This window comes from Enterobacter genomosp. S, from assembly GCF_001631805.1.
Classification (GTDB): Bacteria; Pseudomonadota; Gammaproteobacteria; order Enterobacterales; family Enterobacteriaceae; genus Enterobacter; species Enterobacter quasihormaechei.
Map to the genome: position 1 here is coordinate 1 of NZ_LVVA01000006.1, position 56,567 is coordinate 56,567.

General features: G+C 56.7%; 56 protein-coding genes. 30 read left to right on the top strand and 26 right to left on the bottom strand.

Features of this window, described 5'->3' with window-relative positions; all coding sequences use genetic code 11:
- Positions 1-414 precede the first annotated feature (414 nt).
- On the top strand, positions 415-1,368 hold the full coding sequence (locus A3466_RS05975; protein ID WP_063449818.1) for a nickel/cobalt transporter: 954 nt from the start codon (positions 415-417) through the stop codon (positions 1,366-1,368).
- Between the two features lie 34 nt (positions 1,369-1,402).
- On the opposite strand, the gene proP is transcribed toward A3466_RS05975, so the two are convergent.
- Positions 1,403-2,905, bottom strand: coding sequence for a glycine betaine/L-proline transporter ProP (gene proP, locus A3466_RS05980; protein WP_063449819.1), 1,503 nt, complete (start codon positions 2,903-2,905; stop codon positions 1,403-1,405).
- A 645-nt stretch (positions 2,906-3,550) separates the two neighbouring features.
- Between proP and kdgT the strand changes: the two genes are divergently transcribed.
- Positions 3,551-4,543: a 2-keto-3-deoxygluconate transporter gene (gene kdgT / locus A3466_RS05985; protein ID WP_063449820.1), complete on the top strand. Its 993-nt coding sequence runs from the start codon at positions 3,551-3,553 to the stop codon at positions 4,541-4,543.
- 32 nt (positions 4,544-4,575) lie between these two features.
- Here kdgT and A3466_RS05990 read toward each other — a convergent pair whose 3' ends face one another.
- Together A3466_RS05990 and crfC are read right to left on the bottom strand one after the other, a co-directional pair.
- Positions 4,576-5,454: a diguanylate cyclase regulator RdcB family protein gene (locus A3466_RS05990; protein ID WP_063449821.1), complete on the bottom strand. Its 879-nt coding sequence runs from the start codon at positions 5,452-5,454 to the stop codon at positions 4,576-4,578.
- Positions 5,451-7,805, bottom strand: coding sequence for a clamp-binding protein CrfC (gene crfC / locus A3466_RS05995; protein WP_063449822.1), 2,355 nt, complete (start codon positions 7,803-7,805; stop codon positions 5,451-5,453). Before crfC ends, A3466_RS05990 begins: the two co-directional genes overlap by 4 nt.
- A 589-nt stretch (positions 7,806-8,394) precedes the next feature.
- Between crfC and A3466_RS06000 the strand changes: the two genes are divergently transcribed.
- The 16 genes from A3466_RS06000 (at position 8,395) to phnP (ending at position 20,126) form a co-directional block, all read left to right on the top strand.
- Entirely contained in the window at positions 8,395-8,730 is a 336-nt protein-coding gene (locus A3466_RS06000) for a zinc ribbon domain-containing protein YjdM (protein WP_063449823.1), read from the top strand.
- Between the two features lie 80 nt (positions 8,731-8,810).
- Positions 8,811-9,242 carry a VOC family metalloprotein YjdN gene (gene yjdN, locus A3466_RS06005; protein WP_063449824.1) on the top strand — a complete coding sequence of 144 codons (432 nt, stop codon included), beginning with the start codon at positions 8,811-8,813 and terminating at the stop codon, positions 9,240-9,242.
- A gap of 173 nt (positions 9,243-9,415) precedes the next feature.
- Positions 9,416-10,204 (top strand): phosphonate ABC transporter ATP-binding protein, encoded by a 789-nt coding sequence (gene phnC, locus A3466_RS06010; RefSeq protein WP_063449825.1) that lies wholly within the window; start codon positions 9,416-9,418, stop codon positions 10,202-10,204.
- Positions 10,205-10,227: 23 nt separating this feature from the next.
- Positions 10,228-11,244: a phosphonate ABC transporter substrate-binding protein gene (gene phnD, locus A3466_RS06015; RefSeq protein ID WP_063449826.1), complete on the top strand. Its 1,017-nt coding sequence runs from the start codon at positions 10,228-10,230 to the stop codon at positions 11,242-11,244.
- Positions 11,245-11,346: 102 nt separating this feature from the next.
- Complete coding sequence (gene phnE / locus A3466_RS06020) at positions 11,347-12,126, top strand: phosphonate ABC transporter, permease protein PhnE (protein WP_032646912.1); 780 nt, start codon at positions 11,347-11,349, stop codon at positions 12,124-12,126.
- A 20-nt stretch (positions 12,127-12,146) separates the two neighbouring features.
- Positions 12,147-12,872 carry a phosphonate metabolism transcriptional regulator PhnF gene (gene phnF, locus A3466_RS06025; RefSeq protein ID WP_041911508.1) on the top strand — a complete coding sequence of 242 codons (726 nt, stop codon included), beginning with the start codon at positions 12,147-12,149 and terminating at the stop codon, positions 12,870-12,872.
- Positions 12,873-13,325: a phosphonate C-P lyase system protein PhnG gene (gene phnG / locus A3466_RS06030; RefSeq protein WP_063449827.1), complete on the top strand. Its 453-nt coding sequence runs from the start codon at positions 12,873-12,875 to the stop codon at positions 13,323-13,325.
- Positions 13,322-13,906: a phosphonate C-P lyase system protein PhnH gene (phnH, locus tag A3466_RS06035; protein ID WP_045630769.1), complete on the top strand. Its 585-nt coding sequence runs from the start codon at positions 13,322-13,324 to the stop codon at positions 13,904-13,906. Before phnG ends, phnH begins: the two co-directional genes overlap by 4 nt.
- Entirely contained in the window at positions 13,906-14,970 is a 1,065-nt protein-coding gene (locus A3466_RS06040) for a carbon-phosphorus lyase complex subunit PhnI (RefSeq protein WP_063449828.1), read from the top strand. The genes phnH and A3466_RS06040 overlap by 1 nt, the downstream gene beginning before the upstream one ends.
- Positions 14,963-15,808 carry an alpha-D-ribose 1-methylphosphonate 5-phosphate C-P-lyase PhnJ gene (phnJ, locus tag A3466_RS06045; RefSeq protein ID WP_063449829.1) on the top strand — a complete coding sequence of 282 codons (846 nt, stop codon included), beginning with the start codon at positions 14,963-14,965 and terminating at the stop codon, positions 15,806-15,808. Before A3466_RS06040 ends, phnJ begins: the two co-directional genes overlap by 8 nt.
- Positions 15,805-16,560, top strand: coding sequence for a phosphonate C-P lyase system protein PhnK (phnK, locus tag A3466_RS06050; RefSeq protein WP_063449830.1), 756 nt, complete (start codon positions 15,805-15,807; stop codon positions 16,558-16,560). Before phnJ ends, phnK begins: the two co-directional genes overlap by 4 nt.
- Positions 16,561-16,569: 9 nt before the next feature.
- Positions 16,570-17,250 (top strand): phosphonate C-P lyase system protein PhnL, encoded by a 681-nt coding sequence (phnL, locus tag A3466_RS06055; RefSeq protein ID WP_063449831.1) that lies wholly within the window; start codon positions 16,570-16,572, stop codon positions 17,248-17,250.
- Entirely contained in the window at positions 17,247-18,383 is a 1,137-nt protein-coding gene (gene phnM / locus A3466_RS06060) for an alpha-D-ribose 1-methylphosphonate 5-triphosphate diphosphatase (protein WP_063449832.1), read from the top strand. The genes phnL and phnM overlap by 4 nt, the downstream gene beginning before the upstream one ends.
- Complete coding sequence (phnN, locus tag A3466_RS06065) at positions 18,380-18,931, top strand: ribose 1,5-bisphosphokinase (RefSeq protein ID WP_063449833.1); 552 nt, start codon at positions 18,380-18,382, stop codon at positions 18,929-18,931. The genes phnM and phnN overlap by 4 nt, the downstream gene beginning before the upstream one ends.
- Positions 18,924-19,358 carry an aminoalkylphosphonate N-acetyltransferase gene (gene phnO, locus A3466_RS06070; RefSeq protein WP_063449834.1) on the top strand — a complete coding sequence of 145 codons (435 nt, stop codon included), beginning with the start codon at positions 18,924-18,926 and terminating at the stop codon, positions 19,356-19,358. Before phnN ends, phnO begins: the two co-directional genes overlap by 8 nt.
- A gap of 9 nt (positions 19,359-19,367) precedes the next feature.
- Positions 19,368-20,126: a phosphonate metabolism protein PhnP gene (phnP, locus tag A3466_RS06075; RefSeq protein WP_063449835.1), complete on the top strand. Its 759-nt coding sequence runs from the start codon at positions 19,368-19,370 to the stop codon at positions 20,124-20,126.
- 82 nt (positions 20,127-20,208) lie between these two features.
- On the opposite strand, the gene yjdP is transcribed toward phnP, so the two are convergent.
- Positions 20,209-20,532 (bottom strand): DDRRRQL repeat protein YjdP, encoded by a 324-nt coding sequence (gene yjdP, locus A3466_RS06080; protein WP_058652447.1) that lies wholly within the window; start codon positions 20,530-20,532, stop codon positions 20,209-20,211.
- Positions 20,533-20,837: 305 nt separating this feature from the next.
- Here yjdP and fdhF point away from each other — a divergent pair, with 305 nt between their 5' ends.
- The 3 genes from fdhF (at position 20,838) to A3466_RS06100 (ending at position 24,255) form a co-directional block, all read left to right on the top strand.
- A complete protein-coding gene (gene fdhF / locus A3466_RS06090) occupies positions 20,838-22,985 on the top strand; it encodes a formate dehydrogenase subunit alpha (RefSeq protein WP_082830916.1) in 2,148 nt (715 codons plus the stop codon).
- Positions 22,986-23,306: 321 nt separating this feature from the next.
- On the top strand, positions 23,307-23,459 hold the full coding sequence (locus A3466_RS06095; protein WP_063449838.1) for a Hok/Gef family protein: 153 nt from the start codon (positions 23,307-23,309) through the stop codon (positions 23,457-23,459).
- A 121-nt stretch (positions 23,460-23,580) separates the two neighbouring features.
- Positions 23,581-24,255: a tetratricopeptide repeat protein gene (locus A3466_RS06100; protein WP_063449839.1), complete on the top strand. Its 675-nt coding sequence runs from the start codon at positions 23,581-23,583 to the stop codon at positions 24,253-24,255.
- A gap of 74 nt (positions 24,256-24,329) precedes the next feature.
- Here A3466_RS06100 and gltP read toward each other — a convergent pair whose 3' ends face one another.
- Positions 24,330-25,643 carry a glutamate/aspartate:proton symporter GltP gene (gltP, locus tag A3466_RS06105; RefSeq protein WP_063449840.1) on the bottom strand — a complete coding sequence of 438 codons (1,314 nt, stop codon included), beginning with the start codon at positions 25,641-25,643 and terminating at the stop codon, positions 24,330-24,332.
- A gap of 423 nt (positions 25,644-26,066) precedes the next feature.
- Here gltP and acs point away from each other — a divergent pair, with 423 nt between their 5' ends.
- The 3 genes from acs (at position 26,067) to actP (ending at position 30,115) form a co-directional block, all read left to right on the top strand.
- A complete protein-coding gene (gene acs, locus A3466_RS06110) occupies positions 26,067-28,025 on the top strand; it encodes an acetate--CoA ligase (RefSeq protein WP_063449841.1) in 1,959 nt (652 codons plus the stop codon).
- 129 nt (positions 28,026-28,154) lie between these two features.
- Entirely contained in the window at positions 28,155-28,469 is a 315-nt protein-coding gene (locus tag A3466_RS06115) for a DUF485 domain-containing protein (protein WP_063449842.1), read from the top strand.
- A complete protein-coding gene (gene actP / locus A3466_RS06120; RefSeq protein ID WP_063449843.1) occupies positions 28,466-30,115 on the top strand; it encodes a cation/acetate symporter ActP in 1,650 nt (549 codons plus the stop codon). The genes A3466_RS06115 and actP overlap by 4 nt, the downstream gene beginning before the upstream one ends.
- 32 nt (positions 30,116-30,147) lie before the next feature.
- Here actP and A3466_RS06125 read toward each other — a convergent pair whose 3' ends face one another.
- Positions 30,148-30,837, bottom strand: a complete 690-nt coding sequence (locus A3466_RS06125; protein WP_063449844.1) for an LrgB family protein — start codon at positions 30,835-30,837, stop codon at positions 30,148-30,150.
- Positions 30,830-31,240, bottom strand: coding sequence for a CidA/LrgA family protein (locus A3466_RS06130; RefSeq protein WP_063449845.1), 411 nt, complete (start codon positions 31,238-31,240; stop codon positions 30,830-30,832). Before A3466_RS06130 ends, A3466_RS06125 begins: the two co-directional genes overlap by 8 nt.
- Positions 31,241-31,342: 102 nt before the next feature.
- Here A3466_RS06130 and A3466_RS06135 point away from each other — a divergent pair, with 102 nt between their 5' ends.
- The gene (locus tag A3466_RS06135; RefSeq protein ID WP_063449846.1) at positions 31,343-32,230 is read left to right on the top strand and encodes a LysR family transcriptional regulator; all 888 of its coding nucleotides are present in this window, start codon (positions 31,343-31,345) and stop codon (positions 32,228-32,230) included.
- An 81-nt stretch (positions 32,231-32,311) separates the two neighbouring features.
- Here the strand turns inward: A3466_RS06135 and A3466_RS06140 are convergent, their stop codons facing one another.
- From A3466_RS06140 to soxR, 4 genes are all read right to left on the bottom strand, one after another.
- Positions 32,312-33,958 carry a Na+/H+ antiporter gene (locus A3466_RS06140; protein WP_063449847.1) on the bottom strand — a complete coding sequence of 549 codons (1,647 nt, stop codon included), beginning with the start codon at positions 33,956-33,958 and terminating at the stop codon, positions 32,312-32,314.
- Between the two features lie 153 nt (positions 33,959-34,111).
- Positions 34,112-35,461 carry a guanine/hypoxanthine transporter GhxP gene (ghxP, locus tag A3466_RS06145; protein WP_063449848.1) on the bottom strand — a complete coding sequence of 450 codons (1,350 nt, stop codon included), beginning with the start codon at positions 35,459-35,461 and terminating at the stop codon, positions 34,112-34,114.
- Positions 35,462-35,758: 297 nt separating this feature from the next.
- Positions 35,759-36,430, bottom strand: coding sequence for a glutathione S-transferase family protein (locus tag A3466_RS06150; protein ID WP_063449849.1), 672 nt, complete (start codon positions 36,428-36,430; stop codon positions 35,759-35,761).
- Between the two features lie 316 nt (positions 36,431-36,746).
- Entirely contained in the window at positions 36,747-37,205 is a 459-nt protein-coding gene (gene soxR, locus A3466_RS06155) for a redox-sensitive transcriptional activator SoxR (protein WP_023331806.1), read from the bottom strand.
- A 98-nt stretch (positions 37,206-37,303) separates the two neighbouring features.
- Here soxR and soxS point away from each other — a divergent pair, with 98 nt between their 5' ends.
- Complete coding sequence (gene soxS, locus A3466_RS06160) at positions 37,304-37,630, top strand: superoxide response transcriptional regulator SoxS (RefSeq protein ID WP_003860277.1); 327 nt, start codon at positions 37,304-37,306, stop codon at positions 37,628-37,630.
- A gap of 6 nt (positions 37,631-37,636) precedes the next feature.
- On the opposite strand, the gene A3466_RS06165 is transcribed toward soxS, so the two are convergent.
- A complete protein-coding gene (locus A3466_RS06165) occupies positions 37,637-39,202 on the bottom strand; it encodes an EAL domain-containing protein (protein WP_063449850.1) in 1,566 nt (521 codons plus the stop codon).
- Between the two features lie 264 nt (positions 39,203-39,466).
- The gene (locus A3466_RS06170; protein ID WP_063449851.1) at positions 39,467-39,685 is read right to left on the bottom strand and encodes a hypothetical protein; all 219 of its coding nucleotides are present in this window, start codon (positions 39,683-39,685) and stop codon (positions 39,467-39,469) included.
- Between the two features lie 288 nt (positions 39,686-39,973).
- Between A3466_RS06170 and A3466_RS06175 the strand changes: the two genes are divergently transcribed.
- Positions 39,974-40,255, top strand: a complete 282-nt coding sequence (locus A3466_RS06175; protein WP_022646751.1) for a YjcB family protein — start codon at positions 39,974-39,976, stop codon at positions 40,253-40,255.
- A 63-nt stretch (positions 40,256-40,318) separates the two neighbouring features.
- Here A3466_RS06175 and ssb1 read toward each other — a convergent pair whose 3' ends face one another.
- Entirely contained in the window at positions 40,319-40,849 is a 531-nt protein-coding gene (ssb1, locus tag A3466_RS06180) for a single-stranded DNA-binding protein SSB1 (protein WP_006810470.1), read from the bottom strand.
- A 251-nt stretch (positions 40,850-41,100) separates the two neighbouring features.
- On the opposite strand from ssb1, the gene uvrA reads away from it, so the two are divergent.
- Positions 41,101-43,923, top strand: coding sequence for an excinuclease ABC subunit UvrA (uvrA, locus tag A3466_RS06185; protein ID WP_063449852.1), 2,823 nt, complete (start codon positions 41,101-41,103; stop codon positions 43,921-43,923).
- Between the two features lie 3 nt (positions 43,924-43,926).
- On the opposite strand, the gene A3466_RS06190 is transcribed toward uvrA, so the two are convergent.
- The 6 genes from A3466_RS06190 to dnaB all read right to left on the bottom strand — a co-directional run bounded on the left by A3466_RS06190 (position 43,927) and on the right by dnaB (position 49,572).
- Positions 43,927-44,280 carry an MmcQ/YjbR family DNA-binding protein gene (locus tag A3466_RS06190; RefSeq protein WP_063449853.1) on the bottom strand — a complete coding sequence of 118 codons (354 nt, stop codon included), beginning with the start codon at positions 44,278-44,280 and terminating at the stop codon, positions 43,927-43,929.
- Positions 44,281-44,282: 2 nt separating this feature from the next.
- Complete coding sequence (locus A3466_RS06195; RefSeq protein ID WP_063449854.1) at positions 44,283-44,699, bottom strand: secondary thiamine-phosphate synthase enzyme YjbQ; 417 nt, start codon at positions 44,697-44,699, stop codon at positions 44,283-44,285.
- A gap of 112 nt (positions 44,700-44,811) precedes the next feature.
- Complete coding sequence (gene aphA / locus A3466_RS06200; protein ID WP_063449855.1) at positions 44,812-45,525, bottom strand: acid phosphatase AphA; 714 nt, start codon at positions 45,523-45,525, stop codon at positions 44,812-44,814.
- Positions 45,526-45,760: 235 nt separating this feature from the next.
- Entirely contained in the window at positions 45,761-46,954 is a 1,194-nt protein-coding gene (gene tyrB, locus A3466_RS06205; RefSeq protein WP_063449856.1) for an aromatic amino acid transaminase, read from the bottom strand.
- A gap of 109 nt (positions 46,955-47,063) precedes the next feature.
- Positions 47,064-48,143: an alanine racemase gene (gene alr, locus A3466_RS06210; protein ID WP_063449857.1), complete on the bottom strand. Its 1,080-nt coding sequence runs from the start codon at positions 48,141-48,143 to the stop codon at positions 47,064-47,066.
- 16 nt (positions 48,144-48,159) lie between these two features.
- Positions 48,160-49,572, bottom strand: a complete 1,413-nt coding sequence (dnaB, locus tag A3466_RS06215; RefSeq protein ID WP_003860298.1) for a replicative DNA helicase — start codon at positions 49,570-49,572, stop codon at positions 48,160-48,162.
- Between the two features lie 60 nt (positions 49,573-49,632).
- On the opposite strand from dnaB, the gene A3466_RS06220 reads away from it, so the two are divergent.
- The gene (locus tag A3466_RS06220) at positions 49,633-50,616 is read left to right on the top strand and encodes a quinone oxidoreductase (RefSeq protein WP_063449858.1); all 984 of its coding nucleotides are present in this window, start codon (positions 49,633-49,635) and stop codon (positions 50,614-50,616) included.
- A gap of 184 nt (positions 50,617-50,800) precedes the next feature.
- On the opposite strand, the gene pspG is transcribed toward A3466_RS06220, so the two are convergent.
- The 4 genes from pspG to A3466_RS06240 form a co-directional block, all read right to left on the bottom strand.
- On the bottom strand, positions 50,801-51,043 hold the full coding sequence (pspG, locus tag A3466_RS06225; RefSeq protein ID WP_017382623.1) for an envelope stress response protein PspG: 243 nt from the start codon (positions 51,041-51,043) through the stop codon (positions 50,801-50,803).
- Positions 51,044-51,179: 136 nt separating this feature from the next.
- Positions 51,180-52,175: a tRNA dihydrouridine(20/20a) synthase DusA gene (gene dusA, locus A3466_RS06230; protein WP_063449859.1), complete on the bottom strand. Its 996-nt coding sequence runs from the start codon at positions 52,173-52,175 to the stop codon at positions 51,180-51,182.
- An 82-nt stretch (positions 52,176-52,257) separates the two neighbouring features.
- On the bottom strand, positions 52,258-53,544 hold the full coding sequence (gene traF / locus A3466_RS06235) for a conjugal transfer protein TraF (protein ID WP_432416601.1): 1,287 nt from the start codon (positions 53,542-53,544) through the stop codon (positions 52,258-52,260).
- A gap of 192 nt (positions 53,545-53,736) precedes the next feature.
- Complete coding sequence (locus A3466_RS06240; RefSeq protein ID WP_063449861.1) at positions 53,737-54,225, bottom strand: cupin domain-containing protein; 489 nt, start codon at positions 54,223-54,225, stop codon at positions 53,737-53,739.
- Between the two features lie 116 nt (positions 54,226-54,341).
- Here A3466_RS06240 and zur point away from each other — a divergent pair, with 116 nt between their 5' ends.
- Positions 54,342-54,854 (top strand): zinc uptake transcriptional repressor Zur, encoded by a 513-nt coding sequence (gene zur, locus A3466_RS06245; RefSeq protein WP_063449862.1) that lies wholly within the window; start codon positions 54,342-54,344, stop codon positions 54,852-54,854.
- Between the two features lie 46 nt (positions 54,855-54,900).
- On the opposite strand, the gene A3466_RS06250 is transcribed toward zur, so the two are convergent.
- Together A3466_RS06250 and dinF are read right to left on the bottom strand one after the other, a co-directional pair.
- Positions 54,901-55,110, bottom strand: coding sequence for a CsbD family protein (locus tag A3466_RS06250; RefSeq protein ID WP_003860314.1), 210 nt, complete (start codon positions 55,108-55,110; stop codon positions 54,901-54,903).
- 119 nt (positions 55,111-55,229) lie between these two features.
- The gene (gene dinF, locus A3466_RS06255) at positions 55,230-56,567 is read right to left on the bottom strand and encodes an MATE family efflux transporter DinF (RefSeq protein ID WP_063449863.1); all 1,338 of its coding nucleotides are present in this window, start codon (positions 56,565-56,567) and stop codon (positions 55,230-55,232) included.

The following is a 56,567-nucleotide window of genomic DNA, read 5'->3' on the forward strand; positions in this document are numbered from 1 at the left end:
TATCGTCTTGCGACGTTAAGAATCCATGTCACTTTGAGTGCCCACACAGATTGTCTGATAAATTGTTAAAGAGCAGTTGCAACGCGACTTTCGCTCACCGTTGCGAGGTGGCGTATATTACGCTTTCCTCTTTCAGAGTCAACCCGTTATTTCAGGATTTTTTCTCTTCAGCCGACCGGATTGTCTGTGAAGTGATTCACATCCGCCGTGTCGATGGAGGCGCATTATAGGGAGTTCCCGAGCGACCGCAACAGAAAAGTTGCAAAAAAATGACTGACTGCTGTATTCCCCAGCAAAACCCCGCCTTATACCCTTTTACGCACAGAGTTATCCACAATCCATTGACGATCCTTGTGTGATCCCGTCAATTGAACACTATACTAGCGGCAAATATTTCTCTCACGGGTCAACATCATGACGACACAGCGACTTTATCGAGACTGGCGTATCCCAACCGCCGGGCTCACCGTGCTGGTGTTGCTTACGGCAGGTTTTGTTCTGCATACACACTGGAATGCTTTTATTCAATGGTGCCTCGCCACCCAGATCGCCCTGCACCGTTATCTGGTGATGTATCTGCTGCAACTTAATAACCATCAGTACAGCGGTGGGCTGTGGTTGTTAACCGGTGCATTTCTTTATGGCGTACTCCATGCTGTTGGACCGGGGCACGGCAAATTTATCGTCACCACGTATCTCACTACTAATAAAGAGAGCCAGCTCGCGGCGCGCGTCGTACCGTTTATCGGTAGCCTGATGCAGGGCGTCAGCGCGATCCTCTTTGTCTTTATCCTGGCGGTTGGATTGAACCTCGCGTCAGGGGATATCAGCACCAGCCGTTGGTATGTTGAGAAAATCAGCGCCGTACTGATTGCCGCCTTCGGTGCGTTTATCATCTATCAGGCGCTAAGCAGCCTGCGTCCGCGCAAAATGGCGATTAACGCCATCAAGCCGCTTCACCAGCATGATGAACGCTGTGGCTGCGGCCATCACGGCGTAGGGGTGGATCTGGCAAAAAGCGACTGGAAAACCCGTCTGGGCGTGGTGCTGGCCATTGGCGCACGCCCGTGCAGCGGGGCAATTATGATCCTGATGTTCTCGAATGCGCTCGGCATCGTTAGCTGGGGGATTGCTGCTGTGATGACAATGTCGCTGGGCACGGCACTGTCGATTATGGGGCTATCGCTGGCGGTACGTTACGCGCGTGAACGGACAGTCGCCTGGTTTGGCGGCGGCTCTTCGCTGAACTGGATGGTGCCGATGGTCAAAATTGCCGGAGGGATTGTGCTGATCCTGTTCGCGACTGTCCTGTTCCTGACGGTGATCCCCATTAGCGCCAACGGGGATTACATCGCCGCAGGATGCTAATAAAAGAAAACCCGCCGGCGGCGGGTTTTCTTTATTACTCGTTAATTCTCGGATGCTGGTCAACCAGGCGAGAACGTTTTTTCTGAAGCTCTTCAATCTCTGCGTCTATATCTTCAATCTTCTGCTCTACGTTATCGTAGTGCTCGCGCAGGATCTCCTTCGCTTCCTGAATATCAGACGCCGCAGGCGTTGCCCCTTTCAGCGGACGGTTCGCCGTCTCCTTCATGGTAATACCGGTAATCAGGCCGATCACCGCGATGACCATCAGATAGTAAGCAGGCATCATCAGGTTCTGCGTGCTCTCCACCAGTGAAGCGGCAAGCGTCGGCGTCAGGCCGGCAATCAGAACGGAGATATTAAAGGCCGCCGCCAGCGCGCTGTAGCGAATATGCGTCGGGAACATTGCCGGCAGCGTAGAAGCCATTACCCCGATGAAGCAGTTGAGGATCACCGCCAGCATCAGCAGGCCGGCGAAAATCAGCCCCAGCACGTTGCTGTTAATCAGGATAAAGGCCGGAATAGCCAGCGCGAACAGCGCGACGCTACCGAGAATGATGAATGGCTTGCGGCCAAAGCGGTCACTCAGCAGGCCCATAATCGGCTGCACGAACAGCATACCCACCATGATGGCGATAATAATCAGCACGCCGTGATCTTCCGAGTAGTGCAGGTTATGCGACAGGTAGCTCGGCATGTAGGTCAGCAGCATGTAGTAGGTCACGTTGGTGGAAATCACCAGACCGATACAGGTCAGCAGGCTGCGCCAGTGTTTGGTCGCAATCTCCTTGAACGACACTTTCGGACCGTCCTGCAACCCTTCGCGGTCGCCCTGCTCCAGCTTTTCAACGTGCTGCTGGAACGCAGGCGTCTCTTCCAGAGCGTGACGCAGGTAAAGACCGATGATGCCCAGCGGCAGCGCCAGGAAGAACGGAATACGCCAGCCCCAGTCGAGGAAGTTCTGTTCACCGACGACGGTCGAGATCAGAACCACAACCCCTGCGCCCATGACGAACCCGGCAATCGAGCCAAAGTCGAGCCAGCTGCCCATAAAGCCGCGTTTACGGTCCGGGGAATACTCGGCGACAAAAATCGATGCACCGGTATATTCGCCGCCAACCGAGAAGCCCTGCGCCATCTTACAGATCAGCAGCAGGATCGGCGCCCATATACCAATGGTCGCATAGGACGGAATAAGGCCGATACAGAATGTACTTATCGACATGATGACAATGGTGATAGCCAGGATCTTCTGGCGACCATATTTATCACCCAGCATGCCGAAGAACAGGCCACCGAGAGGACGAATAAGGAAGGGAACAGAGAACGTACCCAGCGCGGCAATCATCTGCAAGCTGGGATCGGCACCGGGGAAGAACACTTTACCAAGCGCGTAGGCAACGAAGCCGTAGACACCAAAATCGAACCACTCCATCGCATTACCGAGCGAGGCCGCTGTAATCGCTTTGCGCAGTTTTGCGTCATCAATAATGGTGACATCGCGCAGCGTGATGGGTTTTACTTTTTTCCTTCTAAGCATAGCTTTCCTCGTAGACTCAGCCCCGTCCAATTCACAGCGCATTTCAGGCTGTGAACGCGAGATCCGCTCCATGCGAATCTCCTTATTCAAGCGTAGCAGGTTTACTTACATTGACGTTTTATGTCGATACAACCGAACCTGTTGACGCCTGTCAGGGCAGTTAAAGACCTTTTTACCCTACCAGCGTTTATATATGTGATCAACTTCACATATATTTTTCCTGCGCGTAAGTTGGCTTCAGGTTTTGTCAATTCACTATAAATAAGGTCATTCTCAACCCCCTTCTCAAACACATCTTAACGCCCGTTATTATTCTTCTTAAAACGAAAAACAATCACATTTCTTCACACCGAATTTACACAAAATTTAATTATTAACTGTGTGGATTCCTGTTTACTTTCAATATGTGACGAAGATAACTAAAACAGTGTTTTATTTTCATTGAATCATAATTCCAAAGATCGCATGATAAATCCGAACACGATATCTCAATGGCTTTCACATGAAGGAACACGGAAAGCCTTAATGTCGCTTTACAGCATAAGTCACGAATCGATTGTTCCCCGCAAAGGGCAATTTATTGAATTTGCTGATCTATTTTTTGAGATTTCCGCCAGCCACGCGGGCGAGATGTGAGGGTTAATGATGAAGATTAAAGCAACAATAGAACGCATCCCGGGTGGGATGATGCTGGTCCCGCTGGTACTTGGTGCGATATTAAATACGCTGGCCCCGAACACCGGTGCTTATTTTGGTGGTTTTACAAAAGGTATGATTACCGGAACGGTTCCGATTCTGGCAGTCTGGTTCTTTTGTATCGGCGCGTCTATTAACTTGCGTGCAACAGGTACGGTATTACGTAAATCAGGGACGCTGGTCATTACCAAAATCGCGGTCGCCTGGGTCGTTGCCATGATCTGTGCGATGTTCATTCCAGAGAATGGCATTCAGACCGGCTTCTTCGCCGGATTATCCGTTCTGGCCATTGTCTCCGCAATGGATATGACCAACGGCGGTCTTTATGCCAGCCTGATGAATCAATATGGTACCAAAGAAGAATCGGGGGCGTTCGTGCTGATGTCCCTGGAATCGGGTCCACTGATGACCATGTTGATTCTGGGTTCTGCCGGCCTTGCCTCTTTTGAACCACACCACTTTGTCGGGGCGATCCTGCCGTTCCTGATTGGCTTTGCGCTGGGCAACCTCGATCACGATCTGCGCGATTTCTTCAGCAAAGCCACCCCGGTACTGATCCCGTTCTTCGGCTTCGCGTTGGGCAATACCATCAACCTGAACGTAATCCTGGAAACCGGCCTGCTGGGGATTGTGCTGGGTGTTGCCGTCATCATCATCACGGGTATTCCGCTGATTATCGCAGACCGCGTCATCGGGGGCGGCAACGGAACCGCGGGCGTGGCCGCTTCTTCAGCCGCAGGCGCTGCGGTAGCCAACCCGGTGATTATCGCCCAGATTAACCCGGCCTTTGAACCGGTTGCCGCGTCCGCCACGGCCCTGGTTGCCGCCAGCGTGATTGTGACGGCGATTCTGGTCCCGATCATCACGGCGCTGTACGCCAGACGTTTTGGCCATATGCCTGAGACCCAGGCAGAACCTAAAGCGGTAGAAATGCACCACTAAGCCGTTCGCCCCCTCCTTAAAAGAGGGGGCAATCACGCACCAAACATCTCTTCCACCATGCCATCCACCAGCCGTTTTGCCGAACAGAGTCTCGGCATGCCCAGCGCGACCGTTTGCCAGCTCTGCGTCACTGACCAGCTCACCGGATGTTTATCCGCCTGACACCAGTCGCCCAGCCAGCCCAGCATACCCTTATATTCCAGCAGGCCAGGAGAGGCGGGCGTGGACAGCCACTGATGGTAAAAATGCCGGGTCGTGGGAGAGGCATCAATGCCCTGGGCCAGATAGTTTGCTGCCATGCTGCGCAGGTTATCTTTCAGCATGGCAGCCACATCGCTATTCGCCAGACGACAGGCATCGCCAAAAGCGCCCCAGCGCAACTCTTCCAGCGCGATAAAGCAGCGGCCAGCCAGCGACCAGCCGTCATACTGCCCGGCTCGCCAGCGGGTAAAAATTTGTTCGCTGTGCTCACCCGCCTGAACCGTAAGGCCGCGCTGCGCGAGCGCTTTCTCTTTATAGGCGGCACGCTGGTTGAAATGGGCGGAGAGCGCCTCGTACTGTTGCAACAATCCGGGAGACTGAGAGATGCGTGGATTAACCTGCTGGCGCAGGGCTACCAGCCTGTCGGCCATACGGGTCAGCGCAAGATGTCCGGGGTCAAGCATACCGACCAGTTTCTCCGCCAGCCCCAGCCGTAGTGCTGCATTTTCGTTGAGCATTCCCGCCATTGCCCACGGCCGCAGCCGGGTCTGCGTAACAATCTCCTGCGTCAAACGCTCACGAAATTGCAGCTGCTGTGGCCCCAGAAGAGAGTGACGTGCAGCATCCGCCCCCTGGACCAAATCGACCATAAATTTTGGATGAATACACTCCAGCGTCCGCCCGGGACCGTCCAGTAGCCGTGTTGTCATGGTTGCTCTGCCGCGAATAGGGTTTGAATATCATCGCGTAACAGTCGGGTATCTTCCTGAATCCACGCCGCAGTGGTCATACTTTGCTTCAACAACTGGCTAAGCGCTCGGGTTGAGTGCTCATTCTGCTGCCGCACGGCAAGGCTATCACGCAAGCTTTCCTGTAACCCGGTCAGGCATAACGAAAACTCCGCAAAGAACGTTGCCATACCCGCCGTAACAGAGACATCGACCTGCGCGGCCAAAGCTTTACGGATTTGATCGCAAAACTGATCGGTATGCTGCGTAAATTTGCCACGGAGCTGAGCGATGTCGATAACATATCGGGTGCGCGTCACCACGTACTCTTCCCAGCCCCAGCCGGGATGATTGAGCCAGCGCGCGACGGTATCGCGCACGCTGCCCGCCCCTGTTGGCGGAGTGGCGGGAGGGATGTCCTGCACAATGGCATCATTAAACAGGCCGCGCGTATTGAAATTAAGCTGGTTTGCCTGAAACGCAGGAAAGCTAATCCGCGCCCGAAAGCCGGCATAACTGAGCTGTTCTTTTATTCGCGTCTCGATGGGGCGCATCGCCTCATTCAGCGATCGGGCCAGCGTGGATTCCAGCTGATCGAAGCGTAACGCCAGCTCCCGGCCAATTTTGCTCTGCGCATCCAGCATAATCCGCTCGCATGACGATCGGATCTTACTCAGCACAATCTGCGCCTGCCCTTCATCGTCAAGCACCAGCTGTTGGATCGCATCCGCGTCGTCTGCACGCAAACGGGCTGAGTCGCCTCCCGCTAAATCAAGAACAGACGGGCGGCTAAAGATGTCGGCCAGCGCCTGGTGTAGCTCACCTTTCTGACGAAGCAGGAATGCATCCGCTGCGTTGAGCGCCTCTTCTACTTCATGCTGGACTTCATCGCCCACCACGCTCTGCCGCTGATGCAGCATCGCCATATCCTCTTCCAGGCGTGTAATATTCCGCTCCAGCTCATCAAAGGCGACCGTCAGTCCCTGATGGCGAAAATCCAGGTATTCTCTGGCGTTTTGCGCATAATTGAGCAGCTTATGGGATGCCGATCGCAGCGCGAACAGCGAGGCGTTGGCGTAAGCCGCGTAAATCAATTTGCGGATCGGTTGTTCGAACAGCGAATCCTCCCACAGCAGATCCGCCGCATGGCGAATATGGTCAATATCGTCCAAATCAGCCGTTCGCCAGCGGCGACCCAGCGCAGCCTCGGCAAAATCCTGCACCCAGGGCTGATCCTGATGATCGGGCAGCCGCCCGTGGATGTTCATCTCATAGCGGGCGCGGTTCGCCAGATAGGCCCACATGGACGAGACCGGATAAATTTTCCCTGGAGAGATATTTCCTTTCATCAGCGTGCCGGAAATCATCGCCCGCACCTGCTCTTCATCGTCGCTGTTACGATCTTTCTGGTCGAATTTATTGACCAGGGCATAAAGCGGCACGGATTTCCCCGCCGCCGAAATTGCCTGACGAACCTCTGCATCAGAAATGGATTTAAGCTGGGTATAGTCCATCACTGCCAGTACGGCGGAGGCGCGCGCCAACTGTTCGCTGAGCATTTTTTGCAGGTGCGGCTGACCGGCCTCGTTCGGCCCCGGCGTGTCGAGCAGCGTCAGTTGCCCCAGGTGCGCATCCAGACCGGCGAGGTGCATAAACTCCACCTCAATCACCGGTATATGTTCAATCGCGGCATACTCAGAAAAAGGAAACTCCACGCCCAGCGCCTGGGAAAGCCGCACCAGATCGTTCAGGCTTTTCAGACAATGAAAGATGGGCTCCGCGCCGAGGTGGTGTTTTTCAAACGCCTCTCCTCTTTCGATGCGCTCCAGCAGCGTATTCATGTCCTTGTCGATCTCCAGCCGCCGCGCCAGCTTGCCGCGATCGTTATCACACAACTTCTTCTGTAGCTGGGAGATCAGGGTATCAATAGGCGAAACGTGCAAAAAATGCAGCACCGGCTCCTTCTGGCCCGGCGTGTGGCGGATCAGCGTGGGAAGTGCCGTCATCGGACGATTGCGGTTCGGCAGTACTTCAGTGCCCACAATCGCATTAATGGTGGTCGATTTTCCCGCCTTCATGGTACCCACAATCGCCAGCACCATTTCGAGGCGGGTTATTTTGCGTAATTCGTTATTCAGCATCGCCTGCTGCGCGTCGACGCCCCGGGCGCTAAAATGTAATGGCAAAACGTTGTTATTAACGCTGCTCATGGCAGCGGCTGCGCTATCCAGCTTTGCGATCGGCATTGATTTTAATGAATCAAGATTGTTCAGCGCGAGCTGTAACAAACGTTCAGCTTCCTGGCTTAATTCAAATATGGTCTGTGTGTGCATGATAAAAGCCTTTCCTTAACACAAATTTATTACTTTTATTAAGCCACATTGTTTTAATTATACTTTTCAGGCTTATATGATCACGTATGGAAAACATGTTCATTTAATACAAATAACTGAAGGCAATGAGAATTTAAATCCCGACTTGTAATACGTGTAAAACGTCCCTCTGGCCAGAAAGCCAAAAGTGAATAGACAAAACGCATTTTCAGGAAACATCAGGATATATCATCGTTATTTACCCACCAAAAAAGAGAGGTATTCCCTGACGCCAAAAGATGTATGGCCTCAGAGAGGGAGATAAATAACGGCTTGTTCCTTCACCTTATCCGAAATGGCCCAGCGTAGCAATTTGCTGTAATAAAATATTCAATATATTTAACATCCCTTCGATCTCTGCCGTTCAGGGCATACGCTTCTTTTTATTCACTGACGGTTCGTGTCATCTCTGGCGCGCTGGCGCACTATTTTCCTTGAACAATATCACCGACAAAAGTGGGGATTTGCGTTATACTCGCTGCCTTTTTCGGCACACTGCCGTCATTTAGCTGGCATTTTCCAGCGTGTTAACACTTTTGAGGATACCAACATGCAACTTCCCCACTGCCCGAAATGCAATTCTGAATATACCTATGAAGACAACGGCATGTTCGTTTGCCCGGAATGCGCTCATGAATGGAACGATGCGGAGCCAGAGCAGGACAGCGATACGCCGATCGTTAAAGACGCGAACGGCAACCTGCTGGCAGACGGCGACAGCGTTACCGTTGTGAAAGATCTGAAGGTAAAAGGCAGCTCCTCTATGCTGAAGATCGGCACTAAAGTCAAAAATATCCGTCTGGTTGAAGGCGATCATAATATCGACTGCAAAATTGACGGCTTCGGTCCGATGAAACTGAAATCTGAGTTCGTGAAAAAGAACTGATTTACCCGCCCGGTGACGCTTCGCTTACCGGGCGTTCGGGAACTACACTTAACGAGCTTTTCCTGCGTGAGGTAAAGATTATGCCGTTAAGTCCCTACATTTCTTTCGCCGGCAACTGTGCGGAGGCCACTGCCTTCTATCAGCAGGCCGTCGGCGCAGAACTCCTCTACAAAATCACCTTCGGCGAAATGCCTAAAGACGAAAACAGCGAAGAAGGCTGTCCCTCAGGCATGCAGTTCCCGGATTCCGCCATCGCCCACTCTAACGTCCGCATCGCGGGCAGCGATATTATGATGAGCGACGGGATGCCGCCTGGCAGCAGCGCGCAATACGCGGGTTTCACGCTGGTGCTCGACACCCAGGATGTGTCAGAAGGCAAGCGCTGGTTCGACAACCTTGCCGATGGCGGGAATATCGACATGGCCTGGCAGGAAACCTTCTGGGCGCATGGCTTCGGTAAGGTCACCGACAAATACGGCGTGCCGTGGATGATTAACGTCGTTAAATCGTAGGCCGGATAAGCGCAGCGCATCCGGCAACAGCGCCCGGTGGCGCTGCGCTGACCGGGCCTACGGTGATTGTCATCAAATCCCCCTCAACTCTTCAACTTTCCGCAACCGAGACTTAACCCAAATGTCATATTGATGCGCCAGCATGAGGCCACATTTATTGTGAGGCCCAGCACATGCACACTGTCATCCGCGTCGAGAAACTGAGCAAAACCTTCAATCACAACAAGGCGCTGCATGCCGTTGATCTGACCGTCCAGCAGGGCGAAATGGTAGCGCTGCTGGGGCCGTCCGGTTCAGGAAAATCTACCCTTCTGCGTCACTTAAGCGGCCTTATCACCTGCGACAAAACGCCGGAAAGCCGCGTCGAGCTGCTGGGTAACACCGTGCAGCATGCGGGCCGTCTGGCGAGCGATATTCGCAAAAGCCGCGCCCACACGGGCTACATCTTTCAGCAGTTCAATCTGGTGAACCGCCTGACGGTGCTCGAGAACGTGCTGATTGGCGCGCTCGGCAGCACCCCGTTCTGGCGTACCTGCCTGCGCTGGTTCTCCCCTTCCCAGAAACAAGAAGCCTTACAGGCGCTGACTCGCGTCGGCATGGCGCATTTCGCCCACCAGCGCGTGTCCACGCTGTCCGGCGGGCAGCAGCAGCGCGTCGCCATCGCCCGCGCCCTGATGCAGAAAGCCAAAATCATTCTGGCCGATGAGCCCATCGCCTCGCTGGATCCGGAGTCGGCCCGCATCGTGATGGAAACCCTGCGCGACATCAACCAGAACGACGGCATCACCGTGGTGGTGACGCTGCATCAGGTTGATTACGCCCTGCGCTACTGCGAGCGCATCGTCGCCCTGCGTCAGGGCCACGTGTTCTTCGATGGCGCCAGCCACCAGTTTGATAACGAACGTTTTGACCATCTCTACCGCAGCGTAAACCGCGTCGAAGAACGCGCGCAGGCTGCTTAACGCCCCGATAACGAGGAATGGAAATGAACTACAAAGCCGTTGCCGCGCTGGCCTTCACCAGCATGTTCAGCATCAGCACCCTGTTAAGCCCGGCGTACGCCGAAGAGCAGGAAAAAGCGTTGAACTTTGGCATCATTTCAACGGAATCACAGCAAAACCTGAAGCCGCAGTGGGAACCGTTCCTGAAAGATATGGAAACCAAACTGGGGATCAAAGTGAACGCCTTCTTCGCCCCGGACTACGCGGGCATCATCCAGGGGATGCGCTTTAACAAAGTGGACATCGCCTGGTACGGCAACCTTTCCGCCATGGAAGCGGTGGACCGCGCCAACGGTCAGGTCTTTGCCCAGACCGTTGCGGCAGATGGTTCTCCAGGATACTGGAGCGTGCTGATCGTCAACAAAGACAGCCCGATCAACAACCTCAACGACATGATCGCCAAACGCAAAGATCTGACCTTTGGCAACGGCGATCCGAACTCCACCTCCGGCTTCCTCGTCCCTGGCTACTACGTCTTCGCGAAAAACAACGTCTCCGCCAGCGACTTTAAGCGCACGGTGAACGCCGGCCACGAAACCAACGCCCTGGCCGTGGCGAACAAGCAGGTTGACGTCGCCACCAACAACACCGAAAACCTCGACAAGCTGAAAACCTCCGCGCCGGACAAGCTGAAAGCGCTGAAGGTCATCTGGAAATCCCCGCTGATCCCCGGCGACCCGATCGTGTGGCGTAAAAACCTATCCGAAAGCACCAAGGACAAGGTCTACGACTTCTTTATGAACTACGGCAAAACGCCGGAAGAGAAAGCGGTTCTGGCGCGTCTGGGCTGGGCGCCGTTCCGCGCGTCCAGCGATTTGCAGCTGGTGCCGATTCGCCAGCTGGCGCTGTTCAAGCAGATGCAGGGCGTGAAGGACAACAAGGGTCTGAAGGAAGAAGAGAAGACCAGCAAAGTGTCGGAAATTCAGGCGCAGCTGGACGATCTCGACCGCCTGACCGCCGCGCTAGGTGCCATGACCAGCGTGAATAAAGCGGTGCAGTAACGCTTTTCGCCCGGTGGCGCTGCGCTTACCGGGCCTACATTTTGGATCGTAGGCCGGATAAGCGTCGCGCCATCCGGCACACAAAGACCCACGGAGTCAAACATGCAAACCATCACCCTCCCGCCGCCCAAGCGCAGCTGGTTCTCGCTCATAAGCTGGGCCATTCTGCTGGCAGTGCTGGTTATCTCCTGGAAAGGCGCAGAGATGGATCCGCTGCTGCTCTTCAAAGATTCCGGCAACATGGCGACCTTCGCCGCCGACTTCTTCCCGCCGGACTTCAGCCAGTGGCAGGACTACCTCGGTGAAATGGCGATCACCCTGCAAATCGCCGTCTGGGGCACCGCCCTCGCCGTCATTCTCTCCATTCCCTTCGGCCTGATGAGCGCCGAGAACATCGTGCCGTGGTGGGTATACCAGCCGATGCGTCGCCTGATGGACGCCTGTCGCGCCATCAACGAAATGGTCTTTGCGATGCTGTTCGTAGTGGCCGTCGGTCTGGGGCCGTTCGCGGGCGTGATGGCGCTGTTTATCCACACCACCGGCGTGCTCTCCAAGCTGCTCTCGGAAGCGGTTGAAGCCATCGAGCCCGGCCCGGTGGAAGGCATCCGCGCGACCGGCGCCAACAAAATCGAAGAGATCCTCTACGGCGTCCTGCCACAGGTGATGCCGCTGCTGATTTCCTACTCGCTGTACCGCTTCGAGTCCAACGTTCGCTCCGCCACCGTGGTCGGCATGGTGGGCGCGGGCGGGATTGGCGTCACCTTGTGGGAAGCGATTCGCGGTTTCCAGTTCCAGCAAACCTGCGCCCTGATGGTGCTTATCATCGTCACCGTCAGCCTGCTGGATTTCCTCTCTCAACGCTTGCGTAAGCACTTCATCTGATAAGCGAGGCTTTGATTGGTATGCACTTATCCAGACATCCGACCAGTTACCCCACCCGCTGGCAAGAGATTGCGGCCAGGCTCGAAGTGGAGCTGCGCACGCATTACCGCTGCGGTGACTACCTGCCCGCCGAGCAGCAGCTTGCCGACCGCTACGAAGTGAACCGCCACACCCTGCGCCGCGCCATTGACCAGCTGGTCGAGCGCGGCTGGGTCCAGCGCCGTCAGGGCGTCGGCGTGCTGGTGCTGATGCGCCCGTTTGACTACCCGCTCAACGCCCAGGCGCGTTTTAGCCAGAATCTGCTTGATCAGGGTAGCCATCCCACCAGCGAAAAACTGCTTTCGGTCCTGCGACCGGCCTCCCGCCACGTGGCGGACGCGCTCGGGATTCAGGAAGGTGACAACGTCGTTCACCTGCGCACGCTGCGCCGGGTCAACGGCGTGGCGGTCTGCCAGATCGACCACTACTTCGCGGACCTCACCCTCTGGCCCGTGCTGCAACATTTCGCCAGCGGTTCCCTGCATGATTTTCTTCAGGACGCGACGGGTATCGCGCTCAAACGCACCCAGACACGCATCAGCGCCCGCCGTGCGCAGGCGAAAGAGAGCAAGGTGCTGGAGATCCCCAATATGGCCCCGCTGCTCTGCGTGCGCACCCTCAACCACCGTGACGGCGAGATTAACGCGACGGAATACTCCGTCAGCCTGACCCGCGCCGACATGATTGAATTCACCATGGAGCACTGAATGCACTTCGACACCTCCACTCGTCAGCGCTGGATGCGCGTGCTGGCCCACAGCCAGCCTGTTGCGCTGGCCGCCCGCATGAACGCACTCGGCCTGACGCCGGACTACGACACGATCCGCGCGCCGGAGATCGGCCTGGTGCAGCTCCAGGCACGCATGGGCGGCACCGGCGAGCGCTTCTTCGCTGGCGATGCCACTCTCACCCGCGCGGTGATCCGCCTTAACAGCGGCACGCTGGGTTACAGCTACGTACTTGGGCGTGACAAAACGCACGCCGAGCGCTGCGCGGTGATCGACGCGCTTTTACAGGAACACCCGCATTTCCAGACGTTAATGGAAACCCTTATTGCCCCGCTGGAAGCTGACCGCGCCGCACGTCTTGCCGCGCGTCAGGCCGAAGTGAATACCAGCCGGGTCGACTTCTTTACGCTCGTTCGCGGAGACAACGCATGACGCTTCAACCTGCTTTTACCCTGGCCGTCCAGGATGCCCAACAGAGTTTCCGTCGCCTGCTGAAGGCCATGAGCGAGCCGGGCGTGATCGTCTCCCTGCACCAGCTTTCGCAGGGCTGGCTGCCGCTCAACCTCGCCTCTACCAGCGTGCTGCTGACGCTGGCGGACAACGACACCCCGGTATGGCTGTCAGGCGCATTGCTGAACGATATCGCCAGCCAGAACCTGCGCTTTCACACCAGCGCGCCGCTGGTCGATCAGCCCCAGCAGGCGGTCTTTGCCGTGGCCGACGAACAGATCAGCCATGAACAGCTTAACGCCCTGAGCGAAGGCAGCGCCGTCGCACCGGAAACCAGCGCCACGCTGATTTTGCAGGTCTCCAGCCTGAGTGGTGGCCGCATGCTTCGCCTGACGGGCGCAGGCATCGCCGACGAGCGGATGGTCGCGCCCCAGCTGCCGGAGTGCATCATCCATGAGCTGACCGAGCGTCCGCATCCTTTCCCGCTGGGCATTGATCTGATCCTGACCTGCGGCGAACGCCTGCTGGCGATCCCGCGGACCACTCACGTGGAGGTGTGCTGATGTACGTTGCCGTCAAAGGGGGGGAAAAGGCGATCGCCGCCGCCCATGCCTTACAGGAGCACAGACGCCGGGGGAATGACGCGCTTCCCGAGCTTAGCGTCGCCCAGATTGAACAGCAGTTAAATCTGGCCGTCGACCGCGTAATGACCGAAGGCGGCATCGCGGACCGCGAGCTGGCGGCGCTGGCGCTGAAACAGGCCAGCGGCGATAACGTGGAAGCTATCTTCCTGCTACGCGCCTACCGTACTACGCTTGCGAAGCTGGCGGTGAGCGAGCCGGTGAACACGGCTGAAATGCGCCTGGAGCGCCGAATCTCTGCCGTTTATAAAGACATTCCCGGCGGCCAGCTGCTTGGTCCGACTTACGACTACACCCATCGTCTACTGGACTTCACGCTGCTGGCGAACGGTGAAGCCCCTCAGCTCAGCGCCTCTGACGCTGAACAAGACGCCTCTCCGCACGTTTTTAGCCTGCTGGCAAACCAGGGGCTGGCGAAGGCGGAGGAGGACACCGGCAGCACACCGGATGACATTACCCGCACGCCGCCGGTCTTCCCGTGCTCACGCTCGTCCCGCCTGCAACAGCTGATGCGCGGCGACGAAGGGTATCTGCTGGCGCTGGCCTACTCCACACAGCGCGGCTACGGGCGCAACCACCCGTTCGCGGCAGAGATCCGCAGCGGCTATCTCGACATCGACATTGTGCCGGAAGAGCTGGGTTTTGCGGTGAACATCGGCGAACTGCTAATGACCGAGTGTGAAATGGTCAACGGTTTTGTCGCGCCAGACAATGAAGATCCGCACTTTACCCGTGGCTATGGGCTGGTGTTCGGCCTGAGCGAGCGTAAGGCGATGGCGATGGCGCTGGTTGACCGTGCGCTCCAGGCGCCGGACTACGGCGAGCCAGTCTCCGGCCCGGCACAGGACGAAGAGTTCGTGCTGGCCCACGCGGATAACGTTGAGGCCGCAGGCTTTGTCTCGCACCTCAAGCTGCCGCACTACGTCGATTTCCAGGCCGAACTGGAACTGCTGAAACGCCTGCAACGGGAGCGCGCCAATGGCTAACTTAAGCGGCTACAACTTTGCCTATCTGGATGAGCAAACTAAACGCATGATCCGCCGCGCCATCCTTAAGGCAGTGGCGATCCCCGGCTATCAGGTGCCGTTCGGCGGTCGTGAAATGCCGATGCCGTACGGCTGGGGCACAGGCGGCATTCAGATCACCGCCAGCGTGATTGGCGAAGCGGACGTGCTGAAGGTTATCGACCAGGGCGCGGACGATACCACCAACGCCGTGTCGATCCGCCACTTCTTTAAGCGCGTAACGGGCGTCAACACCACCGAAAAAACCGAAGACGCGACGCTGATCCAGACCCGTCACCGCATCCCGGAAACCCCGCTGACCGAGGATCAGATTCTGATTTTCCAGGTGCCGATCCCGGAGCCGCTGCGCTTTATCGAGCCGCGCGAAACCGAAACCCGCACCATGCACGCGCTAGAAGAGTACGGGATCATGCAGGTCAAACTGTATGAAGACATCGCCCGCTTCGGCCATATCGCCACCACCTACGCTTACCCGGTGAAGGTCAACGGGCGCTACGTGATGGACCCGTCGCCGATCCCAAAATTCGATAACCCGAAGATGGACATGATGCCTGCCCTGCAACTCTTTGGTGCCGGACGTGAAAAACGCATCTACGCGGTACCGCCGTATACGCGTGTCGAAAGCCTGGATTTTGACGATCACCCGTTTACGGTGCAGGAGTGGGACGAGCCGTGCGCCATCTGCGGTTCAAAGCACAGTTATCTGGATGAAGTGGTGCTGGACGACACGGGCAAACGAATGTTTGTCTGCTCCGACACCGATTACTGCCGCCAACAGAGCGAGGCGAACGGCCAATGAAACCGCTGCTTTCGGTTAATAACCTGACTCACCTTTATGCGCCGGGCAAAGGCTTCAGCGACGTGTCGTTTGAGCTGTGGCCGGGCGAAGTGCTGGGCATTGTCGGCGAGTCCGGCTCCGGTAAAACCACCCTGCTGAAATCTATCTCCGCGCGCCTGACGCCGCAGAACGGCGACATTCTGTATGAAGGCAAATCCCTGTATGCCATGAGCGAGGCCGAGCGCCGCCGCCTGCTGCGCACCGAGTGGGGCGTGGTGCATCAGCATCCGATGGACGGCCTGCGCCGTCAGGTGTCGGCGGGAGGCAATATCGGCGAACGACTGATGGCCACCGGCGCGCGCCACTACGGCAACATCCGCGCCACCGCGCAGCGCTGGCTGGAGGAGGTGGAAATCCCCGCCTCGCGCATTGACGACCTGCCAACCACCTTTTCCGGCGGTATGCAGCAGCGTTTGCAAATTGCCCGCAATCTGGTCACCCATCCAAAGCTGGTGTTTATGGATGAACCCACCGGCGGGCTGGACGTCTCCGTGCAGGCCCGCCTGCTCGACCTGCTGCGCGGCCTGGTGGTGGAGCTGAACCTGGCGGTGGTGATTGTCACCCACGATCTGGGCGTTGCGCGCCTGCTGGCGGACCGCCTGCTGGTGATGAAGCAGGGTCAGGTGGTGGAAAGTGGGCTGACCGACCGCGTGCTCGACGACCCGCATCATCCATACACCCAGCTGCTGGTGTCCTCGGTATTACAGAATTGAGAGGCCAACATGATCCACGTTGAAAATGTCAGTAAGACCTTTGTGCTCCACCAGCAAAACGGCGTCCGCCTGCCGGTACTGCAAAATGCCTCGTTAGAGGTCAGCGGCGGCGAATGCGTGGTGCTGCATGGCCATTCCGGCAGCGGGAAATCCACTCTGCTGCGTTCCCTGTACGCTAACTATTTACCGGACGAAGGCCATATCCATATTCGCCATAACAATGAATGGATCGATCTGGTCCAGGCCCCTGCGCGCAAAGTACTGGAAGTGCGCCGTACAACGATCGGCTGGGTCAGTCAGTTCCTGCGGGTGATCCCGCGGATCTCCGCCCTGGACGTGGTGATGCAGCCCCTGCTGGATCTTGGCGTCCCGCGCGAAACCTGCGCTGCTAAAGCCGCCAGCCTGCTGACGCGCCTCAACGTGCCGGAGCGTCTGTGGCACCTCGCCCCGTCGACCTTTTCCGGCGGCGAGCAGCAGCGCGTGAACATCGCGCGCGGCTTTATCGTCGATTACCCGATTTTGCTCCTCGATGAACCCACCGCCTCGCTCGACGCTAAAAACAGCGCAGCGGTGATGGATCTGATCGAACAGGCCAAAGCGCGCGGCGCGGCGATCGTCGGGATCTTCCACGACGACGCCGTCCGCAATCGCGTAGCGGACAGGCTGCACCCAATGGGGACAAACGTATGATTATCAATAATGTCAGGCTGGTGCTGGAAAATGAGGTCGTAAACGGCTCGATTGATGTCCGGGACGGCGTCATCCGCGCGTTTGCCGAAACCCAGAGCCGCTCCCCGGAGGCGATGGACGGCGAAGGCGGCTGGCTGCTGCCGGGGCTGATTGAGCTGCACACCGATAATCTGGATAAATTCTTCACCCCACGCCCGAAGGTGGACTGGCCCGCCCATTCGGCGATGAGCAGCCACGATGCGCTGATGGTCGCCAGCGGTATCACCACGGTGCTGGACGCGGTGGCGATCGGCGACGTGCGCGACGGCGGCGATCGTCTGGAAAATCTGGAAAAGATGATCAACGCCGTGGAAGAGACGCAAAAGCGCGGCCTCAACCGCGCCGAGCACCGCCTGCACCTGCGCTGCGAGCTACCACACCACATCACGCTACCGCTGTTTGAAAAGCTGGTCGGGCGCGAGCCGGTGTCGCTGGTTTCGCTGATGGATCACTCCCCGGGGCAGCGCCAGTTCGCCAACATTGAAAAATATCGCGAATACTATCAGGGCAAGTATTCACTCAGCGATGCGGAGATGGCGCGCTATGAAGAAGAGCAGCTGGCGCTGGCAGCCCGGTGGTCGCAGCCGAACCGCCTTTCCATTGCCGCGATGTGCCGCGACCGCAACATCGCGCTGGCCAGCCATGACGACGCCACACACGATCACGTACGGGAATCCCACCAGCTTGGTAGCGTGATCGCCGAATTTCCCACCACGTTTGAGGCGGCTGAAGCCTCCCGTGAGCACGGTATGAACGTGCTGATGGGCGCGCCGAACATCGTGCGCGGCGGCTCGCACTCCGGCAACGTGGCGGCAAGCAAACTCGCTTCACTTGGCCTGCTGGATATCCTCTCGTCTGACTACTACCCCGCCAGCCTGCTGGACGCGGCGTTCCGGGTGGCGGACGATGAAGGTAACAGCTTCACGCTGCCGCAGGCGATCCGTCTGGTGACGAAAAACCCGGCCAGCGCGCTCAACCTTCACGATCGCGGTGAGATTGCCGAAGGCAAACGGGCAGACCTGGTGCTGGCGCACCGCAAGGGCGAGCACGTTCATATCGACCACGTCTGGCGTCAGGGAAAAAGGGTGTTCTGATGGGAAGACTCATCTGGTTAATGGGCCCGTCCGGCTCCGGGAAGGATAGCCTGCTGTCGGCGTTACGGCAGCGGGAACATTCACAGCTGCTGGTGGCGCATCGCTACATTACCCGCGCGGCAAACGCCGGGAGTGAAAACCATATCGCCCTCAGCGAGCAGGAGTTTTTTACCCGCGCCGGGCAAAACCTGCTGGCGCTGAGCTGGCACGCGAACGGCTTTTATTACGGCCTCGGCATCGAGATCGACCTCTGGCTGCACGCGGGCTTTGACGTGCTGGTCAACGGTTCACGCGCACATCTGCCGCAGGCCATAGCCCGGTACGAAGCGGCGCTGCTGCCGGTCTGTTTGCAGGTTTCTCCGGATATTCTGCGCAGCCGCCTGCAAAGCCGGGGGCGCGAAAATGCGCGTGAGATCGACCAGCGGTTGGCACGTGCGGCGCGCTACACCCCGTCGGGCTGTCACGTCCTCAACAACGACGGAAGTTTGCTACAGTCAGTCGAGACCTTTTTATCGCTTATTCGCCAGAAGGAGAGACAGCATGCCTGACTGCCAGCTTCGCCCCGCCACCGCCGACGATGCACAAATTGTTTACGCCCTGATCTGTGAACTGAAGCAGGCAGAGTTCGATCACCAGGCGTTTCACGCCGGATTCCTGGCCAACCTTCAGGATCACAATATGCGCTACCAGCTTGCCGAGCTGGACGGGCAGGTCATCGGCATGATCGGCCTGCACATGCAATTTCACCTGCACCATGCCCGCTGGATCGGCGAGATCCAGGAGCTGGTGGTGATGCCGCAGGCGCGCGGACTGAAAGTGGGCAGCCAGCTCCTGGCCTGGGCAGAGGACATCGCGAGGCAGGCAGGTGCCGAGCTGACCGAACTTTCCACCAGCGTGAAGCGCGTGGATGCGCACCGTTTTTATGTTCGTGAAGGGTATACGCAAAGCCATTTCCGCTTCACCAAATCGCTGTAGAGGTGCGTTATGAGTCTGACCATCACGTTAACGGGAACCGGAAGCGCGCAGCTGGTGCCGGTGTTTGGCTGCGACTGTGCCGCGTGCCGAAGGGCGCGCTTGCAGGAAAATTATCGCCGTCGCCCCTGTAGCGCGGCGATCAAATTCAACGATGCGGTCACCTTGCTGGACGCGGGTATTCCGCACCTGATGGACGACTGGCCTGCGGGCAGCTTCCAGCAGTTTTTACTTACCCACTATCATATGGATCACGTTCAGGGGCTTTTCCCCCTGCGCTGGGGCGTTGGCGCCACCATTCCTGTCTACGGTCCACCAGACGAGGCAGGCTGTGACGATCTGTTCAAACATCCGGGCATCCTGGATTTCAGCCACACGGTCGAGCCGTTCGTGATGTTTGAGCTACAGGGCCTGCGGGTGACGCCGCTGCCGCTAAACCATTCTAAACTCACGTTTGGCTATCTGCTGGAGTCCGCCCACAGCCGCGTGGCGTGGCTATCTGATACCGCCGGACTGCCGGATAAAACGGTGACGTTTCTGCTTAACAACCAGCCGCAGGCGATAATCATCGACTGTAGCCATGAACCGCGTCCGGAAACGCCGCGCAACCACTGTGATTTAAATACGGTGATGGCCCTGAACGAGGTGATTGGCTGTCCGCAGGTGATCCTGACGCATATCAGCCATCAGTTTGACGCGTGGATGATGGATAACCCGCTGCCGGACGGCATTGAAGCGGGATATGACGGGATGGTTTTGGTTCTCGACTGAGTTCTGCCGGGTGGCGGCTGCGCCTTACCCGGCCTATGCTCCAGGGTTTTGTAGGCCCGCGTAAGCGAAGCGCCACCAGGCTTTAGCCTCGATCGTAATCATCCTCTAACCGACGCTCATCTTCTTCTAACCGACGCCTGTCGTCATCCAGCTGGCGCTGACGCTCGTCTAAACGCTGGCGTCGATCCTCTAACTGCCGGCGACGATCGTCGTACTGTCGGCTGTCGGTTTGACGGCTGCGATCATAACGATCGTCGTCATCGTCATTACGGCTGCTGCCGGGGTTATAGGCGTCGTTGATCGCCTGCTGAATATTGCCAATGGCATCATCAATCACATCGGCATGCGCCAGCTGGCTGGTTAAAGTCAGCAAGCCAAATAACAGGGCGGTAGAGTAACGTTTCATAAGGCCAGACTCGCAGGTGAACTGGCCTTAAGGTAATAACTGGCTATTGGCGGGAGTAGCGGAGGAATCTCAAATTGCCCTCATCTGCGCAGCGCCGCTCAGGCTTGCCGACATCTTTTTTACGTGACGGAAATTCAATCCACGTCACATCCCTGCCCTTTCGACACGTCAATTTTGACGATTGGCTGTTTTTCGTCAGGGTTTTGCTCCGCAAACGGCCGTAACGTCAGGAAATACCCACATTAAAAACATGGCATAGATGCTGCATAAAGGGCAGGTAAGAACTGTTTAACGGGAGCAAAGTGATGAAAAAGGTCGTCACGGTTTGCCCTTATTGTGCCTCAGGTTGCAAGATCCACCTGGTGGTCGATAACGGCAAAATCGTCCGGGCGGAAGCGGCGCAGGGTAAAACCAATCAGGGCACGCTGTGCCTGAAAGGGTATTACGGCTGGGATTTTATTAACGATACCCAAATCCTCACGCCGCGCCTGAAAACCCCCATGATCCGCCGCGAGCGCGGTGGCAAGCTGGAAGCCGTCTCCTGGAATGAAGCGCTGGATTATGTCGCCATGCGCCTCAGCGCCATCAAGGCCAAGTATGGCCCGGATGCGATTCAGACCACCGGCTCCTCACGCGGGACGGGGAATGAAACCAACTATGTGATGCAAAAATTCGCGCGCGCCGTTATTGGTACCAATAACGTCGACTGCTGCGCTCGCGTCTGACACGGCCCATCGGTTGCAGGTCTGCACCAGTCGGTCGGTAATGGCGCAATGAGCAATGCCATCAATGAGATAGATAACACCGATCTGGTGTTTATCTTCGGTTATAACCCGGCGGATTCTCACCCCATCGTCGCGAACCACGTGATTCGCGCTAAACAGAACGGGGCGAAAATCATCGTCTGCGATCCGCGCAAAATCGAAACCGCGCGTATTGCCGATATGCACATCGCACTGAAAAACGGCTCGAATATCGCGCTGTTGAACGCGATGGGGCACGTCATTATTGAGGAAAACCTGTACGACAAGGCGTTTGTCGCCACGCGTACGGAAGGTTTTGAAGAGTACCGGAAAATTGTCGAAGGCTACACGCCGGAGTCGGTAGAGGTGATAACCGGCGTGAGCGCGCAGGCGATCCGCCAGGCCGCACGCATGTACGCTGGGGCCAAAACCGCCGCCATTCTGTGGGGTATGGGTGTGACCCAGTTCTATCAGGGCGTGGAAACCGTGCGTTCCCTGACCAGCCTCGCGATGCTGACCGGAAATCTGGGTAAAGCGCATGTCGGCGTGAACCCGGTGCGCGGTCAGAATAACGTGCAGGGCGCGTGCGACATGGGCGCGCTGCCGGACACGTATCCAGGCTATCAGTACGTGAAGTACCCGGAAAACCGCCAGAAGTTTGCGAAGGCCTGGGGCGTGGAAAGCCTGCCGGCACACACCGGATACCGCATCAGCGAGCTGCCGCACCGCGCGGCGCACGGCGAAGTGCGGGCGGCCTATATCATGGGTGAAGATCCGCTCCAGACCGACGCCGAGCTGTCCGCGGTGCGTAAGGGCTTTGAGGATCTGGAGCTGTTGATTGTCCAGGATATCTTCATGACCAAAACTGCGGCGGCGGCGGATGTGATTTTACCGTCGACCTCCTGGGGCGAACACGAAGGTGTCTACACGGCGGCAGACCGCGGCTTCCAGCGCTTCTTTAAGGCGGTCGAGCCGAAGTGGGATCTGAAAACCGACTGGCAGATCATCAGCGAAATCGCCACCCGCATGGGCTACCCGATGCACTACAACAACACCCAGGAGATCTGGGACGAGCTGCGCCATCTCTGCCCGGATTTTTACGGGGCCACCTATGAAAAAATGGGCGAGCTGGGGTATATCCAGTGGCCGTGCCGGGACGAGTCGGAGGCCGACCAGGGGACGTCTTATCTCTTTAAGGAGAAATTCGATACCCCGAACGGGCTGGCGCAGTTCTTCACCTGCGACTGGGTCGCGCCGATCGATAAACTCACTGACGAGTTTCCGATGGTGCTCTCCACCGTGCGCGAAGTGGGCCACTACTCCTGCCGTTCAATGACCGGCAACTGTGCCGCGCTGGCGGCGCTGGCGGACGAGCCGGGCTACGCGCAGATCAACACCGCCGACGCCGAACGGCTCGGTATTGAAGATGAAGCGCTGGTGTGGGTGAACTCGCGTAAAGGCCGCGTCATTACCCGCGCGCAGGTCAGCGACCGTCCGAACAAAGGGGCGGTCTACATGACCTACCAGTGGTGGATTGGCGCCTGTAACGAACTGGTGACGGAGAACCTCAGCCCGATAACCAAAACGCCGGAGTATAAATACTGCGCCGTCAACGTGGAGCCGATTGCGGACCAGCACGCGGCGGAACAGTATGTGATCGACGAATATAACAAGCTGAAGGCCCGACTGCGTGAAAGCGCAATGGGTTAATGCTGTTAAATAATCGCTGACTAAATGGGGTGAATTATTCACCCCATTATTATTTCTGGCACCAATATGAATTACATCTATATATTTTTCTGAAAGCGTCTCGCAGAAAAATGTAATTTTGCGCGGAAATAAATTACATCTTTGCATTTTAATTCAAAGGGATAAGATATGCGGCGAGTGCTTAAGACTTTCTGTCTTGAGCATTGTTGAGGGACAGAAAGTGGAAAGCCCCGGGAAATTTGCATTTACCCGAGGCTACCCCTCAACTACCAACAGGTTGAGAGTAGCCTCTTATTCTTTTGTAAGCAAGGAGTAAAAGGCATGACGCCATTAAAAACTGCGTTAGGCATCGTCTTTATTATTTGCCTGACGATAGTGATCTTTACCTTTATTACTCGCGATAAGTTATGTGAGTTTTCAATAAAGAGTGAACATCAGGAGGTGGCGGCAAAATTAGCCTGCGCCGCGGACTAACCTCTTCGGGCGGAACGCGTGTTCCGCCCGGCTTGTGGGATGCTGAGGTCTTAACGCACCCGTTTTTTTCTTCTGTCGCCGCGATTATACTGCGCGGCGTGTACCCAGATGATAAGAATCCATGAAAACCCTTTTTCTGATGTTGTTCTTTTTAACCGCATTTGCCCATGCCGATGAGATTGGCGGCCAGTATAAAAAGCAGGCTGAAGCGGGCAATGCGCGCGCGCAGTATTATCTCGCCGATACATACTTGAGCTCCGGTGACAAAATGCAGGCAGCGCTGTGGGCCGAGAAAGCCGCGAAAGGCGGTGACGTCGACGCTATGGGGTTACTCTCGCAGATCCTCTTTACGCAGGGGGATTATGCTCAGTCCAAAACGCTGGCGCAGCAGGCCACCATCGCAGGCAGCAAGCGCGGCACAATTATGCTGGCGCGTATTCTGGTGAACACGCAGGCGGGTAAAACCGACTATCCCCAGGCCATCAAGCTCCTGCAATCGGCGACCGAAGATATCGATAGCGACGCGGCGGTGGACGCACAGCTGCTGCTGGGGCTGATTTATGCCAACGGTATTGACGTCCCTCAGGATGACGCGCAGGCCGCATCGTGGTTTAAACGCAGCTCGTCATTGTCACGTACCGGCTATGCGGAGTACTGGGCAGGGATGCTGTTCCAGCAGGGAGAGAAAGGCTTTATCACGCCGAATAAGCAGAAAGCGCTCTACTGGCTGAACCTGAGCTGTACCGAAGGGTTTGATACGGGGTGTGAGGAGTTTGATGCGTTGAGCGGAGAATAATGTGCCGGGTGGCGGCTTCGCCTTACCCGGCAACCCGTAGGCCCGGTAAGCGCAGCGCCACCGGGCTTAGGATGTTACTGGTCAGCCGTCTTATCAAAACGACCCAGCACCTCGCGTTCATACGCCAGCGCCTTTTTACGGTCGAATTTATGTTCCCACTTGGAGATAACCAGCACCGCCAGCGCGTTACCCACCACGTTCAGCGCGGTACGCGCCATGTCGAGGATACGGTCCACACCGGCGATGAACGCCAGGCCTTCCAGCGGAATACCCACGCTGCCCAGCGTCGCCAGCAGCACCACGAAGGAGACGCCCGGCACGCCTGCGATGCCCTTTGAGGTCACCATCAGCGTCAGAACCAGTACGATCTCCTGCCACAGCGACAGGTCAATGCCGTACAGCTGCGCGATAAAGATCGCCGCAATACTCTGGTACAGCGTCGAGCCATCCAGGTTAAAGGAGTAGCCGGTCGGCACCACGAAGCTCGTTATCGACGCTGGCGCACCGTACGCCTCCATCTTCTCGATAATGCGCGGCAGCACGCTCTCGGAGCTTGCGGTGGAGTATGCCAGAATCAGCTCATCCTTCAGGATGCGGATCAGGATCCAGATACTCAGCCCGCACAGGCGCGCCACAATCCCCAGCACCACCAGCGCGAAGAACAGAATGGCGAAGTGCACCAGGATCACCAGCTTCGCCAGCGGCCACAGGGAGGCAAAACCGAAGTTCGCCACGGTCACGGCAATCAGCGCAAAGACCCCAACCGGCGCATAGCGCATGACCATGTGGGTGACTTTGAACATGGTTTCGGAGATAGAGCGGAACACGGTCACCAGCGGCTCACGGTGCGTTGCCGGCAGGGAGGAGAGCCCCAGACCAAAGAGCACCGAGAAGAAGATGATCGGCAGCATCTCGCCTTTCGCCATCGACGCGATAATGTTGGTCGGCACAAGCGACAGGATCGTGCCCATCAGGCCGTGAGCGTGGCTCTGCACGTCAGCGGTCGTACTTTGATATTTCGAAATATCCACCGTCGCCAGCTGCGACATATCAATCCCGGAACCTGGCTGGAATACGTTCGCCAGGGTGATGCCAAGAATGATGGCAACCGTGGTGATCACTTCGAAATAGATAATGGTTTTTGCACCGATGCGGCCTAACTGTTTCGCATCACCTACCCCGGCAATACCGACCACCAGCGTCGAGATCACAATGGGCACCACAATCATCTTGATCAGATGAATAAAGATATCGCCCGCAGGGGAGAGAAGGTTCGCAATCAGCCACTCGCGGCTGTCGCTATGATAATGGAGGTAACTGCCCAGCAAGATGCCCAGCACAAGGGCCAGCAGGATCTGCCAGGCCAGGCTGACTTTCAAATTTTTCATAGAAACTGACTTCCTCAATGAAATCTCCGCACCAGCAAAACTGCATGAATATGGAGACATACTGAAAGGGTATGAATTGTGTTGCGTTGGTTTATGGGATTTTTTAACGCGCCGTATGAGTATCATTTGCACGGCATGCTGCGCAAGCCTTAAAGAACAAGGCATTTCACTGCAAAAAGGGTCACTGGCGGTAATTTATAGCAATTCGCATAAATAACCGTTTGTTATACAAAATATTTTCACTGCAAAAAAGTGAATAATTCTTCTGATGGATTATTTCCCTTCAAAGTTTCATTCGCTCAATTTTCATACGCTTCAGACAATGCGTGATCTGTCGCCCAAATACTAAACAAAGCTTGTAAAGCCCCTACTATTAACGTTTTTGCGACATATTATTAACATCTTACAAGGAGAAAAAAAGCCATGAGCCAAATACACAAACACGACATTCCCGCAAACATTGCGGACCGTTGCCTGATAAGCCCGGAGCAGTACCAGGAGAAATATCAGCAGTCTATTTCCAGCCCTGACGCGTTCTGGGGCGAGCAGGGCCACATCCTCGACTGGATCAAACCTTATCAGAAGGTAAAGAACACCTCTTTCGCGCCAGGTAACGTCTCCATTAAATGGTATGAAGACGGCACGCTGAACCTGGCGGCGAACTGCCTGGACCGCCATCTTGCCGAGCGCGGCAACGAAACGGCCATTATCTGGGAAGGCGACGATGCCTCTCAGAGCAAACATATCTCTTATAAAGAGCTGCACCGCGACGTCTGCCGCTTCGCCAACGTGCTGCTGGCCCAGGGCATTAAAAAAGGCGATGTGGTGGCTATCTATATGCCCATGGTGCCGGAAGCCGCGGTAGCTATGCTCGCCTGCGCGCGCATCGGTGCGATCCACTCCGTGATCTTCGGCGGCTTCTCGCCGGAAGCGGTTGCCGGACGCATCGTTGACTCTAATTCGAAGCTGGTGATCACCGCTGACGAGGGCGTGCGCGCCGGGCGCGGTATTCCGCTGAAGAAAAACGTCGATGAAGCGCTGAAAAACCCGAACGTAAAATCCATCAATAACGTCATTGTCCTCAAGCGTACCGGCGGCAAGATCGACTGGCACGAGGGGCGCGACCTGTGGTGGAGCGACCTGATTGAAAACGCGAGTGACCAGCATCAGCCTGAAGAGATGAACGCGGAAGATCCGCTGTTTATTCTTTATACCTCAGGCTCAACCGGTAAACCGAAAGGCGTACTGCACACTACCGGCGGCTATCTGGTATACGCCGCGACGACCTTTAAATACGTTTTCGACTACCATCCGGGCGACATCTACTGGTGCACCGCAGACGTAGGCTGGGTCACCGGTCACAGCTACCTGCTGTACGGCCCGCTGGCGTGCGGCGCAACGACGCTGATGTTTGAGGGCGTACCGAACTGGCCGACCCCGGCGCGCATGTGCCAGGTGGTTGATAAGCACCAGGTTAACATTCTTTACACCGCGCCAACGGCAATCCGTGCGCTGATGGCGGAAGGGGATAAGGCCATCGAGGGCACTGACCGCTCCTCATTGCGCATCCTCGGCTCCGTAGGCGAGCCGATTAACCCGGAAGCCTGGGAGTGGTACTGGAAGAAAATCGGCAACGAGAAGTGCCCGGTGATGGACACCTGGTGGCAGACCGAAACCGGCGGCTTCATGATCACGCCAATGCCGGGCGCTACGCAGCTGAAAGCCGGTTCGGCCACGCGCCCGTTCTTCGGCGTGCAGCCTGCGCTGGTAGACAACGAAGGCAATCCGCAGGAAGGCGCCACCGAAGGCAACCTGGTGATCGTCGATTCCTGGCCAGGCCAGGCACGCACCCTGTTCGGCGACCATGAGCGCTTCGAGCAGACCTACTTCTCGACCTTCAAAAACATGTACTTCAGCGGCGACGGCGCGCGCCGGGATGAAGACGGTTATTACTGGATCACCGGACGCGTGGACGACGTGCTGAACGTTTCCGGCCACCGTCTGGGTACGGCAGAGATTGAGTCCGCGCTGGTGTCGCATCCGAAGATTGCCGAAGCGGCGGTGGTCGGCATTCCGCACAACATCAAGGGCCAGGCGATTTACGCCTACGTCACGCTGAACCACGGTGAAGAACCGTCGCCGGAGCTGTATACCGAGGTGCGCAACTGGGTACGTAAAGAGATTGGCCCGCTTGCCACGCCGGACGTACTGCACTGGACCGACTCGCTGCCGAAAACCCGTTCCGGCAAGATTATGCGCCGCATCCTGCGCAAAATCGCGGCAGGCGATACCAGCAACCTCGGCGATACCTCAACGCTTGCCGATCCTGGCGTGGTGGACAAACTGCTCGAAGAGAAGCAGGCCATCGCAACGCCTTCATAATTTTTTCTCCCTCTCCCCGTGGGAGAGGGCCGGGGTGAGGGCATCAGACCGCACCTTCCTCCCCTCACCCTCTCCCCTTAGGGGAGAGGGAACTAAAACAAACCAACCTTACCTCTGGAGATTTCTGTGATGAATAACGATATTTGTCAGCAGATAGAGAATAGTGCGCACTACAGGGAGCTCGTCGAAAAACGGCAACGGTTTGCCTTCATCCTTTCCATCATCATGCTGATTATCTACGTCGGCTTTATTCTGCTGATCGCCTTTGCACCGCAGTGGCTTGGTACGCCGCTGCACGCCGGAACCAGCGTTACGCGCGGTATCCCGATTGGCATTGGCGTTATCGTTATTTCGTTTGTGCTGACGGGTGTGTACGTCTGGCGTGCGAACGGTGAATTCGATCGTCTTAATAAAGCAGTGCTGCAAGAGGTAAAAGCATCATGAAGCGAGTCCTGACGGCGCTTGCCGCCACACTTCCCTTTGCCGCCCAGGCGGCGGATGCCCTTACCGGCGAGGTTCAGCGACAGCCCACCAACTGGCAGGCTATCGTCATGTTCCTGATTTTCGTGGTACTGACGCTGTACATTACGTACTGGGCATCGAAACGCGTGCGCTCCCGTAACGATTACTACACCGCGGGCGGCAACATAACCGGCTTCCAGAACGGGCTGGCAATTGCGGGTGACTTCATGTCTGCCGCCTCGTTCCTCGGGATCTCCGCGCTGGTTTACACCTCCGGCTACGACGGTCTGATCTACTCCCTCGGCTTCCTCGTCGGCTGGCCGATCATTCTGTTCCTGATTGCCGAGCGCCTGCGTAACCTTGGTCGCTACACCTTTGCAGACGTGGCCTCCTACCGTCTGAAGCAAGGCCCTATCCGCATGCTGTCCGCCTGCGGTTCGCTGGTGGTCGTGGCGCTGTACCTGATTGCCCAGATGGTGGGCGCAGGCAAGCTGATCGAGCTGCTCTTCGGCCTGAACTACCACGTCGCGGTGGTGCTGGTGGGCGTACTGATGGTGATGTACGTTCTGTTCGGCGGCATGCTGGCCACCACCTGGGTGCAGATCATCAAAGCCGTGCTGCTGCTGTTCGGCGCCAGCTTTATGGCCTTCATGGTGATGAAACACGTCGGCTTCAGCTTCAATAACCTGTTCACCGAAGCGATGGCTGTCCACCCGAAAGGAGAAGCGATCATGAGCCCGGGCGGGCTGGTGAAAGATCCGATATCCGCGCTCTCTCTCGGTCTCGGCCTGATGTTTGGTACCGCTGGCCTGCCGCACATTCTGATGCGTTTCTTCACGGTGTCAGACGCGCGTGAAGCGCGTAAGAGCGTCTTCTACGCCACCGGCTTTATGGGTTACTTCTACATCCTGACCTTTATCATCGGCTTCGGCGCGATCATGCTGGTGGGCGCGAACCCGGCGTTTAAAGACGCGGCGGGCGCGCTGATTGGCGGTAACAACATGGCGGCGGTGCACCTGGCCGACGCGGTGGGCGGCAACCTGTTCCTCGGCTTTATCTCCGCCGTGGCCTTCGCCACCATCCTTGCGGTGGTCGCCGGACTGACGCTGGCGGGCGCGTCTGCGGTATCGCACGACCTCTACGCCAACGTCTTCCGTAAAGGCGCGAGCGAGCGCGACGAGCTGAAGGTTTCCAAAATCACCGTGCTGGTGCTGGGCGTGGTCGCTATTCTGCTGGGGATCCTGTTTGAGAAACAGAACATCGCCTTTATGGTGGGACTGGCCTTCTCAATTGCGGCAAGCTGTAACTTCCCAATCATTCTGCTCTCCATGTACTGGTCCAAACTGACCACCCGTGGGGCGATGATAGGCGGCTGGCTGGGGCTGCTGACGGCAGTGGTTCTGATGATCCTCGGCCCGACAATTTGGGTGCAGATCCTTGGTCACGAAAGCGCTATCTTCCCGTATGAATACCCGGCGCTGTTCTCCATTGCCGTGGCGTTTATCGGGATCTGGTTCTTCTCGGCCACCGACAACTCGCCGGAGGGTAACCTGGAGCGTGAGAAATTCCGCGCCCAGTTTATCCGCTCGCAGACCGGCCTGGGCGTTGAGCAGGGCCGCGCGCACTAAGCCTTTCTCCCCGGTCATGCTGGCCGGGGAGCTTAAAACATCACCCACGCCACCAGCGGCGCGATGAGCACCATCGTCACGCCCGAGAGCATCATCACCAGGCTTGCCACCACGCCCTCCTGCTGACCGAGTTCATACGAACGCGCCGTTCCCGCACCGTGCGACGCCGCGCCAAAGCCCGCCCCTTTCGCCATCCCTTCCCGAATAGACAGCCGCAGAAACAGCATATCGCCCACCGCCATGCCGAATACGCCGGTGACGACCACAAACAGCGCCACCAGATCCGGCTGCCCGCCGAGCGGTTTGGCGGCCGCCAGCGCAAACGGCGTGGTCACCGAGCGTACGGCCAGGCTGCGTTGAATTTCATCGGAGAGGGTAAACAGCCGCGCCAGCCAGACGGAGCTACAGACCGCCACCACCGTCGCGGTGACGACGCCCGCGCTGAGCGACATCCAGTGGCGTTTGATAATCGCCAGGTTGTCATACACCGGCACCGCAAAGGCGATAGTCGCCGGGCCGAGCAGCCACAGCAGCCAGTGGGATTCACCAATGTAGTTCTGCCAGGAGATATGGCCGAAGACCAGCATCAGCACCAGCAGGATGGGCGTGAAGACCAGCGGCATCAGCGGCAGCGTGCGAAAGCGGCAATACAGGCGCTTGTTGGCAAAGTAGATGGCGACCGTCACGATCAGGCACAGCACGCTTATCTGAAAGTTAGTCATGCTTTTGCCTGCTGATTTCGAACCGGTACACCTTATCCACCACCCAGGCGGTGGCCCCCAGCACCATCAGCGTGCTCAGGGCAATAACCGCGAAGATGCGCCAGCCGTCGACCATCAGCAGCTGCGCATAGTTCACCACCGCCACTACGGCTGGAACGAAAAACAGCAGCATCTCCGCCAGCAGCCAGCGCGCGCCGGCGCGCACCCAGCTGAGGGGCAACGCGCGGCAGAGGATCAGCGCCAGCATCAGCACCATCCCCACCAGGTTAGCGGGTAAAGGCAGGTGCAGCCAGTCGACAAGATATTCCGCAAAAACAAACAGTCCCGCGTAGAGCAGTACCTGAAAAGGGACCTGGAGTCGTTGCACAACGGCAGGCGTAACACGGCTTAACGCCACGGCCATGGTTTTTTTCCTCAGAATTGAGACGAGGCGCCAGTATAGTGAGCGTACGTCATCGACTGAAATGAATTAAAATCATCGAAGGTATAGTTTCGAGGAATAATCATGGACATAAGAACGCTGCGCTATTTTGTCGAGGTGGTTCGCCAGCAAAGTTTTACCCGCGCAGCGGAGAAGTTGTTCGTTACCCAGCCCACCATCAGCAAGATGCTGAAAAACCTCGAAGACGAGCTGAACTGTACCCTGCTTATTCGTGACGGACGCAAGCTGCTGCTGACCGATACCGGCCGCGTGGTGTTCGAACGTGGGCTGGCGATCCTGGCAGAGTTCCGCCAGCTGGAGGCCGAGCTTGGCGACATCAATCACCTGACAAAAGGGCTGCTGCGGCTCGGCATTCCGCCGATGGTCGGCATGATGATGGCCGGACCAATAAGCCTCTTTCGCCAGCGCTACCCCGGCGTTGAGCTTAAAATTTCTGAGTTTGGCGGCCTGACCGTGCAGCAGGCGGTGATCAACGGCGAGCTGGACGTGGCCATGACGGCCCTTCCCGTAGAGGAAGAGAGCGGGCTGGCAACGCTGCCGCTGTTCAGCCATCCGCTGTGCGTGCTGGTGCCCCGCTCCGGCGACTGGCTGAAGGTTGAGTCGGTGAACCCCGAGCGGCTCGGCGAGCACCCGCTGCTGATTTACAACGAAGATTTCGCCTTAAGCCGACAGCTGATGGCGCTGTTTAATCACCATAACGTGAAGCCCCGCATTGCGGTGCGCAGCGGCCAGTGGGATTTCCTCGCGGCAATGGTCCAGGCGGGCGTGGGGATTGCCATTCTGCCGCAGCCGATTTGCGAACGGCTGGATAAAAACACGCTGCGCTGGATCCCGCTGGAGAGCGACCTGCACTGGCAGTTGGGGATGATTTGGCGTGAAGGGGTGTATCTGTCGCACAGCGCACAGGCGTGGCTGCAATGTTGTGAGGGATTTTGGGTGCGGTCTGAATAGTGCCGGGTGGCGGCTTCGCCTTACCCGGCCTACGGTTCGAATGTAGGCCCGGTAAGCGCAGCGCCACCGGGCAACCACGCGCTACTGATTCTCTATCAACAGCGCTTCCAGCAGATCCAGGTCGTGCAGTAGCTTTTGCAGCGTCTCGTTGCTGATCTGACGCGTCGCACGCAGGTGATACAGTTCGGCACGCTCGGAGCGCAGCGCCGCCAGGCGGAAACGACGCTCGAGGTTCTCTTCCTGCAACGAACTTTCCACGTCGTTACGTCCGTCAGCACGACGGCGCAAATTACCAATCACGCGTGAACTGACTTCCTTCAGCAGTTGGTTATCAATGTTCTCTTCGGCATCGGCTGCCAGACGCTCCTCCATCTTCTCAATGGCGACAATCGCGACTTCCGCCGTCGCCGCACGGGCAATCCGCTCTTCTTTATGCTGCTGCGAGGAGTCACCCGCATCAATGTGTTGCAGCAGAATCGGCAGCATAATCACGCCGACGAACAGCGAGAAGAGGATCACGCCCGCCGCCAGGAACACCAGTTCGTAACGCGCCGGGAAGACGTCGCCCGTCGGCAGGAGCAGCGGAATGGAGAGCACACCGGCAAGGGTAATCGCCCCGCGTACGCCGGCGAAAGAGGCAATCAGCAGCTCGCGCGTGGTCCAGGAGCCGAACTCCATCGGCTTTTTCGTCAGGAAGCGGACGCTGAACTTTTTCATCGTCCACAGCCAGCCGAAACGCACCAGCATCAGCGCAAGGTAGATGAGCACGATATCGGTAAACAGCATCCAGACTTCAACGTTCGGATCGGCTTCTGCCGCGATCAGCGAAGATTCCATAATGCCCGGCAACTGTAGACCCAACAGCAGGAAGACCATGCCGTTAAAGACAAATTCCAGCATCGCCCAGGTACTGTTTGCACGCAGGCGCATCGCCAGCGGCGCGCGGCGCATCACGCCGGAGCGGGTGATGGTCATCCCCGCGGCTACCGCTGCCAAAATACCCGACACGCCGATATGTTCGGCAATCAGATAAGAGGCAAACGGCAGCAGGAACAGCAGAACAATTTGCGTCGCCGGTTCATCGCCGCCCCAGCGGCTGAGGAAGCGCAGTGAACGACCGTACAGCCAGCTCACCACAAAGCCTGCGAGGATCCCACCAATCGCCACCTTGAAGAATTCCAGGGTGGCGCCACCAATGGTAAAGACCATGGTGCCCATGGCTACCGCCACGGCAAACTTCAGGGCCACCAGACCGGAAGCGTCGTTCATCAACGCTTCACCCTGCAAAATGCCCATGATTTTCTTTGGTATGCGTCCTTCGCCTACGATGCCGGACAGCGCCACGGCGTCGGTCGGAGACAGCACGGCGGCCAGCGCAAAGGCGGGAATTAACGGGATACCCGGTACGGCCCAGTAGATCAGGAAACCTATCCCGACCACGGTAACGACCACCAGCGCCAGCGCCAGGCCGAAGATCTCTCGCCCGTGCTCAAGAAATTCGCGCGTCGGCGTTTTCCACCCATCGGCAAACAGCAGCGGCGGGATAAACAGCACGAGGAAAAGTTCCGGATCGAACTCCACGTGCAGACCGAACGTCGGCCACGCCAGCAGCGCGCCGATGGCTATTTGCATTAAAGGCAGGGGGACCTGGAAGGGCAGTACGCGTGTAACCACCCCGGATAATGAGACCACAAGGGTCATGATGAGTATTGTGAAGAAAATTTCCATGCGTTCCCTGTTTGCTGTGTTTCTTTTTAAGCCAAACCTGAGGCGTCGTGCCTCTTATTCTATCCTCTCCAGAGTAACGCAAAAGGCAACGGGATGAGTCCTGAAAATAAAAACGGGCGGCATGAGCCACCCGTTTTCGCATCAATGGATAATTTAGATTGCCCAGCCGCCCGCGTAGAACGCGACCAGCGCAACGGCGATCACCACGGTGCCGATGTTCAGCTTGCGCCACTCACCGGAGACCAGGCGGCCAATCACCAGCGAGGCGAAGCCGATCATGATGCCGGTCACGATGTTACAGGTCAGCACGATGAATACTGCGGTGATCAGGCCGGACATGGCGTCGACAAAATCCGCGAAGTCAATTTTCGCCACGTTGCTCAGCATCAGCAGGCCGACGTACATCAGCGCTGGCGCGGTCGCATACGCAGGCACCAGGTAGGAGAGCGGAGAGAGGAACAGGATCAGCAGGAACAGCACGCCAACGGTGATGGCCGTCAGGCCGGTTTTACCGCCTGCTGCTGTACCCGCTGCGGATTCGATGTACACCGCCGCAGGCGCCGCGCCCACCAGACCAGAGAAGACGCTGCTCAGGGAGTCGGTGGTCAGCGCTTTGCCACCGTCAATAATCTGGCCGTCTTTATCCAGCAGGTTAGCCTGCCCCGCCACCGCGCGGATGGTCCCGGTGGCGTCAAACACCGCCGTCATCACCAGCGCCAGCACGCTTGGCAGGATCACCGGGTTCAGCGCGCCGACGATATCCAGGCTGCCGATCAGGGAGTTGCCGTTGTCGTCGCTCAGCGATGGCATGGCGAAAATACCGGAGAAGTGAACGGTCGGGTCGAAGATCAGACCGACGATGGACACGCCGATAATGGTCAGCAGAATGCCGCCCGGCACCTTCAGTTTTTCCAGGCCGATAATCACCGCCAGCCCCACCAGCGACATGATCACCGGGAAGCTCGCAAAGTTACCCAGCGCAACCGGCAGGCCGTCCAGCGGATTCTTGATGACCAGCCCCACGCCGTTGGCAGCAATCAGCAGCAGGAACAGGCCAATACCGATACCGGTGCCATGCGCCACGCCCTGCGGCAGGTTGCGCAAAATCCAGCTGCGGATGCCGGTGGCAGAAATCACGGTGAACAGCACGCCCATCAGGAACACCGCGCCGAGCGCTACGGGGACGCTGATCTGCTGGCCCAGCACCAGGCTGAAAGCGGTAAACGCGGTCAGGGAGATGGCGCAGCCGATCGCCAGCGGCAGGTTCGCCCACAGCCCCATCACAATGGAGCCAACGCCCGCTACCAGACAGGTGGCAACGAAGACCGCCGCGGGTGGGAAGCCGGCTTTGCCGAGCATGCCCGGCACCACGATGACGGAGTACACCATCGCCAGAAACGTGGTCAGACCGGCAACAACTTCCTGGCGCACGGTACTGCCGCGAGCAGAAATTTTAAACATGGCGTCAAGTGAACCGCCGGTACGCGCAGATGGCGTAGACATAGAAAACATCCCCTGAAAATTTTTATTGAAAGTCCGTAAGCGTGGTGGAGACTCCACTGCCAGCGAAACGTCAAATCCTTGTGCTGCGTTTGCGACGAAAGGGGCGTCACAAAAAAAGCAAACGTTTAGCTCCGCGCTTACAAAACGGGTGGTCAAATGTAGGCAAACGATTATCTAGCCTAATACCCGCCCTTTTCAACTGAACTTTCTCGTTTTTCGCTAAAATCACCTCATGGCGATGAAGAATTAAGCAGAGGATGCGCAAACGTTATCGTCCGTGCGCAATTTCGTTACATTTCACGCCTCGCCGGGAATGGTCAGCGGGCCGCCTTTCTCCAGCGTGGTCTGCCAGCCTGGGCGCGCCTCCACGTTCTGTTTCCATGCTGCGATGTGGCTGAGGTTGTCGATACCGCCCCGCGCCAGCAGGGCGAAGATCGGAAAACTCATCTGGATATCCGCCATGGACAGCGCGTCGCCGGCAAACCAGGGGTTTTCGGCAAGATGCGCGTCAATAAAGCGCGCGTGCGTTTCCAGCTGGCGGTTGAGATATGCTTTCTGCACTCCCTGCCCCAGCGCTTTGCCCAGCGTGCGCAGGCCAAACGGTACCGGAGGCTTGCCGAGGCTGTTAAACACCAGCTTCATTAGCAGCAGCGGCATCAGTGATCCTTCGGCGTAATGCAGCCAGAAACGGTACTGCACCTTGCTGGCGGGATCTAACGGTTTGAATCGTGACTCCGGATCGTACGTTTCCTGAAGATATTCCAGAATCGCCCCTGATTCGGCCAGAACCAGTCCGTTATCTTCGAGTACCGGGGATTTTCCCAGCGGATGCACTTTTTTGAGCGAGTCTGGCGCGAGCATGGTTTTTTCGCGCTGGTAGCGCACGATGTCGTACGTCAGACCCAGCTCCTCCAGCGCCCAGAGGACGCGATGGGAACGAGACTGGTTAAGGTGGTGTACCGTTAGCATGATGTTCTCCGTTGATTGATACTTTTTAACTATAGAAAACTGAACAAGTTCACGAAAAAAATTCGGCTAAAATCCGATCGTCTGCGGTGGCAAAAACGGCGGCTGAGCATAAAATTAAAGTGTCAGTACAAACCGGAACCTCCTCCACAAGCTCGACACGAGGGGTACTGATGTCGGGGGAAACCCTCCCGTGAACCAGCGGGATAGAGAGAAAGACAAAGACCGGAAAAAACTAAAGCGCCCATAGTGGCGCTTTAGTTCTTTATGCTTGTTGCCGGGTGGTGCTGCGCTTACCCGGCGAAGGGGCCGCAGAATCTCAATCCTCCTCCAGCAGACGCGCCCCCGTTCCCTGCTCGCCCAGCCTGTCGCCCGGGTTACGCAGCGGACAGTCGCTACGTGATAAACACCCGCAGCCAATGCAGCCGTCCAGTTCATCGCGCAGGGCCACCAGCGTGTGGATACGCCTGTCCAGCTCTTCACGCCACTGGGATGAAAGCTCTTTCCACTCTTTCGGGCTAAGCGTATGCCCTTCCGGCAACACGCCGAATGCCTCACCGATTGTCGCCAGGGGAATGCCGATGCGTTGCGCAATTTTGATAATCGCCACGTAGCGGAGCACGTCACGGGTATAGCGGCGCTGGTTTCCGCCGTTACGGATGCTTTTAATTAACCCTTTGCTTTCATAGAAGTGGAGCGCCGATACCGCAACACCGCTTCGCTTTGCCACTTCGCCGGGGGTTAACAGCGCTTTAATGCGCGGCAATCTCTTTTCCATAAAACCTCTTTACCTCAAGTTAACTTGAGGAATTATACTCCCCCGCAGAGAAAACGACGAATCAACCGAGAAAGTTGTATCTACAGAGGGGCAACCTTATGTCGCATCAGCAAATTATTCAGACGCTTATTGAATGGATTGATGAACATATCGACCAGCCGTTGAACATTGATGTGGTCGCTAAGAAGTCGGGCTATTCGAAATGGTATTTACAGAGAATGTTCCGCACCGTGATGCATCAAACGCTGGGTGACTACATTCGCCAGCGCAGGCTACTGCTGGCGGCGCAGGCGTTACGCTCAACGCAGCGGCCCATTTTTGATATCGCAATGGATCTGGGCTATGTGTCGCAGCAGACCTTTTCCCGCGTCTTCCGCCGCGAGTTTGACCGGACGCCGAGCGACTACCGCCACCAGCTTAATTAATGCGCGTTAACGCGAGGATTGCTGCTGCCAGGCCATAAATGCCTGGGGCGGCATCGCTTTTGCGAAGTGCCATCCCTGACAATACTGCACGCCTCGCTTCAGCAGCCAGCCCACCTGCTCGGCGGTCTCCACCCCTTCAGCAATGGTTTTCAACCGCAGGCTTTGCGCCATCTCTATGATGTGCTCAGCAATAAGGTGGCTGGTGCTGTTAGTGGTTAAGGTATCGATAAAAGATTTATCGATTTTCAGAATATCGACATTCAGGGAATAGAGATTATGCAGGTTTGAGTAGCCGGTTCCGAAGTCATCGATCGCCACCTCATAACCCGCCTGGCGAAACGCCTGGATAACCGGCGTGGTTTTTGGCACGTCGATAAACCCCCGCTCCGTCACCTCTATTTTGATCTGCTGCGCGCGAACCGAGTAAAAGCGGGCTTTATCTGAGATCAGGGCGATAAGACGCGAGGAATGGAAATCCGAAGCCGACAGGTTAATCGAGACATACAGATCGGGATGAGCGGCAAGAAAATACCCAAGATCGCTGAACACCTCCTCCACGACGTAATCGGTGATGCGCGCGATCATGCCCTCTTTTTCTGCCAGCGGAATAAATTCGGCCGGGCTCATGACCTGCCCGTTAAATCCAGGCCAGCGCAATAGCGCCTCCGCCCCCACGCACTGATTATTTTTAATATCAATAATGGGTTGATAATGTACGCACAGCTGGCGATTATTCAGCGCCCGTTGCAGAAGACGGCCAGGCGAATTGAATTCGCGGTGTGTACGCGACCACACCAGCAGAATAATTATGCTGCAAATCATCCCCAACGGTAGCGTCAGGGTAGCCTGGTGATAAAGCGTTTCATAAAAACGGGCACTGGACGTTGAGACGATGGCCGCAATGGGTCGCTGCCCGGATTTCACGATCGTATAAAAACGATCATCCTGCTGAAAAGTCGTTTCCTCATGCCGAATCATCGAATGCAATAAAGGGATATTGGCTTTCTGGCTAACGGAAAAGAATGCATTGCTGACGGTATCATATACTCCCCACGACAGGGAACGATCGTCTGACATCACCTCACTGTACGATAGCGGATTGACCACGACGACATAATTTCCACGCTGCACATATATCATTTTATAGCCATTAAAAAATGGCGTATCGCAAAAATAATAGATGGAAACGTCAGGTTTCCGTGTGTAATTGGCTGCGGGGATGGTGTAAGGGTGGTCCGGTGTATAAATGGTTGAACAGAGAAAATTCTGGCCTTCAGCATATATTAAATCAGCAACAAAAAGACGACCGCGGGAAACGTTCAACATATATTGACGATGCGCCGGCGTACAAACTTTGCCCTGATATTTTTCCGCGTCTTTCCGGGCCAGATCAACCTGTTGAATAACCCGTTCAGTTTTGTTTAAAGCCAGTTCAGCAAACGTGCGCAGCTGGGAGCTGATTTCCGACTCGGCTCTCAGCTGGGCAAACCATAGCGCAAGCATCACCGGCAGCATAACTACCATGATAATCCCTGCCATTTTGAGCATCTTGCGCTGCGCGCTACGATTCATTTCCCGCTCTGTATCCCTGCATAATGTACGCCTGTAGCAATGAAGGCCGGCTGCTTTGATAAACAGGCGATTACGTTGCATGAATCACAGGAAGTTAGCAACTGACTTTTGCTATTAAAAATCCTAAAATTCGTGATGCCGATAATATTCTCCCGTAAGCCAAACTAAAAGTATTGGTTTCGTTTTCGATAAGAAGAATAATTCTTCGCGATGGGCGTTAAAGTACCTTAACTGAAATAGCCTGCTATTTTTTCTTCTGCTGATTTATAAATAATCAGATGCCAGAATCGATTTTCCTCTTCCCGTACGTCTGGCGTCATATAATGCTTTATCGGCACGCATCAGTATGGCTGAAGTATCCCGTTGCCCCTGACACACTTCAGCCATGCGCGGCTCGTCAGCGGACTCAGGAGGGGCTTGCCCCCAGTGCACGTTGCGTTGCGACGTCAGCTTCGCCAGGGCGTGCATGCTGTCGTTAGTCATCTCGCGCCTTTATCTTTCACAGGTCATTAATCGATAGACTGACTGCTGTAAACGCTATACTGCCGATCGCGTTTTGCAAAGGTTTTGCTATCTGAATGAATTAAATATAAAAATTCACCGCAGACGCTGATGTGAGCATCGACGATATATTTTCCTGAGTTATAAAACCACTTTTACTCTACGCAGACACTGGCGAATAAAACAGCAAATGTGATATAGTTCACATATCTTATGTAACGAGAAACATTGTTTCATTTCAGTTCGTCTGTTTTGTCGAGGATGGGTTATATGGCAACCATTACCACCAGCATGGTGCTCCTGCGCTGGCCGTTGTTGAGCGCGGTTTTGATGTTCCTGGCCAGCACGTTAAACATTCAGTTCCGAAAGTCAGACTACGCAGGTCTTGCTGTGATTAGCACCCTGTTGGGATTGGGGGCCGCATGCTGGTTCGCGACAGGTCTGCTCGGCATTACGCTGGTGGATATGGCCGCCGTCTGGGAAAACATCAAAGTGGTGATGGTTGAAGCCATGAGCCATACCCCACCAGACTGGCCGATGGTGATTACCTGATAGCCTGTTAATAAAAAACCCAGACTGGTGTCTGGGTTTTTTTGTGCTTTACGCGTCTGGATATCAGAACGGGATATCGTCGTCGAAATCCATTGGCGGTTCGTTAGACGGTGCCGGAGCAGACTGCTGCTGTGGGCGAGACTGCGCGCCGCCGCTGAACTGGTTGCCGCCCTGAGGCTGCTGAGGCTGGCCCCAGCCGCCCTGCTGCTGGTTCTGACCGCCACCTGCCGGTGCGCCACCGCCCTGACGGCCACCCAGCATCTGCATGGTGCCGCCCACGTTCACCACCACTTCCGTGGTGTATTTTTCCTGACCGGACTGATCGGTCCATTTGCGGGTACGCAACTGGCCTTCAATGTAAACCTGAGAGCCTTTACGCAGATACTCACCGGCCACTTCAGCCAGTTTGCCAAACAGCACAACGCGGTGCCATTCGGTCTGCTCTTTCATTTCACCGGTCGCTTTATCACGCCAGGATTCGGAAGTAGCCAGCGTAATGTTGGCAACTGCGCCACCACTCGGCATGTAGCGTACTTCCGGGTCCTGGCCCAGATTACCGACGAGAATCACCTTGTTTACGCCTCTGCTGGCCATGTTCGTGTCTCCTGAATACGTTTCTTAATAGTGTAAACGCGCGAGTGTACCATTTCCATGCGACACTTTGATAGTTGCGTAGCATGTTCCAGAGTTCTCTCGCGGACTCGACATTGTTACACAGTGAATCGGAAAATGCATTCCAATACTGTATATTCAAACAGGTCATTTTGTGTCATAATTAGCCGTTTCTGACAGCCGTTTGTCCTTCAAACAAATCAGGCAATCCGTGTTCCAACCGGGAAAGGTGAATGGATAAGATCGAAGTTCGGGGCGCCCGCACCCACAATCTCAAGAATATCAACCTCATAATCCCTCGCGACAAACTTATCGTCGTGACCGGGCTTTCGGGGTCTGGCAAATCCTCACTGGCTTTCGACACCTTGTATGCCGAAGGACAGCGTCGTTACGTTGAATCGCTCTCGGCGTACGCGCGTCAGTTCCTGTCGCTGATGGAAAAACCGGATGTCGACCACATTGAAGGGTTATCCCCTGCTATCTCCATTGAGCAGAAATCCACGTCGCATAACCCGCGCTCCACGGTCGGTACTATTACCGAAATCCACGACTACCTGCGCCTGCTGTATGCGCGCGTAGGCGAGCCGCGCTGCCCGGACCACGACGTCCCGCTGGCGGCCCAGACCGTCAGCCAGATGGTGGATAACGTGCTGTCGCAGCCGGAAGGCAAGCGCCTGATGCTGCTGGCGCCAATCATCAAAGAGCGTAAGGGTGAGCACACCAAAACGCTGGAAAACCTGGCAAGCCAGGGCTATATCCGCGCCCGTATCGACGGTGAAGTGTGTGACCTGTCGGATCCACCAAAGCTGGAGCTGCAAAAGAAGCACACCATTGAAGTGGTGATTGACCGCTTTAAGGTGCGTGAAGATCTGGCGACGCGTCTGGCGGAATCCTTTGAAACGGCGCTGGAGCTCTCTGGCGGCACGGCGGTGGTCTCCGATATGGACGACGCCAAAGCGGAAGAGCTGCTCTTCTCTGCCAACTTTGCCTGCCCGATTTGCGGCTACAGCATGCGCGAGCTGGAACCGCGCCTGTTCTCGTTCAACAATCCGGCGGGCGCGTGTCCGACCTGTGACGGCCTGGGCGTTCAGCAGTATTTCGACCCGGACCGCGTGATCCAGAACCCGGAGCTGTCGCTGGCGGGCGGCGCCATTCGCGGCTGGGATAAGCGTAACTTTTACTACTTCCAGATGCTGAAATCGCTGGCAGAGCACTATAAGTTCGACGTTGAAGCCCCGTGGGCGAGCCTGAGCGCGAACGTGCACAAAGCGATCCTGTTTGGTTCCGGTAAAGAGAACATTGAGTTCAAGTACATGAACGATCGCGGCGATACCTCCGTGCGTCGCCACCCGTTCGAAGGGGTGCTGCACAACATGGAGCGCCGCTACAAAGAGACCGAATCCAGCGCGGTGCGCGAGGAGCTGGCGAAGTTCATCAGCAACCGCTCCTGCGCCACCTGCGAGGGCACGCGTCTGCGTCGCGAAGCGCGCCACGTGTTTGTTGAAAATACGGCGCTGCCGACGATCTCAGACATGAGCATCGGCCACGCGATGGACTTCTTCAACAACCTGAAGCTTTCCGGCCAGCGCGCGAAAATTGCCGAAAAAGTGCTGAAAGAGATCGGCGACCGCCTCAAGTTCCTCGTGAACGTCGGCCTGAACTACCTGACGCTTTCCCGCTCGGCGGAAACGCTCTCCGGCGGTGAAGCCCAGCGTATACGTCTGGCGAGCCAGATTGGCGCGGGCTTAGTCGGCGTGATGTACGTGCTCGATGAGCCCTCTATCGGCCTGCACCAGCGCGACAACGAGCGTCTGCTCGGCACACTGCTCCACCTGCGCAATCTCGGCAACACGGTAATCGTGGTGGAGCACGACGAAGACGCAATTCGCGCCGCAGACCACGTGATCGACATCGGCCCGGGCGCGGGCGTGCACGGCGGCCAGGTGGTGGCGGAAGGGACGCTGAAGGACATTATGGCGGTGCCCGAGTCGCTGACCGGCCAGTACATGAGCGGCAAGCGCAAGATTGAAGTGCCGAAACAGCGCGTTGCGGCGAACCCGGAAAAAGTGCTTAAGCTCACCGGGGCGCGCGGCAACAACCTGAAGGACGTCACCCTGACGCTGCCTGTCGGGCTGTTTACCTGCATTACCGGCGTGTCCGGTTCCGGTAAATCGACGCTGATTAACGACACGCTGTTCCCGATTGCGCAGACGGCGCTGAACGGCGCGACGCTGGCCGAGCCTGCACCGTACCGCGACATTCAGGGGCTGGAGCATTTCGACAAGGTTATCGACATCGACCAGAGCCCGATTGGCCGTACGCCGCGCTCCAACCCGGCGACCTATACCGGCGTCTTTACGCCCGTACGTGAACTCTTCGCCGGCGTGCCGGAAGCGCGTTCACGCGGGTATACCCCAGGTCGTTTCAGCTTTAACGTGCGCGGCGGCCGCTGTGAAGCGTGCCAGGGCGACGGCGTGATCAAGGTTGAGATGCACTTCCTGCCGGATATCTACGTGCCGTGCGACCAGTGCAAAGGCAAGCGCTATAACCGCGAAACGCTGGAAATTAAGTACAAAGGCAAGACCATCCACGAAGTGCTGGATATGACCATCGAAGAGGCGCGCGAGTTCTTTGACGCCGTCCCTGCGCTGGCGCGTAAGCTGCAAACCCTGATGGACGTGGGCCTGACCTACATTCGCCTGGGGCAGTCAGCAACAACCCTGTCCGGCGGTGAGGCGCAGCGCGTGAAGCTGGCGCGTGAGCTGTCCAAACGCGGTACCGGCCAGACGCTGTACATTCTGGATGAACCGACCACCGGCCTGCACTTTGCGGATATCCAGCAGCTGCTGGACGTGCTGCACCAGCTGCGCGATCAGGGCAACACCATCGTGGTGATCGAGCACAACCTTGACGTGATTAAAACCGCGGACTGGATTGTCGATCTCGGCCCGGAAGGCGGCAGCGGCGGCGGTGAAATCCTCGTCTCCGGTACGCCAGAGACCGTTGCAGAGTGCGAAGCCTCGCACACCGCGCGCTTCCTTAAACCGTTACTATAATCGTCACACGGAGAGCTGCTGTCGGATCGTTTCCGGCAGCAGTTCCACCGCCTGTTGATACGACGCATCCACCAGGTAGTAAATTTGCGAATCTGGCAGCGAGCCGTCGAGAAACACCGTACTCCAGTGCGCTTTGTTAAGATGCTTACTTGGCCTGACATCATCGTGCTGCTGGCGCAGTAAATCGGCCAGTTCCGGACTGGTTTTCAGTGATGCCGCAGGCCGCGCCTCCACCTCTTTCACCATCGCAAACAGAACATCACCCACTTTGATCTGCGTGGCTTTCCAGTCGCTGTGAACGCTTTGTTCCGCGCCCGGCTTGCTCATGCAGTACTGAAGTATCTCCGAAATTGTCATCTTTATTCCCCTTGTAGCGTTGCGATAATTTTACGCGAACCACCGTGAATGCGATGTTCTCCCAGCCAGATCCCTTGCCACGTGCCCAGCAGTAACCGCCCGTTTTGGACCGGCAACGTCAGCGAGACGCCCAGCAAAGAGGATTTGATATGCGAAGGCATATCATCCGCCCCTTCGTAATCATGCTCATACGGGGCATTATCCGGGACGGCTTTCAGAAAATGCCGTTCCATGTCAGACCGGACGGTGGGATCGCAATTTTCATTGAGCGTGAGAGAAGCAGACGTGTGCTGGAGCAGCAGATGCAGCAACCCCGTTTTGACGCGCGACAGGTCGCGGATTTGCCCGATGACTTCGTCCGTCACCAGGTGAAAACGGCGTGATTTTGCGCTTAAGGTCAGGGTCTGTTGATACCACATGTGCTGCTCCATTATGAAAGGTGAATCTTTCTAAGTGTGCAGCAAGAAAGCGAAAGGTAAAACCCGCGCGGCGAGATTTGCTTAAAAAAGCACCCATCCCGCCGTTAACGCATCAGTATTCGGAGTTAACGATCACCTCTTCGCCAAATTTTCCGGCCATCGGCAGCGGTCGGTAGGTAGAGTTCGAGGCGCGTAACACCCTGATGCCTCTGGCCCCCACGTCGTGCGCCGCCGTGATGTCATTATCGGAATCCCCGTAGAATACTTTGATGTTTTTCTTTTCCAGCCACTGGGTTTTGGTGTTTTGCCCTTCACGATCGCCGGCAAAAATGACCGGGTTCATGCTGGACGCCGGGATCAGGAAATCATCCTGGAGCGTTTTCGAGACGGTTTCCGTTTTGGTCTGGCTACGTCCGGTCACGAAGTAAATGCTGTCGCCGCGCTTTACGTGCATGGCGATCAGCGCGCGGGCAACCTCTTTCGGGATACTGAACTCATCCCAGCCGTTGTTCATCTTTTCCCAGAATTCCGGTTTTTTCAGATAGGCTTCGCTGTCCGGCGAGTAGGTTTTTTTGCCGCGCCAGAAACCGGGGCTGGAGAAGAGCACCGTATCGTCAATGTCGAAGCCCACGGCCATGGGCGGGCGGCCCGTAAGGCTGTTTTCGATTTGTGCCACGGAAACCCAGTGAATGGGCGCCTGTTCGGCAAGAATGGCGGCGGTGGTTCCGGTGTAAAGCGGCGTCGGGGCAGAAGCCCGCGCAACAACGGTACTATTAAGCGAGAACAATAAGCAGGCGGCGCTGAGCGCCAGTGTGATCTTGCGCATATTTTCCCCTGAATATTCAGTTTGTTATCGTTTTATTTTGAGCGGATGGTCAAAAAACTATCCGACCATAACCCCAGCGGGAGGGGAAGGAAAGGAGTTTTTAGTTATGAAGCTGAATAAAAAGAAGACGATCACAAAGCGTGGACGGGACATGACTGGCACCGGCGCGAACAAAAAAGCCGGGTGGCGGCTGTGCCTTACCCGGCCTACATATAGCATGCAAGTAAGTGAATACTTACATTACGGATGCAAAGGCCTGCGCCACGCGCTGGACGTTGCCGGCATTTAGCCCCGCCACGCACATACGGCCGCTGGCGATCAGGTAGACGCCGAACTCGTCACGCAGGCGATCGACCTGCGCAGCGCTCAGTCCGGTGTAACTAAACATCCCGCGCTGCTTAAGCAGATAGTCGAAGTTCTGCCCCGGCACCGCTTCTTTCAGCACGTTGACCAGCTCCTGACGCATCGACAGAATGCGCTTGCGCATCGCTTCCACTTCCGCAAGCCAGGCGGCTTTCAGCTGGTCATCGCCCAGAACGGTCGCCACCACCTGCGCGCCAAAGTTCGGCGGGCTGGAGTAGATACGGCGGACCGTCGCTTTCAGCTGGCCGAGTACGCGCCCCGCGGCTTCGGCGTCTCCACACACCACGGACAGACCGCCGACGCGCTCGCCGTAGAGGGAGAAGATTTTTGAGAAAGAGTTGCTGACCAGCGCAGGCAGACCCGCGCTGGCAATCGCGCGAATGGCGTAGGCATCCTCCTCCATGCCCGCGCCAAAGCCCTGATAGGCGATGTCGAGGAACGGGATCAGGTCACGCGACTTCAGTATCTCAATTACGGCATCCCACTGTGGATTGGTGAGATCGGCTCCGGTCGGGTTATGGCAGCACGGGTGCAGCAGCACGATGCTGCGCGCCGGCAGGGTGTTCAGTTTTTCCAGCAGCGCGTCAACGCGCACGCCGTTAGTTTCGCTGTCAAACCACGGATAGGTCGCAACCTTAAAGCCCGCGCCTTCAAAAATGGCCACGTGGTTTTCCCACGTCGGGTCGCTGACCCACACGCCTGAATCCGGGAAATATTTTTTCAGGAAATCTGCGCCTACCTTCAGCGCACCCGAGCCACCCAGCGTCTGGATAGTCGCCACGCGCTTTTGCGCGAGCACCGCGTGGTCCGCACCAAACAGCAGCGGCGCAATGGTATTACGGTAGGTATTTAACCCTTCCATCGGCAGATAAAGCGAAGCCCCGTGCGGGGTTGCGTTAAGACGCGCTTCAGCTTCGGCAACGGCTTTCAGTTGAGGAATGATGCCGTCCTCGTTGTAATAAAGACCAATGCTGAGGTTCACTTTATCGCTGCGAGGATCTTCTTTAAAACGCTCCATCAAGGAGAGAATAGGGTCGCCGGCGTAGGCGTCTACTTTCTGAAACACGCGATGTTCTCCGGATTATTATGAGGCAGGGTTTTCAACAATAAACCGGAAGCAGGAGAAGATCGAGAGGATGTTAACAGAAGCGGGATGCATCGCATCCCGTTAAAGCTCAGTCGATGTATTTCATCGCCACCCGCGACGTCAGACGCGTAATAAGTTCGTAAGCACTCACTTTTGTAATCTCAGCAATGCGCTCGACGGGCAGCCCTTCGCCCCACATCACCGCATCGTCGCCCGCTTTATCCTGCGCGTCGGGTCCCAGATCGACACAAATCATGTCCATCGCCACGCGGCCGACAATCTTCACTTCGCGGCCATTAACCAGCACCGGTGTGCCCGTTGGTGCGGCGCGGGGATAGCCGTCGCCGTAGCCCATCGCCACCACGCCAAGACGCGTGTCGCGCTCGCTGGTCCAGGTGCCGCCGTAACCTACCGGCTCGCCTGCTTTGTGCTCACGCACGGCAATCAGCTTTGAAACCAGCGACATCACCGGCTTAAAGCCGAAGTCCGGTCCCCAGGGTTTGTTCTCAAGCGGGGAAACGCCATACAGGATAATGCCCGGACGCGCCCAGTCGAAGTGGGACTGCGGCCACAGCAGAATGCCGCCGGATGCCGCAATGGAGCGCATTCCCGGCTTGCCTTCGCAGAAGGTGTTGAAGATATCGAGCTGCTGTTCGGTGGCGCCGCATTCAGGTTCGTCGGCACGGGCAAAGTGGCTGACGATATTGACCGGCTGACGCACATTTTTGCACTGGCACAAACGCTGATAAAACGCCTCGGCGTTTTCCGGGCGCACGCCCAGACGGTGCATGCCCGTATCGAGCTTCATCCAGACGGTGACCGGCTCGCTCAGTTCAGCCGTTTCCAGCGCGGCCAGTTGTTCTTCGTTATGGACCGCCGTGTGCAGCTGCTGGTCTGCAATGGTCGGCAGATCGCTGGCTTCAAAAAAGCCTTCCAGAAGCAGAATCGGTTGCGTAATGCCGCCTTCGCGCAGGCGAAGGGCTTCTTCGAGACGGGCGACACCAAAGGCGTCGGCATCGGGGAGCGTTCGCGCGGTCTCAAGAAGACCGTGTCCGTAAGCGTTCGCTTTCACGACTGCAACGAGCTTGCTGGCGGGTGCCAGTTCTCGCAGACGTTGCAGGTTGTGTCGCAGAGCGCGGCGGTTAATCACAACAGTTGCCGCTTGCATTTGAATTCCTTAGAAATTACTCATCATCATATTGAGGACCGGCATAGTTGTCGAAACGCGACCACTGGCCGTTAAAGGTGAGACGCACCGTACCAATGGGGCCGTTACGTTGCTTACCAATAATAATTTCGGCGATCCCTTTCAGGTCGCTGTTCTCGTGATAGACCTCATCACGATAGATGAACATGATTAAGTCGGCATCCTGCTCAATGGAGCCGGATTCACGCAGGTCGGAGTTGACCGGGCGTTTGTCTGCACGCTGTTCCAGGGAGCGGTTAAGCTGCGACAGCGCCACCACCGGAACGTGTAGCTCTTTAGCTAACGCCTTGAGCGAGCGTGAAATCTCGGCGATCTCCAGCGTACGGTTGTCGGAGAGCGATGGGACGCGCATCAGCTGAAGGTAATCGATCATGATAAGGCCGATACCGCCGTGTTCACGGGCGATGCGGCGCGCGCGGGAGCGCACTTCCGTCGGCGTCAGGCCGGAGGAGTCATCGATATAGATGTTCCGTTTTTCCAGCAAAATGCCCATGGTGCCGGAGATACGCGCCCAGTCCTCGTCGTCAAGCTGGCCGGTACGGATGCGAGTCTGATCCACGCGCGACAGGGATGCCAGAGAACGCATCATAATCTGTTCCGAGGGCATCTCGAGACTGAAGATAAGCACCGGCTTATCCTGCAACATCGCCGCGTTTTCGACGAGGTTCATCGCAAATGTCGTTTTACCCATCGACGGACGCGCCGCGACGATAATCAAATCCGACGGCTGAAGGCCCGCCGTTTTCTTGTTGAGATCGTCATAGCCGGTGTTTACCCCCGTCACGCCATCGTGCGGCTGCTGGAAAAGCTGCTCTATACGCGCAACGGTGGCGTCGAGCACGTCGGCGATGTTTTTCGGGCCTTCGTCTTTGTTGGCTCGGCTTTCGGCGATTTTAAAGACGCGGGATTCCGCCAGGTCGAGCAAATCTTCGCTGGTGCGGCCCTGCGGGTCGAAACCGGCCTCGGCGATCTCGTTCGCCACCGAAATCATCTCGCGGACAACGGCGCGTTCGCGGACGATGTCAGCATAAGCGCTAATGTTCGCGGCGCTTGGCGTGTTTTTAGACAGTTCTGCCAGATAGGCAAAGCCACCGACGCTGTCCAGTTGACCCAGGCGCTCCAGCGATTCTGCGAGTGTAATCAGGTCAATCGGGCTCCCCGACTCCTGCAAACGCGCCATTTCCGTGAAGATATGACGATGCGGACGGGTATAGAAATCTTCTGCGACGACGCGCTCGGCGACGTCGTCCCAGCGTTCGTTATCCAGCATTAAACCGCCCAACACCGACTGTTCCGCTTCAATCGAGTGCGGCGGGACTTTTAACCCGGCGACCTGATAATCACGTTCACGGGGTTCAGTCTGTTTGTTGAAGGGTTTGTTTCCTGCCATAGTGAATGGAGTTACCGAGATAAAGAGTGGGTCGAAAGATTACCACATTCTGGAGGAAGCATGGCAACACGTATTGAATTTCACAAGCATGGTGGCCCTGACGTACTCAACGCGGTGGAGTTCACCCCCGCCGCGCCTGGTGAAAATGAAATCCAGGTTGAAAACAAAGCGATTGGCATTAATTACATTGATACCTATATTCGCGGCGGCCTCTATCCGCCTCCGTCGATGCCGAGCGGGTTGGGCACCGAGGCGGCCGGTATCGTCAGCAAAGTGGGCAGCGGGGTCAAGCACATAAAAGAAGGCGATCGCGTGGTGTACGCGCAGTCTGCGCTGGGCGCTTACAGCTCCGTCCACAACGTTCCGGCCGAGAAAGCGGCGCTTCTGCCAAATGCAATCGGCTTCGAGCAGGCCGCTGCCTCATTCCTGAAAGGGCTGACGGTCTATTATCTGCTGCGCAAAACCTACGAAATTAAGCCCGATGAGCAGTTTCTGTTCCATGCTGCCGCAGGTGGCGTGGGGTTGATTGCCTGCCAGTGGGCGAAGGCACTGGGCGCGAAGCTGATCGGCACCGTAGGCAGCGCGCAAAAAGCGCAGCGTGCGCTGGACGCGGGCGCCTGGCAGGTGATCAACTACCGGGAAGAGAGCATCGTTGAGCGGCTCAAAGAGATCACCGGCGGCAAAAAGGTGCGCGTCGTGTATGACTCGGTGGGGAAAGATACGTGGGAGTCTTCGCTGGACTGCCTGCAACGTCGCGGGCTGATGGTGAGCTTCGGTAACGCCTCTGGCGCTGTCACCGGTGTCAATCTCGGCATTCTGAATCAGAAAGGGTCGCTGTACGTCACTCGCCCTTCCCTGCAAGGTTACATCACCAACCGGGGAGAACTTGAGGAAGCCAGCAATGAGCTGTTCTCGCTGATTGCCAGCGGCGTCATCAAAGTAGACGTGGCGGACGCGCAGAAATTTGCGCTTACCGATGCACAACGCGCGCATGAAGTGCTGGAGAGCCGGGCGACGCAGGGGTCAAGCCTGTTAATTCCCTGAGCCATAAAAAGAAATTGGGCTTCCCGTGGGAAGCCCTTTCTTTTTTTAGTTCGGCTGTATGTAGGGTACAGCTCGATGAATTCTTTAGCGGCAGCCATAGTGACAGATTCGATAAGTAAATCCTATTCTGTTCTAAGGATTGCTGCCGGAAAAGTTGCAGGTATGTGACGAACCCCTCAATACCTTAGTAACGGAAGCGGTTATTACGCTGATAAGTGGGCAGTTTTGGTGATTTAATCGCCCGTATCGCCCATACCACCGCAATCGCCAGAAGTAACCACGGCAGGAGCTTAATCGTCAGGGCAAATAAGCCGCCGACAAACATCACCACCGTGGCCACAACGAGCGCGGCCAGAATACCGAGCAGCGACACGCCCGTGACCATCAGCATGATAAAAAAGCCAATCACAAAAAGTAGTTCCAGCATGGTGCTCTCCCACGAGTTCCCGAATGATGCTGCGATCTTTACAAGAAACGTGCCGAAAATAAGTCGTTGTTCTGAAAGCAAAACGCCCCGCAATCTCTTGCAGGGCGTGGTGTAATTGACCATCTTTTAGCGAAATTTAACGTTTATCCGCCACCAGACGCAACGCGTGTTCCAGAACCTCAATGTCCGCACCGGCTTTATGCGCGTTCTCGCTGAGGTAACGCCGCCACTGGCGCGCGCCAGGAATGCCCTGGAACAGGCCGAGCATATGGCGGGTAATATGGCCCAGATACGTACCCTTACTCAGTTCGCGCTCAATATACGGATACATCGCGCGCACCACGGCCACCGGATCGGTATCGGCACCTTCAATGCCGAAAATTTCCCGGTCGACCGTCGCCAGAATGCCCGGATTTTGGTACGCCTCGCGTCCGACCATCACGCCATCCATATGTTCGAGATGCGCTTTAGCCTCGTCCAGCGAGGTAATACCGCCGTTGATCGACATAGTCAGATGCGGGAAGTCACGCTTCAGCTGGTACACGCGCGGGTAGTCCAGCGGCGGGATCTCGCGGTTCTCTTTCGGGCTAAGGCCAGAGAGCCAGGCTTTACGGGCGTGGATGATAAACATCTCGCACTCGCCCTTCCCGGACACCGTGTTGATGAAATCACACAGAAATTCGTAGCTGTCCTGGTCGTCGATGCCGATACGGGTTTTGACCGTGACCGGAATAGAGACGACGTCGCGCATCGCTTTGATGCAGTCCGCCACCAGGTTTGCATTACCCATCAGGCATGCGCCGAACATCCCGTTTTGCACACGGTCGGACGGGCAGCCGACGTTGAGGTTAATCTCGTCATAGCCGCGCGCTTCAGCCAGCTTAGCACACTGCGCCAGCGCAGCCGGATCGCTGCCGCCGAGTTGCAGCGCAACCGGATGCTCTTCTTCGCTGTACGCCAGATAGTCACCCTTACCGTGAATAATTGCGCCGGTAGTGACCATTTCGGTGTAGAGCAGCGTATGGCGGGAGAGCTGACGCAGGAAATAGCGGCAGTGTCTGTCCGTCCAGTCGAGCATCGGCGCGATGGAGAAACGGTGTGCAGGGAAAGCGGTCTGGAATTCTGACGACATGGCGAACTTTTAAGCATCTGGTGGAAAAGGGGCGCTACTATAGCACAAAGAAAAGCCGGAGGCGCAGCGCCTCCGGTGTACTTTAGAACGTCATACTCAACTGTGCCCCTGCTCCCCAGGTCTCGTCTTCGCCATAAAGCCCCATCAGGTCAACATGAACGGAGCTGAACGGCGCAAAACCGAGGCCGCCGGTAAAGACGTTGCTGTCGTTACCTTTCATGTCCGCACGATAACCGGCGCGCACCGCCAGCCAGCTCAGCGGTGTGACTTCTGCACCAATGCCAGCGTACTGGGACGTCTCTTCGCTTTTGAAGCCTTTGGTCTCGGTCAGGTCGCCGTCTGCGGTCAGGGTCACCAGATCGTTATGCCAGGCCGCTCCGGCGGTCACCAGCGGACGGATCTGGTAGGTGTCTTTGTAACTCACCACCTCTCCCGTGCGCCCGTTGCGGATGCGGATATCTTTGGTATCGATATCGCGGGACATCAGGTTTTGCCCGCTCACGCCAACCGTCCAGTGTTCACCGAAATCAGCGGCAATACCGGCATCGACGTTGAAGCCGGTGTCGTCGGTACGGTAGCGGCTGTCGTTCCACTTATTACTGTCGTAATCGTAGATTGAAGTGGTGTAGTTATAGAGCCAGGTTTTTTGCAGCTTTGGCGTAACGCCAACGGAAACCGGAACGCCGCCAAGATCGAACTGGCGGGCCACCGCAATACCGTAGTCGGACACAATCGCCGCCCGGCCAGAGGCCGTCGAGTTGAGGTTTTTGGTGATTTGATCGGTACCGTTTAGCGCAGCGTCCAGCGCCACACCGGCCGCCACCGCGTCGCTTCGCTGGATGCCACGCAGATAATCAATGTCCTGCTGGTCGATAGAAGTGCTCACGCGCCCGTGGGCATAGCCTTTCGCCATAAAGGCCACGGAAAGCACGTCGTTAGGAATGCTGACGGCAATCCCCGCCCCTGCGGTGGCGCGCGCGGTTTTGCCTTTCAAATAGTCCAGCTCATCCGCGAGATCTTTCGCTGCGCCCTGGAACTGGTTGATTGAGCCTAACGGGTTGGTGATGATTTCAATCGGCGTCAGGCTATCCACCACGTCCTGATAGCGATTGATTTTGTCATTGATGGTATCAATCTCGTCCTGAAGATTGTCCTCATCGGTCACCTGCACGCCGACGGACGGCAAAATAACCGTCACGTCATCCTCAGGTTTTGACTTTGCCAGCAGCGCCGGGTTGATCAAGGCGCCGCTGCCATAACTTCCGGCCGCTACGCCCGTGCCACCCATTGCGTCGCTACGCGCTTCCGTCCAGGTATTGGCTGCTCCCGCCTGATTTGCCATAAAAAAGGAGACAGCTATGCTAACCATCGAAAATTTAAAATGTTTTTTCACAGTGTGCTCGTAAATAGTTTGTTATTAGTTAACCCTGTCTGTTATCACCCAAACAGGAACGAACTATTGCTGTGAATAAGTACAAAAAGACCCGCTATTTCCCTAAGTTAAATTCCATCCCGGCCTGTTCTAATATGTGACGACCATCAATATTTATAGAAGAGGAAATTATTTTCGCCCAGGTTTTCCATCGTGCGGCCCAAAAAACTGAGGCGGATGGTCTACCCAGCGGTCTTCGCGCGTCGCGGCATAAACTGGATTAAGCGGATAGTAGATGCGGTTGTGCTTTTTATTGGCCTCGCCCACCACCAGTAAGCGCACCTCTTCCTCGGTATTGTTGATAAAGGTATGGCACACACCCGTGCCGGCAGGAAACCCCACGCTGTCGCCGGGTTCGAGCTTCCACAGATAGCCATTGATCCAGGCCTCAGGATATCCCTCCAGAACGTATACAAACTCTTCTTCATCACTTTCCGCATGCGGATAAGACGTGCGGCGTCCGGGCGGCAGTCGTTCATGGTGAATACCAATGCGGCCGAGTCCCAGCTTGCGGGCCAGCGGCGCGCCAATAGAGAAACGTTCGTTGCTGTCAGGATAAGTGGCGTCATCGGCACCTTCCACGTCCCGCCAGTGCCGAATACAGTCAGGTCTTTTCATTGTGCGATCTCCCGATTTACGATGCGTCAGGTATAGCACAGCCTGGCGGATCTCGGTGTTTTTACCAGAACATGATAAAGTGAGGGTTTAACCCCTTAACACATCCGAGGTGCCCGATGGACAAGTCCACAAAAGAGCTGTTAGCGCAAGCTGAAAAGCTGTGCGCGCAACGCAATGTGCGCCTGACCCCACAGCGCCTTGAGGTACTGCGTCTGATGAGCCTGCAACAGGGTGCCATCAGCGCCTACGATCTGCTCGACCTGTTACGTGAAAGCGAGCCGCAGGCAAAACCGCCAACCGTCTATCGGGCGCTGGATTTTCTGCTGGAACAAGGGTTTGTGCATAAAGTGGAGTCAACAAACAGCTATGTGCTGTGCCATCTTTTTGACCAACCGACCCACACGTCCGCCATGTTTATCTGCGATCGCTGTGGCGTGGTGAAGGAGGAGTGTGCGGAAGGGGTGGAAGATATTATGCATACGCTGGCGGCCAGAATGGGCTTTGCCCTGCGCCATAACGTAATCGAAGCACACGGTTTATGTTCTGTCTGCGTGGAGGTGGAGTCATGCCGCCATCAGGATGCCTGTCAGCACGATCACTCTATCCTGGTAAAGAAAAAGCCGCGTTAAGGTCAAAGAAAAGGCGGCTCATGGCCGCCCCTGGGGATATTGCCGGTTACCAGCGGTAGTCGTTACGGGTTTCCCAGTCTTTGACTTCGTTTTCCGCCTGATCTTTTTCGTAACCGTAGCGCTCCTGGATTTTACCTACCAGCTGATCGCGCTTGCCTTCAATGACGGTCATATCGTCATCCGTCAGTTTACCCCACTGTTCTTTCGCTTTACCTTTGAATTGCTTCCAGTTGCCGCCGATTTCGTCTTTATTCATAATCGTGTCCTCGTGTTAAGCGTCTATGAGTATCGTCCGCTTCGTTCTTTTCTGCTGGACGTGATTATTATTGTAGTTAAGGATTCGGAAGTTATTTTTATATTCGGAATCTTTAACCGCTACGATATATCAGGTCGGGCAGGAAACCAGGTATTGTTTCGCCAGTGACGATGCCAGATAACGGCCAGCGAAAGGCCACGCAATGAGAGAAAAACCGCCAGCGCCAGCCACAGGCCATGATTGCCAAGATACGGCACGGACAGCAGCGTAAGGCCGAAGCCCGCCGCCGCGACGGCCATGCTGTTGCGCATCTCCGCCCCTCGCGTGGCACCAATAAACATGCCGTCCAGCAGATAGCACCACACGCCCACCACCGGTAATACCACCTGCCAAAGGATGTAGCGATCGGCAAGCGCCTGAAGCGCGGGTAGCGAGGTAAGTAGCGCAACAATATGCCCACCAAAACAGGCGTAAATCAGGGCAAAGATCAGCGCCACCAGACCCGCCTGACGGCAGGCAGCCCGCCATACGTCGCGTAACTGGCCGCTTTCACGCGCGCCGTACGCCTGCCCGGAATGCGCCTCCACGGCGTAAGCAAAACCGTCCAGCGCGTAAGCGGTAAAGGTCAGTAACGTCATGAGCACTGCGTTGACCGCGACGATTTCTGGCCCAAGCCGCGCACCAAAAACGGTTAACGCACCAAAGCAGAGTTGCAGCAGGAGCGAGCGCAACATGATGTCGCGATTAAGCGCCAGCAGCTTGCGCATATTGCCGCGCCAGGCCGTTTTCAGAAGATCGAGGGTGATGCCGCGCATCTTCAGCACGCGCCAGACCATCCACAAACCGATCAGCAGCGTACCGTACTCAGCAATCGCCGTGGCCAGCGCCGCGCCGCGAACGTTCATGTGAAGTCCCATTACCAGCCAGAGATCGAGCACAATGTTAAGCAGGTTGCCTACCACCAGCAGGATCACCGGCGCGCGGGCATACTGCACGCCCAGTAACCAGCCCAGGAGGACCAGGTTTGCCAGGGAAGCGGGCGCGCTGAGCCAGCGAATTTCGAGGAAGCGCCGGGCCTGCTCCAGCACGGCATCACTGCCGCCCACAATATGGAGCGCCAGATCAATGAGCGGCGTACGCAACAGGACGATTAACGCGCCGGCACCGAACGCCAGCATGAGCGGCTGAACCAGCGCACGCGCCAGACGCAGGGGATCTTTTGCACCATACGCCTGGGCCGTCAGGCCTGTTGTACTCATGCGCAAAAAGAGCAGCAGCATAAAGAGGAAGCTGGTCGCCGTTGCGCCGATCGCGACGCCGCCCAGATAAATCGGCGAATCCAGATGCCCGATTACCGCCGTATCCACCAGCCCCAGCAGGGGAACGGTAATATTGGAAAAAATCATCGGTAGCGCAAGACGCCACAACGCCTTATCGGCAGAAGTTAGCAATGCCAT

What these genes read in the sequence shown, in the direction of transcription:
- phnK (WP_063449830.1), top strand. Translation starts at nt 15,805, where the DNA reads ATGAAACCGCTGCTTTCGGTTAATAACCTGACTCACCTTTATGCGCCG.
- dusA (WP_063449859.1), bottom strand. Translation starts at nt 52,175, where the DNA reads ATGTCGTCAGAATTCCAGACCGCTTTCCCTGCACACCGTTTCTCCATC.
- A3466_RS06095 (WP_063449838.1), top strand. Translation starts at nt 23,307, where the DNA reads ATGACGCCATTAAAAACTGCGTTAGGCATCGTCTTTATTATTTGCCTG.
- A3466_RS06165 (WP_063449850.1), bottom strand. Translation starts at nt 39,202, where the DNA reads ATGAATCGTAGCGCGCAGCGCAAGATGCTCAAAATGGCAGGGATTATC.
- proP (WP_063449819.1), bottom strand. Translation starts at nt 2,905, where the DNA reads ATGCTTAGAAGGAAAAAAGTAAAACCCATCACGCTGCGCGATGTCACC.
- soxR (WP_023331806.1), bottom strand. Translation starts at nt 37,205, where the DNA reads ATGGAAAAGAGATTGCCGCGCATTAAAGCGCTGTTAACCCCCGGCGAA.
- dinF (WP_063449863.1), bottom strand. Translation starts at nt 56,567, where the DNA reads ATGGCATTGCTAACTTCTGCCGATAAGGCGTTGTGGCGTCTTGCGCTA.
- gltP (WP_063449840.1), bottom strand. Translation starts at nt 25,643, where the DNA reads ATGAAAAATTTGAAAGTCAGCCTGGCCTGGCAGATCCTGCTGGCCCTT.
- zur (WP_063449862.1), top strand. Translation starts at nt 54,342, where the DNA reads ATGGACAAGTCCACAAAAGAGCTGTTAGCGCAAGCTGAAAAGCTGTGC.
- A3466_RS06240 (WP_063449861.1), bottom strand. Translation starts at nt 54,225, where the DNA reads ATGAAAAGACCTGACTGTATTCGGCACTGGCGGGACGTGGAAGGTGCC.
- ssb1 (WP_006810470.1), bottom strand. Translation starts at nt 40,849, where the DNA reads ATGGCCAGCAGAGGCGTAAACAAGGTGATTCTCGTCGGTAATCTGGGC.
- kdgT (WP_063449820.1), top strand. Translation starts at nt 3,551, where the DNA reads ATGAAGATTAAAGCAACAATAGAACGCATCCCGGGTGGGATGATGCTG.
- alr (WP_063449857.1), bottom strand. Translation starts at nt 48,143, where the DNA reads ATGCAAGCGGCAACTGTTGTGATTAACCGCCGCGCTCTGCGACACAAC.
- phnL (WP_063449831.1), top strand. Translation starts at nt 16,570, where the DNA reads ATGATCCACGTTGAAAATGTCAGTAAGACCTTTGTGCTCCACCAGCAA.
- A3466_RS06220 (WP_063449858.1), top strand. Translation starts at nt 49,633, where the DNA reads ATGGCAACACGTATTGAATTTCACAAGCATGGTGGCCCTGACGTACTC.
- actP (WP_063449843.1), top strand. Translation starts at nt 28,466, where the DNA reads ATGAAGCGAGTCCTGACGGCGCTTGCCGCCACACTTCCCTTTGCCGCC.
- A3466_RS06100 (WP_063449839.1), top strand. Translation starts at nt 23,581, where the DNA reads ATGAAAACCCTTTTTCTGATGTTGTTCTTTTTAACCGCATTTGCCCAT.
- A3466_RS06150 (WP_063449849.1), bottom strand. Translation starts at nt 36,430, where the DNA reads ATGCTAACGGTACACCACCTTAACCAGTCTCGTTCCCATCGCGTCCTC.
- traF (WP_432416601.1), bottom strand. Translation starts at nt 53,544, where the DNA reads ATGGTTAGCATAGCTGTCTCCTTTTTTATGGCAAATCAGGCGGGAGCA.
- ghxP (WP_063449848.1), bottom strand. Translation starts at nt 35,461, where the DNA reads ATGTCTACGCCATCTGCGCGTACCGGCGGTTCACTTGACGCCATGTTT.
- A3466_RS05990 (WP_063449821.1), bottom strand. Translation starts at nt 5,454, where the DNA reads ATGACAACACGGCTACTGGACGGTCCCGGGCGGACGCTGGAGTGTATT.
- A3466_RS06190 (WP_063449853.1), bottom strand. Translation starts at nt 44,280, where the DNA reads ATGACAATTTCGGAGATACTTCAGTACTGCATGAGCAAGCCGGGCGCG.
- phnC (WP_063449825.1), top strand. Translation starts at nt 9,416, where the DNA reads ATGCACACTGTCATCCGCGTCGAGAAACTGAGCAAAACCTTCAATCAC.
- A3466_RS06135 (WP_063449846.1), top strand. Translation starts at nt 31,343, where the DNA reads ATGGACATAAGAACGCTGCGCTATTTTGTCGAGGTGGTTCGCCAGCAA.
- A3466_RS05975 (WP_063449818.1), top strand. Translation starts at nt 415, where the DNA reads ATGACGACACAGCGACTTTATCGAGACTGGCGTATCCCAACCGCCGGG.
- dnaB (WP_003860298.1), bottom strand. Translation starts at nt 49,572, where the DNA reads ATGGCAGGAAACAAACCCTTCAACAAACAGACTGAACCCCGTGAACGT.
- phnP (WP_063449835.1), top strand. Translation starts at nt 19,368, where the DNA reads ATGAGTCTGACCATCACGTTAACGGGAACCGGAAGCGCGCAGCTGGTG.
- phnF (WP_041911508.1), top strand. Translation starts at nt 12,147, where the DNA reads ATGCACTTATCCAGACATCCGACCAGTTACCCCACCCGCTGGCAAGAG.
- acs (WP_063449841.1), top strand. Translation starts at nt 26,067, where the DNA reads ATGAGCCAAATACACAAACACGACATTCCCGCAAACATTGCGGACCGT.
- phnE (WP_032646912.1), top strand. Translation starts at nt 11,347, where the DNA reads ATGCAAACCATCACCCTCCCGCCGCCCAAGCGCAGCTGGTTCTCGCTC.
- aphA (WP_063449855.1), bottom strand. Translation starts at nt 45,525, where the DNA reads ATGCGCAAGATCACACTGGCGCTCAGCGCCGCCTGCTTATTGTTCTCG.
- yjdN (WP_063449824.1), top strand. Translation starts at nt 8,811, where the DNA reads ATGCCGTTAAGTCCCTACATTTCTTTCGCCGGCAACTGTGCGGAGGCC.
- phnD (WP_063449826.1), top strand. Translation starts at nt 10,228, where the DNA reads ATGAACTACAAAGCCGTTGCCGCGCTGGCCTTCACCAGCATGTTCAGC.
- A3466_RS06140 (WP_063449847.1), bottom strand. Translation starts at nt 33,958, where the DNA reads ATGGAAATTTTCTTCACAATACTCATCATGACCCTTGTGGTCTCATTA.
- yjdP (WP_058652447.1), bottom strand. Translation starts at nt 20,532, where the DNA reads ATGAAACGTTACTCTACCGCCCTGTTATTTGGCTTGCTGACTTTAACC.
- A3466_RS06115 (WP_063449842.1), top strand. Translation starts at nt 28,155, where the DNA reads ATGAATAACGATATTTGTCAGCAGATAGAGAATAGTGCGCACTACAGG.
- soxS (WP_003860277.1), top strand. Translation starts at nt 37,304, where the DNA reads ATGTCGCATCAGCAAATTATTCAGACGCTTATTGAATGGATTGATGAA.
- phnO (WP_063449834.1), top strand. Translation starts at nt 18,924, where the DNA reads ATGCCTGACTGCCAGCTTCGCCCCGCCACCGCCGACGATGCACAAATT.
- A3466_RS06040 (WP_063449828.1), top strand. Translation starts at nt 13,906, where the DNA reads ATGTACGTTGCCGTCAAAGGGGGGGAAAAGGCGATCGCCGCCGCCCAT.
- A3466_RS06175 (WP_022646751.1), top strand. Translation starts at nt 39,974, where the DNA reads ATGGCAACCATTACCACCAGCATGGTGCTCCTGCGCTGGCCGTTGTTG.
- A3466_RS06250 (WP_003860314.1), bottom strand. Translation starts at nt 55,110, where the DNA reads ATGAATAAAGACGAAATCGGCGGCAACTGGAAGCAATTCAAAGGTAAA.
- pspG (WP_017382623.1), bottom strand. Translation starts at nt 51,043, where the DNA reads ATGCTGGAACTACTTTTTGTGATTGGCTTTTTTATCATGCTGATGGTC.
- A3466_RS06195 (WP_063449854.1), bottom strand. Translation starts at nt 44,699, where the DNA reads ATGTGGTATCAACAGACCCTGACCTTAAGCGCAAAATCACGCCGTTTT.
- phnJ (WP_063449829.1), top strand. Translation starts at nt 14,963, where the DNA reads ATGGCTAACTTAAGCGGCTACAACTTTGCCTATCTGGATGAGCAAACT.
- A3466_RS06125 (WP_063449844.1), bottom strand. Translation starts at nt 30,837, where the DNA reads ATGACTAACTTTCAGATAAGCGTGCTGTGCCTGATCGTGACGGTCGCC.
- crfC (WP_063449822.1), bottom strand. Translation starts at nt 7,805, where the DNA reads ATGCACACACAGACCATATTTGAATTAAGCCAGGAAGCTGAACGTTTG.
- A3466_RS06170 (WP_063449851.1), bottom strand. Translation starts at nt 39,685, where the DNA reads ATGACTAACGACAGCATGCACGCCCTGGCGAAGCTGACGTCGCAACGC.
- A3466_RS06130 (WP_063449845.1), bottom strand. Translation starts at nt 31,240, where the DNA reads ATGGCCGTGGCGTTAAGCCGTGTTACGCCTGCCGTTGTGCAACGACTC.
- A3466_RS06000 (WP_063449823.1), top strand. Translation starts at nt 8,395, where the DNA reads ATGCAACTTCCCCACTGCCCGAAATGCAATTCTGAATATACCTATGAA.
- phnH (WP_045630769.1), top strand. Translation starts at nt 13,322, where the DNA reads ATGACGCTTCAACCTGCTTTTACCCTGGCCGTCCAGGATGCCCAACAG.
- phnM (WP_063449832.1), top strand. Translation starts at nt 17,247, where the DNA reads ATGATTATCAATAATGTCAGGCTGGTGCTGGAAAATGAGGTCGTAAAC.
- phnG (WP_063449827.1), top strand. Translation starts at nt 12,873, where the DNA reads ATGCACTTCGACACCTCCACTCGTCAGCGCTGGATGCGCGTGCTGGCC.
- uvrA (WP_063449852.1), top strand. Translation starts at nt 41,101, where the DNA reads ATGGATAAGATCGAAGTTCGGGGCGCCCGCACCCACAATCTCAAGAAT.